Origin of the sequence: Gordonia sp. UCD-TK1, assembly GCF_001691435.1 — a bacterium.
GTDB classification, from domain to species: domain Bacteria; phylum Actinomycetota; class Actinomycetes; order Mycobacteriales; family Mycobacteriaceae; genus Gordonia; species Gordonia hongkongensis.
In genome coordinates this window covers 1-57,671 of the sequence record NZ_LZMP01000025.1, presented here as the reverse complement: position 1 = coordinate 57,671, position 57,671 = coordinate 1, and the positions used below count along the sequence as shown (strand labels likewise).

The following is a 57,671-nucleotide window of genomic DNA, read 5'->3' as shown; positions in this document are numbered from 1 at the left end:
TTACGCCGAGGGGACGCGATGCGAACCGGGGCGCGAATTTGGCTCGAAGGTTTCGGTGAAGAACCGATTAATTCGGCTCATCCCAATCGGGGGTGTAGGAGTTGGGGTCTGAAGCCGCCGGTCTCGAGCAGGCTTCGGGCGATGTAGTTGGTCAGGTTGCGGAACCCGAGTGCGGAGCCGCGCAGGTGTTCGAGCCGTCCGTTGAGCGCCTCGGTCGGCCCGTTGCTGGTGCCGGGTCGTTCGAAGTAGGCGAGCACGTCAGCGGCTCGCTTCTTCAGGGTCCGGCCCAGGGTGGTGAGCTCGGTGAGCACCTTGGGGACGCCGGCGCTGAGGTCGGTGATCAGCTTCTCCATGAGCTCGCGGCCACGTTGCCGGTCCTCGTGGCAATAGGCGGCGATCATGCGCTGGTAGACACCCCAGGTCGCCTCGACCTCGACGTGAGCGTCATCAGCGAACAGCGCGCGTAGCCTGTCGCTCTTGTCGGTGAGCAGGTCCGCGCCGGTGTGCAGCGTGCGCCGCGACTTGTAGAGCGGGTCGTCCCTGAACCCACGGTGCCCGTGGATCGCGAGTTGGACCCGGCGCCGGCACCTGTCGAGGGCGTCACCGGTCAGGCGCACGACGTGGAAGGGATCCATCACCGTGACCGCGTCCGGGATCTCCTCTGCGGCGGCGGTCTTGAACCCGGTGAAGCCGTCCATCGCGACCACCGCGACCGCGTCACGGAAGGCGTCGTCGCGGTCGGCGAGCCAGGTCTTGAACGCCGCCTTCGACCGGCCCTCGACCATGTCCAGCAGCCTTGCTGGGCCGGCGCCATCGCGGACCGGGGTGAGGTCGATGATCACGGTGACGTACTTGTCGCCACGCCTGGTGTGGCGCCAGACGTGCTCATCGACGCCAATGACCTTCACGCCCTCAAACCGCGTGGGGTCGTTGATCAGCAGCCGCTTGCCTTCAGCCAGGACCGCGTTGTTGGCGGTGTCCCACGCGACCCCGAGTCCCTCGGCGACACGGGCGACGGTGAGGTGTGCGACCACGATTCCTTCCAGCGCCCACCGCAGCCCGGTGCGCGAGAGCTTCGCGCGTGGCTCCGCCGCGGCGCTGGTGTCTTGGCGCCACACGTGTCCGCAGTCGGCACAGCGGTAGCGGCGCACTACAACTTCCAGCACGGTCGGTCGCCAGCCCAGCGGCTCGTGGGCCAACCGCCGGATCACGGTGTCACGAGCAGCGCCTTCGCTGCCGCACCGTCGGCACCACTGATCTGGTTCCACCACGCGGCACGCGAGGACCGCACGATCCGGTTCAAGTCGTTGTCCGGTCACGCTCAGACCGAGGCCGTCGAGTCGAGCGAAGGCGGTCAGGTCAGGGCGGCCGAAGCCGGCCGGCGGGGTAGCGTCGGACACGTCGAGGTCTTTCGGATGGATGGCGTAGGAACCTCCGTCGTCGGGAGACCTCGACGTCTATCTGCGGACCGACGCGCCCGGCCGACCTATACCGTCATCTGAGAAGACCCCTGAAACGTCTTCGACGACGACGGGACCGGCGAGCAGGAGGGCGCGGTGAGCTAAAGGAATGGAGCTTGCTCGGCTTCGACGCCGCCGCAAGCTCCGGTGAAACGGTCGGTACTGGTCGGTCGTCGTCGGTCACCACCGGATGGCGGCGTCCCCCACGCTCGGCGTTTGCGCAGGTCAGCGGCTCGTTCGCCCAGTGGGCGCATCAAGCGATAGACGCAAAGCCGACGTGATTAGGTCGTCGGTTCGATTCCGACAGGCGGCTCCGGCGAACAGCCCCTGACCTGCGGAAACGCTGGTCAGGGGCGGTTCGGTTCTGGTGGTCGCGCGATGCGCTGGCCTCACGGCTCTGCCCGACACCGACGTCGCTCTCCTCTGCGACGGACCCCTCGCCGGCTGAGCGCTCGCGGCCGGCATCCTGTCCGTGTGCCGATAGGCCTCGCACCGCTCGGCAACGCAGCGTGGCGTTGCGTCGCGACCTGGCGACGGCTCGGCGGGGCGCGATCGTCTCGTGCGTTGGCGGACTACGGGAGCTTGGACGCGAGGACGTCGGCCGCCAGGATCTCGGGTGCTGCGCCGAGGAGGTGCTGGTTGGCCATCAGGGCTGCGACGATGGCGCCGTTGGCGTGGGCGTCGCGAGCGGCCTCGTCGGGGAATGCATCGAAGATCCAGAAGGTGTCGGCGTGGGTCCTGACCGCGAACCAGACAATCGTTCCTACTTCTTCGTTGGCGAGTGAGACAGCGCCGGCGAGCAGATCGGCGACCGCGTCGTGCTGTCCATCGGCCGCGACGATCTTGGCGACGAAGGCATACGGAAGTGATGCGGGTGTGGACATGAGGGACTCTCCTAGGTGTCGAGGTTTCTTGGTGAAGCGAGTTCAGCGTATGACGAGCGAGGGCCGGTGGGGAGTGGCGTATACGGCAGTATTGCTATTGTTTACGTCATGCGTATCGGACTGATCGCGATCGACGGCTGCTTCGGTTCGGCTATCGCGTCGATCATCGACATCGTGCGGGTGGCCGACGGAGCCCGCGACGATGTCGACCCGCGGATCGACCCGATCAAACTCGCCATCCTCGGACCGAAACGGAGAGTGACCACGACGGCATCGATGACCCTGTCGGTGGACCACCCGCTGTCGGAGTCCGCAGAGTTCGACGTGGTCGTCGTCCCTGCGCTTGGAACCCTCACGGCCGCCGCTACCAACGACGCCCTCCAGAGCCGAGATGCTCGTTCGGTCATCGCCTCGCTCGGGCGCCTCGACGACGCGACCACCCGGATCGCCGCGGCGTGCACCGGCGTGTTCGCCGTCGCCGAGACCGGACGGATGCATCATCGGCGGGCGACCACCAGCTGGTTCCTGGGGCCGGAGTTCCTGAAGCGCTATCCGACCGTCGCCCTCGATCTCGACACCATGGTCGTGGCCGACGGGAACCTCGTCACCGCCGGCGCCGCCTTCGCCCACATCGACCTCGCGCTCTCACTCGTGCGATCGATCAGCCCCGACCTGGCCCAACATGTCGCCAAGCTCCTCATCATCGACGAGCGTCCGTCGCAGGCGGCCTTCGTCGCCTACGAACATCTCCGGCACGAGGACCCGATCGTCGTCGAGTTCGAACGCTTCGTGCGCGCCCGCCTGGACGAACCGTTCAACGTCGCCTTCGTCGCGCAGTCGCTCGGCACCAGCCGGCGCACCCTCGAACGACGAGTCCGTGCGGCGCTCAACCTCACTCCGCTCGGCTTCGTCCAACGGCTTCGCATCGAACGAGCTCGGCACCTCTCAGCAACCACGGACCTCACCTCCGCCGAGATCGCGCTACGGGTCGGCTACGCGAACGCCGAGACTCTGCGCTCCCTCCTGCGCAGGGAGCGGCGCCGTTCCTGACCTATCGCAATGGCTCTAGCCGGTGTGCTAGTGCTCGACTGGAACCACCTCTCAGCACGTCGCGTCGACGCTCCCGCGTCGCCCCTGGACGACCCACTCGACACGCCCGCAGCACAGGTCATGTGACGTGTCCCGGCTTCGCGGACGGTCGGGGTTGGGTGGCTGTGATGTCGCTGCGTTCTCGTCGAGAGGATCAGCAGACCCGATCAGAGCCGATTGGGATAAGACGCGAAGGCGGTCAGGTCAGGGCGGCCGAAGCCGGCCGGCGGGGTAGCGTCGGTCACGTCGAGGTCTTTCGGATGGATGGCGTAGGAACCTCCATCGTCGGGAGATCTCGACGTCTATCTGCGGACCGACGCGCCCGGCCGACCTACACCCTCATCTGGGAAGAGCCGTTAATTCCTGCTATTCCCTTTCACTCGACGAAAAAGAATGTCGGAAACACGCTATTTGATGTAGACGTTCGTGCATTTCTCGGTATCATTGCGGCCAATGAATACTGCGCTTCACAAATCTGATGCTCTTGCCGATTTGCAATCGTTGATCCGTGTGTACTCGAGTAAGCATCATTGTCTGGCGCTTGCGGTCGTGTTAGGAGAACACAACCAAATCAACTTGCAAAAACGATTTCATGAATGCCCGCAAGGTGTACGAACGTTGGTCAGTGTCGGTCCGTATTTGGTGGTGGGGGCGTTGTGAGCACACTTTCGGTGATCGTTCCGGCATATAACGAGGCCGACACGATCAGACGATGCCTGGACCATCTGATCACCCAGACCAGGCACGTCGACGAGATCATCGTCATCGACAACTCGTCGACGGACGCGACCGCGGCCATCGTCGACGAGTTCGCGGAACACAACGACAACGTCCGGCGCATCGTCGAGCCTCGGCCCGGGGTCATCCCGGCGCGCAATTGTGGATTCGATTCCGCCACGTCGGACATCATCGCAAAAACCGATGCGGACTCGTTCGTGCGGGAGGACTGGGCCGAGCGGATCGTGACGTTCTTCGATTCCGAGGAAGGACAGGCTTACGACGGTCTGACGGGCGTGGTACTCACCTGGGACGGTCCGTCCCGCGTATTACAGCGTCGCCTCGTGACCCTGACGCTGGGCGAGTTGGCCGACGGGGGAAAGATCGGGGGTCTCAGCGGCCCTAATTACGCGATCCGTCAGGTCGCATGGAAACAAGTGCGGGATTCGCTGCGGTCCGACCCGGACATCTGGGAGGAACTCGACCTGAGTCTGGCTTTGTCCGACTGGGGCCTGATGATGTATTTCGACCCGCGCGTCCAGGTAGACACCTCGTGCCGACAGTTACGTCACTCACCGTGGCAGAACCGCTCCTACATCGCCGGTGGTGTACGCACGGCCGCGCGGCGGGGCGACGATGCGGCGGTGAAGGTGCTCCGGGTCGATCGGCCGTTCCGATTCTTGGGATTCACCGTGATGTGGTTGTTGTTCCGGCCTTGGGATGACGAGAAGCACAACTGGCGCCCACATCGACTGCTCATGCCGCTCGAACGGCGCCGCGCCCTCGTCACCTGTGAACGCCGCGCCGACGACCGGTGACCGCGGTGATGGCGTGCGGCGGGTCGCGAACGCCCGCGTAACCTTTCCGCGCGGCCCGACGACAAATTCGTGAATGACGGACCGGGTCAAATTCGTCCGAAACGGCGAATCGTGCGTAAGTTTGTTGTCGTGGACGCCTAGCTTCAGATGGTCGTGCCCGCCCTGCGGAGTCTCGGCTGACGAGCGGGCTGTCCGTGTTGTCCTGTCGTCGACGCGTAGAGGAAGACATGTCCGAGGCCAGTGGTCAGCGACCCTCAGTCGCGTCCTACGAGCCGCGTCATCAACGGCACGACCCGCCCCTTCCGCCACTGCCCGAGGACCCGTTCGTACTGCCGGACCCGGTAGCGGAGCAACTTCGGCGCTGGCGTGCCGAACGGGAGAGTCCCTCGACGCCGACCGCGGACGACGCGGATTCGGACGTCACCTCACCCAACGGCCATACCGCAGGCCCGGCCGCCCGGGCCCCCTATCGCGCCGCACCGCCTGAGGACGAGGCCCTCGTCGGCGAGCGCCCTGTTGATGGGGTGCGTGGCGGCGGCGATGAACGGGCCGACCAGCAAGACTTCGCATCCCCGGAACASAACGGCCACGTCGTCGAGACGGCATCGTTCGATACACCGGAGCGGATGGTTCCGCAGTGGCATCGACCTCCGGCCGATGGGTCCGGATCGCCGACAGTTGCCGTGCCGTCGCCGGAGCCGCCCCCGCCGACCACCGCGGCCTCATCAGGGCTCGCGATCGAGGCCAGGAACCTGCACAAGAAATTCAAGGACATGGTCGCCGTCGAGGACGTGAGCTTCACCGTCCCGGCCGGCAGCATCGTCGCGTTGCTCGGGCCCAACGGCGCGGGTAAGACCACGACGGTCAACATGCTGTGCACCCTGTTGAAGCCCGACGGCGGCACCGCCACCGTGAACGGTCACGATGTCGCACACGACGCGGCATCGGTCCGGAAGTCCATCATGCTGACCGGGCAGTTCGCCGCCCTCGACGAGGCCCTGACCGGCCGCGAGAACCTGGTTCTGTTCGGTCGTCTCCTCGGCCTCGACAAGTCGGCTGCCCGCGCCCGCGCCGACGAACTGCTCGACGCCTTCTCGCTGACCGATGTCGGCGGCAAGCGGGTCCGCGAGTATTCCGGCGGTATGCGCCGACGGATCGACATCGCCTGTGGACTTGTCACCGCGCCGCGGATCGTCTTTCTCGACGAGCCCACGACCGGGCTCGATCCGCGCAGCCGCCTCGAGGTCTGGTCGCTCGTGGAGAAGCTCCGCGACTCCGGTGTCACCATCCTGCTGACCACCCAGTATCTCGAAGAGGCCGACGTCCTGTCCGACAACATCGTCGTCATCGACAAGGGGCGGGTCATCGCCGAGGGAACGTCCGACGAGCTGAAGGCGTCGACCGGTGCGGCCTACTGCGAGGTCACACCCGCCGACCCCGCCGACCGTGCCCGGCTCCGCGACACCCTGGCCGATCTCATCGCCGGTCACGTCCAGGGCGATGACGACCACTTCGTCGCGGTGCCGGCGCCGGACGGCCCCGAGACCCTCGTCGAGGTCATCCGCCGGACGGCGGCGGCCGACATCCCGCTGTCCGACGTCGCGATGCGGCGGCCATCGCTCGACGAGGTCTTCCTGGCGCTGACCGATCCGCGCCGGGACCGGAGTTCGACCTGACATGACGACTTCTGACGTACTGCGATCGGGGGCGACGTCGTCGGGATCGGTCACAACCGTGCTGACCGAGCCGCGCGTGCGGCCTGTCCAGCAGTGGTGGGCGCTGTCCGGTCGCGGGATCTCGAAGGTGTTCCGGGGCGGTGAGGTGATCTTCGCGTTCGTGTCCCCGGCCTTCCTCGCGATCTGCTTCTACCTACCGCTGCGCAGCATCGTCGAGGTCACGCCCGGGATCAACTACGGGCAGTTCCTGATGCCGATCATCGTGCTGCAGTCGGTGAACTTCGCTGCGTCCTCGGCGGCGATGCGTGCGGCCTTCGACGGCGTCCAGGGGATCAACACCCGGTTCCGGGTGATGCCGATGTCGCCGGTGATCCCGATGTTGGCACGGACCGCGACGAACGGTGTCCTGCTGGTGATCTCGCTCGTCTGCGCGGCGGTGGCCTGCCTGATCATCGAGTGGCGTCCGGGCGGCGGTCTGTGGGGCACCGTCGGGCTGTTCGGTTTGGCGTTCCTGATCGGCGCCCTGTTCTCGTGGGCGGCCGACGGCCTGGGACTGGTGGCCGGAAGTCCGGAGGCCACCAGTCAGGCGCTGGCGCTGCCGACGCTGATCCTGGGCATGATGTCCACGGGGTTCGTGCCGCTGACCCAGTTCCCGGAGTGGATTCAGCCGTTCGTGCGCAACCAGCCGATCTCGCAGTTCGCGGATTCGATGCGCGCTCTCGACGCCGGGACCGCCACATGGCACCAACTGCAGCCGTCGCTGTGGTGGTGCGCCGGCCTGGCCGCGACCGCGCTGCTTCTGCTGGCGATCAGTACGCGGAGGGCGCGCTGATGAGCGCCGTCGACGTGAGCACGGCGACCGTCGGGGAACCGGGCGCCCAGCGACAATTCTTGACGACCGCAGCCACCGACGTGCCGCGGGAGTGGTCGTTCCGGGCGTGGTGGCACCAGAGTCTCCCGCTCGCCGGCCGACAGATCGTGGTGTTCGTCCGCGACGTCCCTACCCTGATGCAGGCGCTGCTCTTCCCAGCGCTGAGCATGATCATGTTCAAGGTCGTACTCGGCGACGCCATCGGGTCGGCAACCGGCCAGAACAGTGCCTATGGCACGGTGCCGCTGGTGATCCTCGTCGGTGCGATGTTCGGTTCGATCGCCTCGGCGACTCGGCTGAACCGGGAACGGGCCACGGGTCTGCTGGCCAGGCTGTACGTCCTGCCGATCCATCGGGCGGCCGACCTCACCTCGCGGGTGATGTCCGAGCTGGTCCGCATCCTCGTGACGACGCTCATCCTGCTCGCCGCCGGCCACCTGATCGGTTTCCGGTTCACCCAGGGGTTCGGATCGGCGATCGGACTGGTACTGGTGGCTCTCGCGTACGGCGCCGCGTTCGCCACCCTCACCCTCGCACTCGCCGTCAGCGCCCGGCCGGGAGCGCCGATCGTGCCCTATCTCGGACTGGCATCGAGTCTGCTGATGTTCTTCAATTCCGGTTTCTCGCCGATAAGCGCTTATCCCACCTGGCTGCAGCCGATCGTCGCTAATCAACCGATGACCCCGGCCATCGAAGCCATGCGTGCGCTGGCCGCGGGCGGTCCTCTCGCCGAGAATCTGGTGAAAGTCGCGGTTTGGACCGTGGTGATTCTGGTCATTTCCATCTATCCAGCTCTTCGCGGTTATCGAAAGGCCGCAAGGGACCGATGACCGCGAACCGATCCAGTGGCGTCCGGGTAACGAATGACGCTCGGTATGGCTTCAGCCGCGCCGACGTGGACCGCCCCACCATCGGCCGCGCGCACATCCACGCTGGTCAGAGTCCTATGCGCCCAGCGCGACGCCCGTCGGGGGCGGTTGTCTCGCCGGGCCTGGACACGCCGCGGCAGGTAACAAGGAAGGTGGCGTCGGCGATGGCATTCTCAGAGGCTGGCCCCGCATCCCGGTTTCATGAGACCCCCTCGCGTGAAATAGGATGGAGATTCTGTGTCGGCGTCCGATGTGGAGGGTCTGAACGATTACCAACGGCAGTGTCGTGAGGTCTAATCGACTGCAGGACTAGCGAGGGAGAGTTCAGAGGACGTGGCAATCGCCGATTACCGTGCGGGTACGCCGGGTGACGTGGACGAGACCATTCAGGTCCTCCCGCTCACCGCGGCGCAGCGCGGCATGTGGTTCGCCGAGTCGCTGTCGTCCGAGTACTCGGTCAACATCGCTCAGTACGTGGACATCCGCCACGCGCCGGGTGGACTGGACATCGACCTCTTCGCCCGTTGTTGTGAAGAGGTCGGGAAACTCGTTGAGTCGCCCTTCGTCCGTCTGACCGAGATCGACGGCATCCCCATGCAGTACGTCGACGTCGACTTCGATCAGACCGTCGACATCCTCGACTTCCGTTCCGAGGCCGACCCGGTCGCCGCGGCGATGGCGTGGATGCAGGCCGAGTACCGACAGCCGGTTGATCTCCTCACCGACCAGTTCATCATCGTCTCGATCCTGCTGATCTCCGACGATCGCACGTTCTGGTACAACCGCGCCCATCACATCATCATCGACGGCTATGCCGCGCTGTCGATCATGCGGCGCACCGTCGACCGCTACAACGCTCTCCGCCGGGGAGAGGAACCGCGCGACAAGCCGCCGGCCACCATGGCCGACATCGTCGCCTACGAAGAGGCCTACCAGGGCAGTACCCGGCGGCAGACCGACCGCGCGCACTGGCTCGACCGCGTCGCGGACCTGCCGGAGCGAGTGACCCTGTCGAAGGTCGGCACCGCCGGTTCGCTCTCCTTCGACAACGTCGTCTCCAGCGCCGCCCTCGACCCCGATCGGCAACGCCGGTACGAGGCCCTCGCCGGTGAGCTGAACAGTTCACTGGCCGTCCTGATGACCTCGGCGTTCGGCGCGTTCCTGGCGCGCATGAGCAATCACGACGACATCGTCCTCAGCCTCCCGGTCACCGGCCGGGCCACCGCCAAGATCAAGATCTCCGGCGGCATGGTGTCCAACATTTTGCCGATCCGGTTGCGTGAGGTGGCCTCGAAGTCGGTGCGGGAGCTGATCCAGACCGCGCAGCTCGAACTGACCGGCGCATTGCGGCACCAGCGCTACCGGTCCGACGACATCCGTCGCGACGCCGGTCTCGATCAGAGTTCGGTCTCGTTCGGGCCCACCATCAACATGGTGTTCTTCGACGAGCAGGTCGCCATCGACGGCACCGAGATGGAGTACCGGATCCTGACCTCGGGCATCCTCGAGGATCTGCTGATCAACCTGTACCAGTCGAGCCCTGGCGCACCGCTGGTCGTGGACTTGCACGGCAACCCGAACCTGTACGCACCGGCCGAACTCGACGCGCTGCACCAGCGATTCCTGACGTTCCTGGACCGGTTCCTGTCGGCGGAGTCACTCGATACCCCTGTCACCGACATCGGCCTGCTCGTGGACAGCGATCACCGGTTGCTCGAGTCGCTTCCACAGCCACATCCGCGGGCGGCCACGCCGACCCTCGTCGAGATGTTCGACGAGGTCGCAGCCGCCCATCGTCACCGGGGAGCGGTCTCCGACGCCGACGGCACGACCCTCAGTTACGCCGAGCTCGCGAGCCGCTCGGACGCGATGGCGCGATCGTTGCGCGCTCGCGGTATCGGAGCAGGCGACCTGGTCGGCGTCGCGACGGCTCGCGACACGAGTCTCGTCGTGGTGATGCTCGCCGTGCTGAAGGCGGGAGCGGGATACCTGCCACTCGACACCGGCAATCCGGAAGAGCGTCTGCGTTATATCGTCGACGACGCCGCCCCGGCGTGCCTGATCGTCTCCGACGGCGATCGGCCCGGGTGGGCGGGGGAGTGCGAGGTCGTCGAGGCCGGACATCTCCTCGACGAGGCGGGGACTCCGGAAGTCGCCGCGGTCCCGGTACCGCGCGGCCCGCGGACCCCGGAGGCGACGGCCTACGTCATCTACACCTCCGGGTCGACGGGGGCGCCCAAGGGCGTCGAGATCGTGCATCGGAACGTCGCCACGCTGCTCGACGCGGCGTCGGCCGACTTCGAGTTCACGCCCGAGGACGTGTGGTCGGTCTTCCACTCCTACGCCTTCGACTTCTCTGTGTGGGAGATCTTCGGCCCGCTGCTCACCGGCGGTCGTGCGGTGATCGTGGACCGGATGGTCGCCCGTGCGCCCGCCGAGTTCCTGCAGTTGCTCGCCGACGAGCAGATCACCGTGGCGTCCCTCACGCCCTCGGCGTTCAGCATCGTGGCCGACGTCCGGCGCCGCACCGGAACGCCGTTGGCGTTGCGCTACATCGTCTTCGGTGGCGAGGAGCTGCGCTTCGACGAGGTGCACAACTGGTACGAGGCGTTCGGTGACGATATCGAACTCGTCAACATGTACGGCATCACCGAGACGACGGTCCATGTGACCTACCGTCCGCTCGATCCCGATCTGGTGCGCGACGAGAGTGCGAGCCTCATCGGCCGTCCGTTGAACTCGCTCGGCCTGCGGGTCCTCGACAACCGCCTGCGTCCCGTGCCCGAGGGTGCGGTCGGCGAGATCTACGTCGTCGGCGGTCAACTCGCAAGCGGGTACCGCAACCGCCACGGCCTCACGGCGACCCGATTCGTCGCCGACCTGCACGGCACCGGCGAGCGGATGTACCGGTCCGGCGATCTGGGCCGGCGGATCGGTACCGACGTCCAGTATCTGGGGCGCGCGGACACCCAGGTGCAGTTGCGGGGATTCCGGGTGGAACTGGGCGAGGTCGAGACGGCGCTGCGCGCCGTCGACGGCGTCGCCGCGGCCGCTGCGGTCGTCACCGACGCGGCATCGGCCGGCGGGGCGAAACTGGTGGGATACGCGGTCGCCGAAAACGGTTGCGAGCTCGACGAAGCCGAAATCCGCGAGCAGGTCCGCGCCCATGTACCCGGATACATGGTGCCCGACATCGTCATGCTGATCGACGAGTTGCCCCTCACCGCGAACGGCAAGCTGAACCGGCAGGCGCTGCCCGCGCCGGTGTTCGCGCGTGACGAACGGGTCGCCTACGTCGCGCCGTCGACTCCGCGGGAACGCGAAGTGGTCGCCATCGTCGAAGAGCTGCTCGACATCGAGCCGATCGGGCTGCAGGACAACATCTTCGCCCTCGGCGCGGACTCGCTCACCGCTGCCCGACTGGCGTCGCGCCTGCGCACCGTCGTCGGGCTCGACATCAAGCTGGCCAACGTCTTCGAGAGCCAGAGCCTCGGCGACATCATCCGGGTCGCGACACCGGTGACCGACGACGCCGCCGCGCGCCGGCCGGAGCTCGTGCCGCAGCCGCGCCCGGACCGGATTCCGTTGGCCTTCAGCCAACGTCGTCTCTGGTTCATCAACCGGCTGGACCCGACCTCGCCGGCCTACAACATCCCGGGGGCGGTGCGGCTCGGCGCCGACGTCGACGCCACCGCGCTCGCCGCGGCGATCGATGATGTCATCGCGCGACACGAGCCGTTGCGGACGACGTTCCCCGACGAGGACGGGGAGACCTACCAGTTCATCCATTCGGCGCAGGCGGCGGCCGCGGCGCGGTTGTTCGACGTGGTCGACGTGGCACCCGTGGACACCGAACGCAGGCTCGCCGACTTCGCGGTGACCGGTTTCGACCTGAATTACGAATATCCGGTCCGCGCACGACTTTTCCGCTCTGTGGCGCCCGACGGAACGCTCGATCACGTTCTGATCGTCGTCATGCACCACATCGTCGGCGACGGTGCTTCGCTGGGACCGTTGATCACCGACGTCCTGACGGCCTACGCCGCGCGGCTCGCCCACGAGCAGCCCGCATGGCGCCCGCTGCCGGTGCAGTACGCCGACTACGCGCTGTGGCAGCGCGACGTCCTGGGGGAGACCACCGACGACACCTCGCTCATGTCGGCGCAACTCGACTTCTGGCGCGCCGAACTGGCGGGGATGCCCGAGCTCATCTCGCTGCCCACCGACCGTGCGCGGCCCATCCGGCCCTCCGGTGCAGGCGGATACGTCGACACCCTCCTCGACGCCGACACCGTCGTCCGGCTGCACGCGGTGGCCGCACAGCACGGTGTGACCGTCTTCGCGATCTTCCACGCTGCGCTCGCCGTGGTGTTGTCGCGTCTGTCCGGCAGCGACGACGTCGCCATCGGCACCGCCATCGCCGGCCGGGACGAGCCGGAACTCGCCGACCTGATCGGCATGTTCGTCAACACCCTCGTGCTCCGCACGCGGGTGCATCCCGACACCGACCTCAACAGTCTGCTGAGCGAGGCCAATCACACTCGCGCGCAAGCACTCAGCAACGCCGATGTGCCCTTCGAGCAGGTCGTGGACGCGGTGGGTGCGCGCCGTTCCACCGCGCATTCGCCGCTGTTTCAGGTCGAGCTGGTGATGCAGCACGATCAGGTCGAGCGGCTCTTCGAGGACGAGGCCGGAATCAGCCTCATCGACGCGCGGGCACCGTTCGCGAAATACGACCTCTCGCTCAGTGTCGTCGAGTACGCCGATACCGGCGACCACGCCGGGCAGATCTCGGTGGCGTTCGGGTATGCGCGTGACCTGTTCGACGAGAGCACGATCGAACGGTTCGCCGGCTACCTCCACGATGTGTTGGGGACGATCGCCGGCTCGCTCGGGCGTGACGATGCCGGACCAGCGCTGCGCGTCGATGATCTCTTCGCGTTCCCCGAGGCCGAGGTGCACACGGTCCGGGGCTGGTCCCGCGGCGCCGCACGGGAACTCTCCGCGCCTGATCTGTCGGCTGCGCTGCTGACCGGATATCGCCGGGATCCCGCCGCGGTGGCGTTGGTCTTCGCCGGCCGCGAGGTCACCTACGGCGAATTCGCTTCCCGTGCAACGGCGCTCGCACGACAGCTGATCGACGACGGTGTCGGTCCGGATGTCGCGGTGGCCGTGTGCATTCCGCGCTCGGTGGAACTACTCGTCGCGGTGCACGCCATCGTGCTGGCAGGTGGTCAGTACGTGCCGCTCGACACCGAGGCGCCGGTCGACCGCGCCGACTACATGCTCGAGACCGCCGGTACCCGGCGCGTACTCGTCGGACCGGGGCCCCGCCCCGCCGTGGTCGACGACCTCGCCGACCGCGTCACGGTCACCGTGGTCGACGTCGCGGCCGAGATCGACTCGGACGCGGCACCGCTCGCCTCGACCGAGCGTCGCGGGCCGCTCGGTCCGGAGAACGCCGCGTACACGATCTTCACGTCCGGGTCGACCGGACGCCCCAAGGGTGTCGTCGTGTCCCATCGCGCGATCGTCAACCGCCTCGACTGGATGCAGGAGCACTACACGCTCACCCAGCGCGACGTGGTGCTGCAGAAGACGCCGGTGACCTTCGATGTGTCGGTGTGGGAGTTGTTCTGGCCCTTCATCTCCGGATCTCGGCTGGTGGTCGCCGAGCCCGGCGGGCACGGGGATCCGTCGTACCTCGTGGACATCATCCAGGACGCGGACGTGACCACACTGCATTTCGTGCCGTCCATGCTGTCGACCTTCCTCGACGTCGTCGGTGCGGACCGGCTGGCCGAACTGAGCTCGTTGCGTCAGGTGTTCACCTCGGGGGAGGCATTGACCGCCTCGACCGCGAGTGGCCTGCGCACCGTGCTGCCCGCCGTCGGGTTGCACAATCTGTACGGGCCCACCGAGGCCGCGGTCGACGTCACCGAGCACAACGTCCGCGGTTCGGAGACGGTCGTACCGATCGGGCGACCGGTGCCCAACACGACGATCCACGTCCTCGACCACCGGTTGCGTCCGCTCCCGTTCGGCGTGCCCGGTGAGATCTATCTCGGCGGCGTCCAACTGGCGCGTGGATACGCCTCGCAGGGACGCCTCACCGCCGAGCGGTTCGTGGCCGACCCGTTCGGGCCGCCGGGTGCGCGTCTGTACCGGACGGGCGACCTTGCCAGATGGACCGCGGCGGGTGAGATCGAGTACCTCGGTCGTAACGACTTCCAGGTCAAGCTGCGCGGACAGCGGCTCGAGCTGGGCGAGATCGAGGCGGCCCTGATGTCGGTCCCCGACATCGTGCATGCGGCGGTGACGGTCGCCGATCTGTCGGCCGGGCAGAGTCTGGTGGCGTACTACTCTCCCAACACCGTCGCCCCGGCAGACGCCCAGACGCATCTGGCCGGCACCGTTCCCGAGTACATGGTCCCGTCGATCTGGATGCCGCTTCCCTCCATGCCGCTCAACCCGGCCGGGAAGGTCGATCGAAAGGCATTGCCCGCGCCGGTGATCGAGACCGCGGACTTCGTTCCCGCCGCAGGCGACACCGAAGCCGCGATCGCGGTCGTGTTCGCCGACGTGCTCGGCATGGACGAGGTCAGTGTGGTCGAGTCCTTCTTCGATCTCGGCGGGAACTCGCTGGGCGCGACGAAGGTCGCGGCACGCCTGTCTGCCGAACTCGGCATCGACATCCCGGTGGCCACGGTCTTCGCCGCCCCGTCGGTGCGCGAGCTGGCTGCGTTCACACACGACCACGCGCATGACGCCCCGTCGCGGCGACCGCGCCTGGTCGCCGGGCAGCGGGGGACGACTGCACCGCTCTCTGCGGTACAGCGCGGTATGTGGCTGATCAACCGGGCCGATCCGGCGTCGCCGGCCTACAACGTCGCGATGGCGCTGCGCCTGTCGGGACAGTTGGACACCGACGCGATCGGAGGCGCCATCGAGGACCTCATCGACCGCCACGAGTCGATGCGGACGCGCTATCCGCTGATCGACGGCGAGCCGATCCAACTCGTGCTCGACCGAGACGCGGCACTCGAATTGCTCGAGCGCAGCGTCGTCGACGTCGATGGCGACCCCGTGCCGGTGATCGCGGAGTTCACCGGCCGTGGCTTCGACGTCACGATCGCCCCGCCGCTGCGGATGATGTTGCTGCGACTCACCGAGACCGAGCACATCCTGGTCTTCGTCGTCCACCACATCACCGCGGACGGCGCCTCGATGCTGCCACTGGCCACCGATGTCATGACCGCCTATTCGGCTAGGGTGGCCGGCCGCCGGCCGGAGTGGCAGCCGCTCGCGGTCCAGTACCTGGACTACACGCTGTGGCAGCAGGAGGCACTCGCCGTCCCCGGGCCCGACGGGACGACCGAGGCGGACCGACAGCTCGCCTATTGGGCCGACCGGCTCCACAACGCGCCGGCCCGGCTGGAGTTGCCGACCGACCGTCCCCGCCCGCGGACGCCGTCCTTCGTCGGCGAGGAGGTGCGCTTCGACATCGACGGCGGCCTGGTGCACAAGCTCGAGGCGGTCGCGCGCCAGCACAACGCGACACTGTTCATGGTGATGCAGACCGCACTGGTGGTGCTCCTGAGCCGGCTGACCACCCAGCGCGACATCGTGATCGGCACCCCGTTCGCCGGGCGGGGTCAGCCAGAACTCGACGGCATGGTCGGCATGTTCGTCAACACCCTGGCCCTGCGGTCGCGGCTCCAGGACGAAGAGAAGTTCGCCGAGCTCCTCCAGCGGGTCCGCGACGAGGACCTGGCGGACATGGCGAACGCCGAGATCCCGTTCGATACGATCGTGTCATCTGTTCTCTCCTCGCCGCCCACCAGTTACAACCCGATCTATCAGGTGATGTTCGCCTACCAGAACTTCACCATCCCCTCGCTCGACATGGACTCGATGACGATCGCACCGGTATCCGAGCAGTTGACCCCAGCCAAGGTGGATCTCCAGCTCACGTTGTTCCCGAACGACTTCGGTGCACCGGCAGCAAAGGACGCTGATTCAATGACGGGCCAGTTGATCTACGCCGCCGACATCTTCACCAAGAACACGGTCGAGAGCTATGCGCAGCGGTACCTGCGAGTACTCGAGGAGGTGTCGGAGAACCCGCAGGTGCTGGTGGGCGACATCGACATCGTCACCGCGGCCGAACAGGCGGCGGCCGGTGACATCGCCGACGCCGAACGCGCCGTCTCGCTCCCCGATCTGGTCGCCCGTGCCACGGCCGCACAGCCGGATGCGGTGGCGGCCGCACATCAGGATGCGCAGGTAACGTTCATGGTGCTGTCGTCGATCAGTGATGCGATGGCTGCCGCACTCCCTGACCCGGACTCTGCCCTCACCACCGCGCTGATGAGCTTGTTGCCCGGCCTCGCGGTGTCGGGGCCCGACGCACTCGGTGACGTACTGGGAGAGCTCCGCACCAACGCCCTCCGGGTTCTGGATGGCGCGCCGTGACCGGAGGCGGGTCCCGCGGGAACGAAGCAGTGCAGTCGACCAAAGGAATGACTCAGACGTGACCGATGTCGATTCAACGGCCTCCAACATCTCTCTCACCTGGGGCTCGCGGCCTTCGACATTGCACCTGATCGCCTTCTCGGCCGGCGTCGCACCCTCCGAGACCGCCTACGAGGCGGCGTCCGGTCCGGTCACCTTCGGTGAGCTGTACGCACGGGTCTCGGCTACGGCCCAGATCTTCGTCGCCCAGGGGCTCGACACCGAGGCAGCCGTCGGCGCCGGGGTCACCCAGACCGAGGCCGCCGCCGGCCGCGCACCCGCGGAGATCGCCGACGCCACCCGGCGCGCGATCGGGCTGATCCGAGAGCGGGCCCTGGAGCTGATCGGCAGCACCGACCTCGGCTCACTGCCCGGTCTCGTCCGTTCCGCGGTGGCCCGCCACGCCGACCGGCCCGCGGTCAGCGACGCGACCGGCACCGTACTGTCCTATCGCGAGCTCGACGAGCGGTCCGAGGTGCTGGCCGGCGCACTCCGCGCCATCGGCGCAGGTCCGGGTCGCCTCGTAGGTGTCGCGCTCGCGCGCCGTGCCGAGCTGATCGTGGCCCTGCTCGCCGTCCTCAAGACCGGGGCGGCGTATCTGCCGCTCGACCGCTCCCAGCCGGTTGCGCGCGCGCAGTCGATCGTCGACGACGCCGCGCCGCTGCTGGTGCTCGCCGACGCGGAACTCGCCGCGGCGTGGGACGTCATCGACGTGCGGTTCGCGGCGCCCGAGGAGTTGGCAGCCGGGACTCCTCAGGGAGCGGGGGAGGCCCTCGACGAGCGGCTGCCGGCCTACCTGATCTACACCTCGGGTTCGACGGGCCGGCCGAAGGGCGTCGTCGTCTCGCATCACGAGGTCGTCGCGCTGATGAAGGCCGCGGCGGAGGAGTTCTCGTTCGGTCCGGACGACGTGTGGACGCTGTTCCACTCCTACGCGTTCGACTTCTCGGTCTGGGAGATCTGGGGACCGCTGGTCACCGGCGGGCGCGTCGTCGTGGTCGACCAGGACACCACGCGCGATCCGGACGCCTTCGTCGAGCTGCTCGAGTCCGAGCGGGTTACGGTGCTGAGCCAGACGCCGTCGGCCTTCTACCAGCTCATCACCGCCCAGCGGCAGAAGCAGGCCTCGTTTGCGCTGCGCTACATCGTGTTCGGCGGTGAGGCGCTGAGTTTCGAACAGGTCCGGCGGTGGTTCGACGACAACCCGGCCGACGGTGCGCAGCTGGTCAACATGTACGGCATCACCGAGACCACGGTGCACGTCAGCTATCGCGCGCTGGACCGCGACGCGGTGTCGGCGGGTGACGCGTCGTTCATCGGACGGCCGCTGTCGTCGCTGGACATCCACATCCTCGACTCGCGGCTGCGGCCGGTGCCCGAGGGCGTCATCGGTGAGATGTACGTCACCGGAACGCAACTCGCGCAAGGTTATCTCCGCCGGGCCGGCCTCAGTGCCACGCGTTTCGTCGCGAACCCGTTCGTGCCGAACGGTTCCGGTGACCGGATGTACCGGACCGGCGATCTGGCGCGCCGCGTCGGCGACGACATCGAGTACCTCGGTCGGGGCGACGCCCAGGTCCAGCTCCGCGGATTCCGTATCGAGTACGGTGAGATCGAGGCCGCACTCGTCGGTGTCGACGGGATCGCGGCGGGTGCGGCGAACGTCGTGGATCTGCCCGACCGGGGTGAGATCCTTGCCGCCTACGTGGTTCCCGAGCAGGGCGCCGAGGTCGACGAACAGGTCGTGCGCCGCCGAGTCGCGGCCACGGTGCCGGAGTACATGGTCCCCGACGTCGTCATGACGGTCGAGCGGCTGCCACTGACCCAGAACGGCAAACTCGATCGCGGCGCACTGCCGCGGCCGGTGCTGGCGTCGACGACCGAGTTCGTCGCGCCCGACAACGACACCGAGGCAGCCCTGCGGGACATCTTCGCGGAGGTACTGGGTCTCGAGGACATCAGCGTCGTCGAGTCGGTGTTCGACGTCGGCGGCAACTCGCTGCTGGCCGCCCGCATCGTCGGCCGCGCCGCGGAGACGCTCGGTGTGGACCTCACCGTCCGTGACCTCTTCGACGCCCCGACGGTTCGCGACCTCGCGCTGGCCGCGGCGTCGAAGCGGCCGGGGCTGCCGCCGATCGAGCCCGTCGTCGACCGTCCGGACCGCATCCCGCTGTCGCTCGCACAGCAGCGCATGTGGTTCATCAACCGGTTCGACCCGGCCTCGCCCGCCTACAACATCCCGATGGTCCTGCGGTTGTCGGGCGAGGTGGACGCCGACGCGCTGCGTGCGGCGTTGCTCGACGTCATGACGCGCCACGAGGTCCTGCGAACCACCTATCCCGAAGCCGACGGCGACGCCTATCAGCTCGTCCACGAGCCGTCGGCGACGGCTGCGATGCTCGACTGGCGCGAGGTGCCGGAAGCGGCACTGCCGCAGGTGATGCTCGGCGGATTCGACCTGGTCGCGGAACTGCCGGTGCGCGTAGGCTTCTCCCGGATCTCGGACACCGAGGCGGTCCTCGGGATGGTGGTGCACCACATCTCGTGTGACGGCGAATCACTGGCGCCGCTGGTGACCGACCTGATCACCGCGTACACCGCACGGGTCGCCGGGCGTGCGCCCGCGTTCGAGCCGCTGCCGGTCCAGATGGCCGACGTCGCGCTGTGGCAGCGTCGGGTGTTCGGCGCCGCCACCGACGACTCCTCGCTCGTCGGGGCACAGCTCCAGTACTGGGCGCGGCAACTCGACGGCGCGCCCGACGTGCTCGAGCTGCCCACCGACCGCCCACGTCCGGCCGTGGCCTCACAGCGCGGTGCACGCGTCGAATTCAGTGTGCCGCAGGAGGTCTCGGAGCGTGTTGCGCGCCTGGCCCGGGATCGCGGGCTGACCCCGTTCATGGTCGCGCATGCGGCGCTCGCGGTCCTGCTGTCGCGTCTGTCCGCGACCGAGGACATCGCCGTCGGGACGCCGATCGCCGGTCGTGGCCAGTCGATCTTGGACCCGATGGTCGGGATGTTCGTCAACACGTTGGTCCTTCGGACCGGCGTCGACTCCTCGGCCGGCTTCGACCAACTGCTCGACGACGTCCGCCGCACCGATCTCGAGGCCTTCGCGAACGCGGACATCCCCTTCGAGGCGGTCGTCGAACGGGTGAACCCGCTGCGCACCGAGGCCTACGCGCCCCTCGCGCAGGTGTGGCTCGCCTTCGACCAGTCGGCCATCGCCGACCTGGCCTCGCAGACGTTGACGATCGGCGGGGGGACGATCGGCGAGGCCGGCGGCCTGGCCGTGACCCCGGCCGAACCGGACGAACTCTCCGCGCGCGTCGACCTGACCGTCGGCATCGCCGACAACGGCGACAACTGGCAGGGCTCGGTGCTCTATGCGACCGACCTGTACGACGCCGAATCGGTGCGCCTGTTCGCCGATCGGTTCGTCCGCCTTCTCGACGCCCTGACCGCGGACCCGGGTGCGCCCGTCGGCGATGCCGAGCTGATGACCTCGGCCGAGCACGAGGCGATCGAACGATGGGTCGGTGCGGCTGACACCGACGCCGGTCCCGGGCAGGTCGTCACGGTCGCGGATGCGCTGGCGGACTCGTTCGCCCGCAACGCGTCCCGCCCCGCCGTTCGCGCGGGCGGGCGCACCTACGACCATGCCGAGTACGGGGCGCTGGTCCACGCGTTCGCACGACGACTGCTCGAGCAGGGTGTCGGGCCGGATGTGGCGGTCGCGGTTGCCGTTCCGCGGTCGGTCGAGATGCTCGTCGCGATCCACGGGATCGTGCTCGCCGGCGGAACCTACGTGCCGATCGACCCGGAGGCGCCGGCCGAGGTCGTCCGCCGGCAGCTGGCGCTGTCCGGTGCGTCGACGGTGGTCGTCGCCGGGGCACGTCCGAGCTGGGCCGAGGCCGCGTCCACCGTTCCGGAAACCTTCGTCACCGTCGATCTCGACGCGCTCGCGACCGCTGCGTCGGCTCCCCTCACCCCCGCGGATCGTCCGGTGGCGCTGCGCGCCGGGCACCCGGTCTACACGCTGTTCACCTCGGGCTCGACCGGACAGCCCAAGGGTGTGACGGTCACCCACCGGGGCCTGCACGACATGCTGTCCTGGTTCGGGGCCTACACCGGTGACCCGGCGGACGAACGGGTGCTGGTGAAGACCCCCTACACCTTCGACGCCTCGGTCTGGGAGCTGTTCTGGCCGTTCGTCGCGGGCGCCACCGCCGTGGTCGCAGCACCCGACGGCCACCGTGATCCGGCGCATCTCGCCCGCGTCATCGCCGACGAGCGGGTCACCTCCGTCCAGTTCGTGCCATCGCTGCTCGCGGTGTTCCTCGACGAGAGCTTCGATCCCGCCACCGGTCTGTCCTCGGTGCGTCAGATCTTCACCGGCGGTGAGTCACTCACCCCCGCGGTGACGCAGCAGACGCTCGCGGCCGCCCCGCACGCGGTGGTCGTCAACCAGTACGGGCCGACCGAGATGACGGTGGACGCGACGATCCGGCCCCTGGTCGAACCGGTCGAGGTCGTCACCATCGGCCGCCCGGCACCGGGCGTGACGGCCCGGGTCCTCGACACCCGCCTCCGCCCGGTGCCGCCCGGCGTCCCCGGCGAGCTGTACCTGGGTGGCGCGCAGATGGCCCGCGGGTATGCCGGCGCGCCGGCGCTGACCGCCCAGGCGTTCGTCGCCGACCCGGCCGGCCCAGCGGGCTCGCGGTTGTACCGGACCGGCGACCTCGCACGCTGGCGCGCGGACGGTGAACTCGAGTATCTCGGCCGCGCCGACTTCCAGGTCAAGATCCATGGACAGCGCATCGAACTCGGCGAGACCGAGGCAGTCCTGTCCGCCGCGCCGGGCGTGGTCGCCGCTGCTGCCGCGGTGACCACGACGTCCGCGGGCGATGCGCTCGTCGCCTACCTGACGGGCCATCCGGGCGACACCGTGGACGTCGACACGGTCCGCGCCTTCGCCGCGGAACGGTTGCTCACCCACCTGCGCCCGACACTGTGGGTCGTCCTCGACGAGATGCCCCGTAACGCCTCCGGCAAGGTCGACCGGCGCGCGCTGCCGGCGCCCACCGTGTCCGAGTCCGAGATCGTCGAGCCGACGACGCCGGCCGAGCAGGCCCTGGCCGCTGTCGTCGCCGAGGTCCTCGGGGTCGAGCGGGTCTCGGTCGTCGACTCCTTCTTCGATCTCGGCGGCAATTCCCTGGCCGCGATGCGGGTCGCGGCCCGCGCCGGTGCGGCGCTCGGCGTCGAGGTCAGCGTCCGCGACCTCTTCGACGCACCGAGCGTGCGTGAGCTCGCGCAACGCGTCGCCGACCGCGTACCCGGCCTCCCGCCGGTCACCGCGGTACGCCCGCGCCCGGATGAGATCCCGCTGTCCTATGCGCAGCAACGCATCTGGTTCATCAACCAGTTCGACACCAGCTCGGCGGCCTACAACATCCCGATCGCCCTGCGCCTGCGCGGCAAGCTCGACCTCGCCGCGCTGCGTGCCGCGATGGTCGACGTCGTCGAGCGTCAGGAAGTGCTCCGCACGGTGTTCCCGTCGATCGACGGCGCACCGCGACAGGTCATCGGGGACGCCACCGGTGTAGGCGCCGAACTCGACTGGGCTGTCGTCGACGAGGAATCCGACCTGTTTGCCGCCGCCGGCGCGGGTTTCGATGTCGCGGTGCAGCGACCGATCCGCATCCGCGTGCATCGCGTCGACGACCTCGAACACATCGTCCTCATCGTGATCCACCACATCGCCGGCGACGGCGAATCGATGCGGCCGCTCGTCACCGACGTGGTGACCGCGTATGTCGCGCGCTCCCAGGGCCGTTCGCCCGACTTCGCGGAGCTGGAGGTGCAGTTCGCCGACGTCGCGCTCTGGCAACGTCGTGAGCTCGGTTCGATCGACGACCCGGATTCGCGGGTCTCGGCGCAGGTCGACTACTGGCGCACCGCGCTGGCGGGGCTTCCCGAGGTGCTCGAACTCCCCGCCGACCGTCCGCGTCCGAAGGTCGCGTCGATGGCCGGCGCCGAAGTCGGTTTCGAGATCGACTCGGCGACAGCAGATCTCGTCCGAAATCTCGCCACCGAGCGTGGCGTCACCGAGTTCATGGTCATCCATGCGGCACTGGCCGTGCTGCTGTCGCGACTCTCGGCCACCGACGACATCGCCATCGGCACCCCGATCGCCGGACGCGGCGACGCCGCCCTGGATCCGCTGGTCGGCATGTTCGTCAACACCCTGGTTCTGCGGACCGTCGTCGACCCGGCGCAGCGGTTCGCCGACCTTCTCGACGCCGTGCGGGTCACCGATCTCGACGCCTTCGCCCACGCCGATGCCCCCTTCGAGGCGGTCGTGGACGCACTCGCGCCGTCACGTTCGGAGGCCTTCGCGCCGCTGACGCAGATCCTGCTGACCGTCGACCCCACTCCCGCGGATCCGTCCACTCTCGTCGCCGACATCGACGAGCTCGCGGTGGAAGTGGTGGAGACCGAGGAGAACTCGGCCAAGGTGGACCTGACGGTCGGACTCCGCGGGGGTCGCGCCGGGTCCTGGATCGGCCGGGTCAACTACGCCACGGACCTGTTCGACGAGGCGACGGTCGCGCGGATGATGGATCGATTCGCGCGGTTGCTGCACGAGCTGGTCACCGACGCGACCGTGCCGGTCGGTGACGCCGACCTGTTCGACACCGACGAGCGCGAGCTGCTGACCCCCGTGGGCCGTCAGCCCGCGACACCGGCCGTGCCGCTGGCCGAGCTGTTCGCCGCCGCGGTCCGGCGCGGCGGAGCGGACCGGACCGCGGTCGTCGACCCCGAGCGGTCATTGACGTACGGCGAGCTCGATGCCGCGTCGAACCGGCTGGCTCGTCACCTGCTGGATCGCGGCATCGGCCGCGGCACCCTGGTCGCGCTGCTCATCCCACGGTCGGCGGAACTGATGGTCGCGATCTGGGCGGTGGCCAAGACCGGGGCCGGGTACGTACCGATCGACCCGGATTACCCGGCGGATCGCGTGTCGCACATGATCACCGATTCCGGTGCGCGGCTCGGGCTCACGCTCGGCGACGTGGCCGGGCCCGGGATGCCCGGCAGCGAGTGGCTGGAACTGGACTCGCCGGAGCTCATCGAAGCCGTTGCGGCGGCCAGTGATTCGCCTGTGACCGACGCCGACCGGCCGAGCGCGGTCGGGGCCGACGACGCGGCCTACGTGATCTACACGTCCGGATCGACCGGTACGCCCAAGGGCGTCGAGGTCACCGCGGGCGGCCTGCGCAACTTCGGCGTCGAGGCCGCGGAGAAATCCGGAATCACCCCGGACTCACGCGTCCTGGGTTTCGCCTCACCCAGTTTCGACGCCTTCGTACTCGAGTATCTGCTCGCCTTCACCGTGGGTGCCTCCGTCGTGTACCGGCACCGCGACGCGGTGGCCGGTGCACCGCTCGCGGACTTCATGCGCGAGCACCGCGTGACCCATACATTCCTCACCCCGACAGTGCTCGCCTCCCTCGATCCGGCCGACCTCCCGGATCTGCACACCGTCTACGCGGGCGGTGAGGCGGTCCCGGACACCTTGCGTGACCGCTGGGCACCACTGGTGCGCTTCCAGAACCTCTACGGACCCACCGAGACCACGATCGGTGTCGCGATCGGCCCGCCCATGCGGGTCGAGGAACCGGTCCTCGTCGGACCGCCGATCGGCGGCGTCGACCTGCTGGTGCTCGACTCCCGGCTCCGCCCAGTTCCGGTCGGGGTGGCGGGCGAACTGTACGTGAGCGGCCCGGCCCTGGCGCGCGGCTACCTCGCGCGCCGCGGTCTGACCGCGGAGCGCTTCGTCGCCAACCCCTTCGGCGCGCCGGGCGACCGGATCTATCGCACCGGGGACATCGTCCGCTGGGCCCGTGACCGCGACGGGTCGCTCTCGGTGGACTATGTCGGTCGTAGCGACGACCAGATCAAGCTTCGCGGTCTGCGTATCGAACTCGGCGAGATCGAGAGTGCGCTCGGCGATCACCCCGCGGTGGCCTCCGCGGTCGTCGTCGGCGTCGACTCCGACGGCGGGCTCGCCGCGAGTGGACAGTCGGTCGTCGCGGCGCTCGCCGCCTACGTGGTGTTGCGCGACGCAGTCGACATCGCCACGCTGCGTGAGCATCTCGCCGACCGGTTGCCGTTGTTCATGGTGCCGGCCGGGATCGTCGTGCTCGACGCACTGCCGCTGACCCCGGTGGGCAAGCTCGATCGTCGGGCACTCCCCGCGCCGACCATCGAGGTCGACTCCGATCACGTCGACGCCGAGACGCCGGTCGAGCAGCAGCTCGCCACGATCATCGCCGGACTCCTGGGTCTCGAACGCGTCAGCGTCAGCGACTCCTTCTTCGCCCTCGGCGGCGATTCCATCATGTCCATTCAGGTCGCTTCGGCCGCGCGGGCCGCCGGGATCGATGTGTCGCCTCGAGACATCTTCGAGCACAAGACCGTTCGGGCGATTGCCCGCGCCGTCGGCGCCCGTGGCGAGCGGGTGCCCGCCCTCGAGGAACCGGCCGGCGGCGGGATCGGCCCGATGGCCGTGCCGCCGGTGGTCTCGTGGATCCTCGATCAGACCGACGTGGTCACCGACTTCGCCGATTTCTCCCAGTCCATGGTGCTGACCGCGCCGGCCGGACTCACCGTCGAGATCGCGCAGGAACTCCTCGGGCAGGTCGTGTCCGTGCATCCGATGCTCAGCGCGGCGGTCGAACCCGGGCAGGCCGATGGCGAATGGCTCATGCGCACCGGCGTCGCGCCACTGCATCCCGGCGCCGTCACCGCCCTCGCGTCTCCCGCGCTCGTCGGCGACCCCGGCTTCTCGGACACCGTCGTCGCGGCCTTCGAGGACGCCTCGCGGCGTCTCGACCCGACCACCGGGCAGCTCGTCGCGGCCGTTCTGGTCACCGACCCCGACGCCGCCGCACGGCTCGTCGTCGTCATCCACCACCTGGGCGTCGACGCCGTCTCGTGGCGGGTCATCATCGAGGACCTGCTGACCGCGTGGGCGCAACATCAAGGCGGTCAGGCGTATTCGTTGCGACCGGAGGTCACCTCGGCGCGCGCCTTCACCGCCGCGCTCGACGCCCAGCGGGCCGGGCGATCCGACGAGCTGCGCTACTGGCTCGAACGGTCGCCGGAACGGGTCACCGACCTCTGGGCGGAGGTCGACCGCACGCGTGACCGCATGTCGACCACCGAGACCGTGGTGCACACGGTCGGCTCGTCGGTGACCGAGGCGCTGCTGACGTCGGTGCCGACCGCCTTCCGCGGCAACGTCAACGACGCTCTCGTGGCTGCTCTGGCGCGCGCTGTCCGGTCGTGGCAGCAGGCCCGGGGCATCGCCGACGACCGGCCGGTGACCATCCTGCTCGAGGGGCACGGCCGATACGAGGAAGCCCTGCTACGCGGAACCGATCCGCGGACCGTGGATCTGTCCCGGACCGTCGGGTGGTTCACGACCATCGCGCCGATGGCCGTCGACGTCCGCGGTGACGCCGTCCACACGGTCAAGCTCGCCAAGGAGGAGCGGGTCGGCCAGCCCGACAACGGGATCGGTTACGGACTCCTCCGCTACGGCGACACCGAGCTGTCCCGGCGCCCGTTGCCGAGCATCGGCTTCAACTACCTCGGCAACGTCACGGGGACCGGGGCCGGCGGCGAGAACGCCTCGGACGTGGGCGAGACGGGCATGCCGTTCCTGCCCGACCCCGCCGCACCGCGCCTGCCCGGCACGGTCACGGGCGCCATGGTCGTGCCGAACCTGCTGAGCATCAACGCGGGAACCGCGATCGGCGACAGCGGTCGCGAGTTCGTCGCGGGATTCACGTTCCCGCGCGGCGCGATCGACACCGAGGCGGTCGACGACCTCGCGCGGCGCTGGGACGCCGAGCTCGCGACCATCGTCGACGAGGTCGCCCGCGTCGGCGATCCGGGACTCTCCCCGTCGGATGTCCTCGGTGCGCGCGTCACCCAGGACGATCTCGATCACCTGGCCCGGCGGTATCCGGGCGCCGACGTGTGGCCGCTGTCGCCGCTGCAGCGCGGCCTGCAGTTCCAAGCCGAACTCGCCGCGGCGGGCCGCGAAGCCGGGGCGGTCGACGTCTATACCGCGCAGGCGGTTCTCACGCTCAAGGGCGAGGTCGACGCCACCCGTCTCGCCGAGGCCGTGCGCGAGGTCTTCGCCCGCCATCGGGTACTGCGCTCCAGTTTCGTCCGGGTACCCAGCGGCGAGGTCGTCGCGGTGGTTCCGGAGACTGTCGAGATCCCCTGGCGGACAGTGGATGCCGATAACGGCGACGATGCGATCGACGTGGTCGCGCAGGTCGAACGCGCGACGCCGTTCGACCTCGAGTCCGGCCCGCTCATGCGGTTCGTCCTCGTCCGCAGTGGCACGCGCTCGACGTTGGTCGTCACCAGCCACCACATCCTGATCGACGGCTGGTCGAGCCCGCTGATCATGGCCGACCTGTTCGCGCTGTACGCCACCGGTCAGACCTACACCGGCACCGTCGCCGCCGAATCCGGGGCTCGGGGAGACTACTTCGACTACCTGCGGTACATCGCCGCCTCCGATACCGAAGCGGGACTGGCGGCCTGGCGGTCGGTGCTGTCCGCCGTCGACGAGCCGACCCTCGTCGGCTCCGGCCGCGAGGCGACGTCCGATCAGCTTCCGCGCGATCACAGCGTGCTGCTCCCGGCCGAGATCACCTCCGCCGTCGACGACCTCACGCGCGCACGGGGAGTCACCGTCTCGACGGTGATGCAGTTCGCCTGGGCGGTGCTGCTCTCGCGCATCACCGGCCAGCGCACGGTCGTCTTCGGCGAGACCGTCTCCGGACGTCCGGCCGATCTGGACGGCGTCGAGACGATGGTCGGCCTCTTCATCAACACCTTGCCCGCGGTCGCGGACGTCGACCCGGGCGCCCGCGCCGCCGACGTCCTGGACGCGCTGCAGGCCTCGAAGGTCGCGGTGCTCGACCACCAGCACCTCGGACTGCCCGAGCTGACCGCACTCGTCGGTCGCGGACAGCTGTTCGACACCCTCGCGGTGCACGAGTCCTATCCGGTCGACGCCCAGTCGCTGAAGCGAGGGGCCGACGCCGGCGGCATCGGGATCGAGGATCTCGACGCCACCGACTCGACCCACTACCCGCTGAATCTGGTGACCGGCGTGGTCGGCGACCAGATCGAGCTGAAACTGAAGTATCTGCCCGCCGCCTTCGACGAGCGACAGGTGGAGGTGTACTCGGATGCGTTGATCCGCATCCTCACGACCCTCGTCGCCGACCCGGCCACCGAGGTCGGGGCCATCTCCCTGCTCGACGACGCCGAGTACCGCAGCGAGCTCACGCCGCCGGTCACCCGGACCCGCAACACCGACGTCTCGCTCGCCGAGTTGTTCGCGCGGGCAGCGCGCACCCACGCCGATCGTCCGGCCGTCACCGACACCACGTCCACACTCGACTACCGCGAGATCGACGAACGTTCCGCCGCGGTCGCCGCGGCCCTGAGTGCGCGAGGAGTCTCCACCGGCGATCTCGTCGCCGTGGCGACCTCCCGCGGCGTCGATCTCGTCTCCTCGATCCTGGGTGTGTTGCGTTCCGGCGCCGGCTATCTGCCGCTGGACACCACCAATCCGGTCGACCGCCTGCGTTTCATCGTCTCCGATGCCGCGCCGAGCGCGGTGATCATCGACGACACGACCGCGGACTTCGAACTGTGGTCCCGATTGGGCACCACGCCGGTGGTGCCGGTCGCGCAGCTGATCGCTGAAGGTGCCGCTGCGACTTCGGAACCGGTTGCGGTTCATCCTGATTCGCGTGCCTACGTGATCTACACGTCGGGTTCCACGGGTCGGCCCAAGGGTGTCGAGGTCACCCACCGCGACGTGGTGACCCTGATGGACACCGCCGCAGATGATTTCGACATCGACGAGACGGACGTGTGGACGATGTTCCACTCGTACGCGTTCGACTTCTCGGTCTGGGAGCTGTGGGGACCGCTGCTGACCGGTGGCCGCTTGGTCCTGGTCGACCGGGACCTGGCGCGGGCGCCGGAGGAGTTCCTCGATCTGCTCGCCCGCGAACGGGTCACCGTGCTGAGTCAGACGCCGTCGGCGTTCTACCAGCTCGCCGAGACCCGCCGACGCCGCGACACCCCGCTGTCGTTGCGCTACATCGTGTTCGGCGGCGAGGCGCTCAGCTTCGAGCAGGTGCGGCGCTGGTTCGACGATCATCCGGACGAGACCACGACGCTGGTCAACATGTACGGCATCACCGAGACGACCGTGCACGTCAGTTTCCGGCCGCTCGACCCGCACTCGGTGGCGGCCGACGACGCGAGCTTCATCGGCCGGCCGCTGTCGTCGCTGGCCATCCACGTGCTCGACGACCGGCTGCGGCCGGTCCCCGAGGGTGTCGTGGGCGAGATGTACGTCACCGGTGGGCAACTGGCGCAGGGCTACCTGAAGCGCGCCGGGCTGTCGTCGACGCGTTTCGTGGCCTCACCCTACGGCGAGCCCGGAACCCGCATGTACCGCACCGGCGACCTCGCCCGTCGCGTGGGCGACGACATCGAGTACCTCGGGCGCGGTGACGCGCAGGTCCAGTTGCGTGGCTACCGGATCGAGTTCGGCGAGATCGAGGCGGCACTGCTGGCGGTGCCGGGTGTGAGCGCGGCAGCGGCCCGGGTCGTCGACATCCCCGGCCGCGGTGAGCAACTCATCGGTTACCTCGTCCGCGACGCGCAGGACGCGGTCGACGCGACCGAGGTCCGGCGCATCGCCGGCCGCGCGGTGCCGTCGTACATGGTCCCGGACCAGATCATCGACGTCGACACCCTGCCGCTCACCGCGAACGGCAAACTCGACCGCGACGCCCTTCCGGTACCCGACTCGGCCACCGTGGTCGAGGAGATCGTCGCGCCCACCGGCCCGCAGGAGACCGCGGTCGCGCAGGTCTTCGCCGAGGTGCTCGGAGTCGACGAGATCGGTGTCACGACAAGCTTCTTCGATCTCGGCGGCAACTCGCTGTCCGCGACCCGCCTCGCCTCGCGCGTCGCCGACGCACTCGGTACCGAGGTGTCGGTGCGGGACGTCTTCGAGGCGCCGTCCGTCCGGGATCTGGTGGACGCCGTGTCCGGGCGCGGAAGCACTCTGCCACCCGTGGTGGCGGTGTCGCCCCGCCCGGAGCGCATCCCGCTGTCGTTCGCTCAGCAGCGCCTGTGGTTCATCAACCGGTTCGAGCCCGCGTCGTCGACCTACAACATCCCGATCGGTCTGCGCTTGCGCGGCGACCTCGACACCGACGCGCTGCGCGCCGCGGTGACCGACCTCGTCGCACGGCAAGCGGTGTTGCGCACCACCTTCCCCGAGGTCGACGGCGTTCCCCACCAGCGCATCGACGCGCCGGACCAGGTCGACCGACTGGACTGGGCGGTCGTCGGCTCCCAGGCCGAGATCGAGTCCGCGGTCACCGACGGCTTCGACGTGACCGCCGAGTGGCCCATCCGCGCGCGCCTGTGGCCGGTGAGCGCGGGAGAGTTCGTCTTCGTGGTGGTCGTCCACCACATCGCCGCCGACGGCGAGTCGATGAGACCGATGCTCGCCGACCTCATCACCGCCTACGGTGCACGCGCCGCGGGCCGGGACCCGGTCTTCGCGCCGCTCGAGGTCGAGTTCGCCGACTACGCGATCTGGCAGCACGACGTCTTCGGCTCCGCCGGTGACCCGGACTCGCGCATCGCCGCGCAGCTGGACCACTGGGTCCAGCGCCTCGCGGGAGCACCGGACGTCCTCGAACTGCCCACCGACCGGCCGCGTCCGGCGGTGGCGTCGCAACGCGGCGCCCGGTTCGACTTCGACATCCCGGTCGAGATCGGGACCGCGATCGAACGCGTGGCCGCCGAGCGGGGCGTCACCCCGTTCATGGTCGTTCACGCAGCACTCGCCGTGCTGCTGGCGCGGCTCTCGGCCGGTGATGACATCGTGGTCGGTACCCCGATCGCCGGCCGTGGGCGGGCCGCTCTCGACCCGCTCGTCGGCATGTTCGTCAACACGCTGGTGCTCCGGGTCCCGGTCGACGCGGGCGAGTCCTTCGAGACTCTGCTGGACCGGGTCCGGACCACCGACCTGGATGCCTTCGCGAACGCGGACGTCCCGTTCGAGACGCTGGTGGAGAAACTCAACCCGGTCCGCACGGAGGCGTTCGCCCCGCTCGCCCAGGTGAACCTCACCTTCGACCAGTCGGCCTCGGCCGACTTCGCGATCGACGCCGAACAGAGCGGTTCCATCGGCGATCTGGGCTTCGAGCCCCTTCCCCCGGCCGCACCGGGTGCGAAGGTCGACCTGAACTTCGCGATCGACCGGGGAGACGACGGGCGCCGATGGGCCGGATCGGTCATCTATGCCACCGACCTGTTCGACGAATCCACGATCGACACCCTCACCCGTCGACTCGTCGCCGTGCTGACCGGAGTCCTGAGCGCGCCGTCGCGTCCCGTCGGTGACGCCGGGCTCGTGCTGCCGGACGAGTCGTCGCGTCTCGACGACTTCGCGACCGGCGCCCGGGTCGAGGTCGGATCGCCGCACATCGTGGCCGACCTCGTGGCGTCGAACGCTGCCTCGGCTCCCGATGCGCCTGCGGTCATCTTCGACGACCGCGTGGTCGATCATGCCGAGTTCGCCGCCCGCGTGTCACTCCTGGCGCGCGAGCTCATCGACGCGGGTGTGGGTCCGGACGTCGCGGTCGGCGTCTGTCTCGACCGGTCGGTCGAGATCATGGTCGCCGTACACGGAATCGTCGCCGCCGGTGGACAGTACGTGCCCATCGATCCGGAGAGTCCGGCTGAACGCGGACAGTACATCCTCGACACCGCCCGGGTGTCCACCGTCGTCGTCGGTCCCGGGACGGTCCCCGCCGTCCTCGGCGAGTTCGGCGGCCGGATCGTGCGTGTCGACGCCTCGACTCCGCTCCCGGACGCGCCCGTACCGCCGGTGACCGAGGCCGACCGTCTCGGGGTCGTCCACCCGGACAACGCCGTCTACACGATCTTCACCTCCGGATCGACGGGACGCCCCAAGGGTGTCACCGTCACCCACGGCGCGCTGCGCAACACCCTCGCGTGGTTCACCGAATCCAACGGCGAAGGGCCGCATCGCTTCCTGCTGAAGACCCCGTACACCTTCGACGCCTCGGTCTGGGAGTTCTTCGGCCCGGTGTTCAATGCCTCGCCGGTCGTCGTCGCCGAACCGGGCGGCCACCGCGATCCGCGTCATCTCGCCGGGCTCATCGAGCGCCACGGCGTGACCACGGTGAAGTTCGTCCCCTCGATGCTCGCCGCCTTCCTCGACGGCGCCACCGGGGTCGGCATCGAGCGGCTCGCCAGCCTGCGCCGAATCTTCTCCGGCGGCGAGGCGCTGCTCCCGGGTCTGGCCTCGGGACTGGCGGCCGCACTTCCGAATGCGTTGCTGGTCAACCAGTACGGTCCCACCGAGGCCGTCGTCGACATCACCTACGGAGCCGTCACCGGGCCGCCGCCGCAGAACATCCCGATCGGAACCCCGGTCTGGAACTCGTCGGTGCGCGTGCTCGACGCGCGGCTGCGTCCGGTACCCCTCGGCGTGGCCGGGGAGCTGTACCTCGGCGGAGTCCAGCTGGCACGCGGGTACGCCTCCAGGCCCGGTCTGACCGCCCAGACCTTCGTCGCCGACCCGTTCGGGCCAGCCGGCGCGCGCCTGTACCGCACCGGTGACCGCGGACGCTGGAATGCCGCCGGTGAACTCGAATACCTGGGCCGCAACGACTTCCAGGTGAAGCTGCGTGGGCAGCGCATCGAACTCGGCGAGATCGAGTCGGTACTCGGATCGGCCCCCGGTGTCGTGCACACCGCCGTGGTGGTCGCCGCCCCCGCCGGGGGAGGCGAGCAGCTGGTGGCCTACCTGGCCGCCGGGCCGGGCGTCGATCTCGACGCCGACACGGTGAAAGACGTTGCGCTGCGGGGACTCCCGGAGTTCATGGTCCCGACCACGTGGATGGTCCTGGACCAGATGCCGCTGACCACCTCGGGCAAGGTCGATCGTCGTGCGCTCCCGGCGCCCGAGTTCACCGCGAGTGAGTACGTGGCGCCGGCCGACGGCCAGGAGACCGAGGTCGCCGAGATCTTCGCCGGGTTGCTCGACGTCGATCGTGTCGGTGCGACCGACGACTTCTTCGCCATCGGCGGCACGTCGCTGTCGGCGATGCGGTTGGCCTCGCGTGTCTCGGATGCGTTGGGGCGTGATGTCTCGGTGCGCGATGTGTTCGACGCGCCGACGGTGCGGGAACTCGTCGGTCGTGCAGGTGGACGCGGACGAGCGTTGGCCCCGGTGGCGGCGTACCGTCCACGTCCGGAGAGTCTGCCCCTCACCTTCGCACAACAGCGGATGTGGTTCATCAACCAACTCGACCCCGGGCAGGCGACTTACAACATCCCGATCGCTCTCACGCTGCGTGGCGATCTGGACAGCGCGGCGCTGCGCGGTGCACTCGCCGACGTCGTACGTCGCCATGAAGTTCTCCGTACGACCTTCCCGTCCGCGGACGGGGTGCCGCACCAGGTGGTCCACTCCGCCGACGAGGTCGACGGCCGACTCGATTGGGCTGTGGTCGGCACCACCGACGATCTGCTCGCCGCGGCGACAACGGGGTTCGACGTCGCCATGGACTGGCCCCTGCGTGCGCGACTGACGCGGACCGGTGACCACGAACATGTGTTCCTGATCGTCCTGCACCACATCGCGTCCGATGGTGAGTCGCGTCCGGTCCTGGCCCGCGACCTGATGACCGCCTATTCCGCGCGCCGCGTCGGACAGACGCCCGCATTTCCCACTCTCGACGTGCAGGTCGCTGACGTCGCGCTGTGGCAGCACGAAGTTCTCGGCGACGCCGATGATCCGACTTCGCCGGTGTCGCAACAACTCCGATACTGGGAACAGCAGCTCGCCGGCCTTCCGGAGGTCATTGATCTACCCGCCGACCGACCGCGGCCGGCTGTCGCGAGTCAGCACGGTGCGCACCTGCCGATCGAGGTCCCCGGGGAACTGGGCGACGCGATCAACGGGATGGCCCGCGAGCACGGGGTGACAGCGTTCATGGTGATCCATGCAGCGTTGGCGGTGTTGTTGAGCCGTACGTCGCTGGTCGACGACGTGGCCATCGCGACACCCGTCGCCGGGCGCGGTCAGCCCGAACTCGATCCGCTCATCGGCATGTTCGTCAACACCCTGGTGTTGCGTACCCGTGTCGATCCCGCCGCGACCTTCCTCGACATCCTCGAGCAGACCCGCGACACCGACCTCGATGCCTTCGCCAATGCCGACCTGCCCTTCGAGCGTCTGGTCGACCACCTCAACCCGGTCCGGTCCGAGGCCTTCGCCCCATTGGCTCAAGTCCTGTTCACCCTGAACCAGGCGACGCTGCCGGAACTCGGTGGCGAGTTGGGCGCGGTCGTGGTGGACGGTCTGACCGTCGAAGCCGTGGACAACGAAGTCACCCCGGCGAAGGTGGACCTGACCATCGGGCTCGCGGCCGCTGCCGCCGGCCAGCCGTGGCGCGGTTCCATCGTCTACGCCACGGACTTGTTCGACGAGTCGACTGTCGTCCTGTTGAGGGAACGGTTCCTGCGTCTCCTCTCGGACCTCATCGCGAACCCGGCGATCGGAGTCCTCGACGTCGGACTCATGTCGCCCGACGAGGTCGCCGCGGTCCGCGGGTTCGAGCAGGGCCCGGATGTGACGCTGCCGGATGTCGTTTCTGTCGATGCCGCGGTGATGCGGACGGTCATCCGGGACAGCGGTCGCACCGCGCTCATCGCCGGCGAGCGCGAGGTGTCCTACGGCGAGTTCGGCGCGCGGGTCAACACGCTCGCCCGGACGCTGCGAGACCTGGGCGTCGGACCCGATACCGCAGTGGGCCTGTGTATTCCGCGCTCGGTGGAGATGGTCGTCGCGATTCACGCGGTGGTCGCCGCGGGCGGACAGTACGTTCCGATCGACACGTCGGCGCCCGCTGAACGCGTGCGGTACATGGTCGAGACAGCAGGTGTCTCAGTGGTGCTCCTCAGCGGGGACCGGACCCCGCCCGCCGTCGCCGAACTCGGCGACCTCGYGACGATGCACGCGATCAGTGCCGACGCGGCGGTCGACCTGTCCACGCCGCCGCTGACCGATGCCGAACGCGTCCGTCCCATCCGCGGCGACGACGCCATCTACACCCTCTTCACCTCAGGGTCCACCGGACGTCCGAAGGGTGTCACGCTCTCCCATTCCGCGGTGCTGAACCGCCTCTGGTGGGGCCTGGACGAACTGCCCATCGGCACCGTCGACCGCGTGGTGCTGAAGACCCCGTACACCTTCGATGTGTCGGTGCCCGAGTTGTTCGCGCCCCTCATGGTCGGCGCGTCGATGGTCATCCTCCAAGCCGACGGTCACCTGGACCCGGTCTATGTCGCCGACGAGGTCAGTCGGACCAGGGCGACGATGGTCCACTTCGTGCCGTCGATGCTGTCGGTCTTCCTCGAGGTCGCCGGTGAGGAGCGGGTACGGGCCTGGAAATCGGTGCGCATCATCTCTACCACTGGCGAGGCTCTACCACCGGCGTCGGCCGGCCGGGTGCGCGACTGGTTGCCGCAGGTGTTGTTCTACAACCTCTACGGCCCGACCGAAGCTGCGGTCGAGATCACCTATGAGCGGATCGAGGCGGTCCATTCCGAGGATCCGTCGGTGCCGATCGGCATACCGATGTGGAACTCGTCGTCCGTGGTGCTCGATTCCCGACTGCGGCGAGTGCCGCCCGGTGTCCCGGGTGAGCTCTACCTCGGGGGCGTTCAGTTGGCACGCGGGTACGCCGCCCGACCGGACCTGACCTCGGAGCGTTTCGTCGCCAGTCCCTTCGGTCGTGGCGAACGCCTCTACCGCACCGGCGATCTCGTCCGTCGACGCCGCGACGGGGTCCTGGAATACCTGGGCCGCACTGACTTCCAGGTGAAGTTGCGTGGCCAGCGCATCGAGCTCGGTGAGATCGAAGCGGTGATCGCCACTGCGCCCGGGGTGGTGCACACCGCCGCCACGGTCATCGACGCACCCACCGGGGACCAGCATCTGGTTGCCTACATCGCCGGGCCCGCCGGGGTCTCGGGTATCGATCTCGACGCCGTCAAGGGTGTCGTGGCCGACGCGTTGCCGGAGTACATGCGCCCGACCGTCTGGGTTGTCCTCGACGACATCGCACTCAACAGCGCGGGCAAGATCGATCGAAAGGCGTTGCCAGAACCAGAGTTCGCGGCCGCCGAGTATGTGGCGCCGGAGACCGAGGACGAGACCGGCGTCGCCGAGACCTTCGCCGAGGTCCTCGGTGTGGACCGGGTGTCGGTCGTCGAACCGTTCTTCGACCTCGGCGGCAACTCGCTCTCCGCCATGCGCGTCGTGGCGCGACTGTCCGACGCCTTCGGCGTCGCCGTGACCGTGCGCGACCTGTTCGACGCGCCGACCGCGCGCGGCCTCGCCGACGTTCTGGGCGTGCGCGCCGGGCACGCGGCGAGCTCAGCGGGCAGCCCGGTACGGACGGTGGACTTCGACCGCATCCCGTTGTCCTTCGACCAGATCCGGATGTGGTTCATCAACCGGCTCGAACCCGACGCGCCCACGTACAACATCCCGGTGGTCATGCGGCTCACCGGGGCGCTCGACGTCGCAGCACTGCATGCCGCAGTCATGGATGTGGTGGCCCGGCATGACATCCTGCGGACCGCGTTCCCGGAACGCGATGGGGAGCCCTATCAGGACATCGCGCCGGTCGAGGAGATCGGATCACGCCTCGACTGGGCAGTCGTCCATTCCGAAGAGGCCATGTGGACGGCGGCACTCGGCGGCTTCGACGTCACGTCGCACTGGCCGATCCGGGTCCGGTTGTACCCGGTCGCGGACGACGAGCACATGCTCGCGGTCGTCCTGCACCACATCGGTGCCGATGGCGAGTCGATGGGTCCGCTGGTCGCCGATCTCGTGACCGCTTATTCGGYTCGTGTCCGCGGCCGTGAGCCGCAGTTCACCCCCCTGGCAATGYAGTTCGCAGACTTCGCGATCTGGCAGCACGCCACGCTCGGGTCACCCACCGACCCGCACTCGGTGGCCGGGACGCAATTGGCTTACTGGGCGGAACAACTCGCAGGACTACCGGACGTGCTGGAACTACCGGCGGACCGCGCGCGGCCGAAGGTGGCATCGGGGCGCGGCGGACGTGTCGCCTTCGAGATCCCGGCGTCCGTCGCGAACCGGATCGGCGAATTGGCGCGTGACGCGGGAGTCACCCCCTTCATGGTGGTCCATGCGGCGCTGGCGGTCCTGCTGTCCCGCATGGCGGCCACGGATGACGTCGCAGTCGGCACCCCTGTCGCCGGTCGCGGGCGGGCCGAGCTGGACCCGATGATCGGTATGTTCGTGAACACCCTGGTGTTGCGGACCGCCGTCGGCTCCGGCGACTCGTTCGAGGCGCTTCTCGAGCGCGTCCGTGACGTGGATCTTGACGCGTTCGCGCACTCGGATGTGCCGTTCGAAACCGTGGTGGAACGGATGAATCCCGTTCGGTCCGAATCGTTCGCGCCTCTTGCCCAGGTCTGGTTGACCTTGGACCAGTCGGTGGTCCCCGAGTTGGCGGGGTCGGGTCTGGCCGGTGGCGAGGTCGCGGACGTGCGGGTCACGCCCGTCGAGGTGCCGCAGCTGACCGCGAAGGTCGATGCGTTGTTCGGGATCGGGACCGCCGGACCCGGACAGCCCTGGCCCGCGGTGATCCAGTACGCCACCGATCTGTTCGACGAGCGGAGCGTCGCCCGTCTGGCCGATCGGTTCGTCGCGGTTCTGACCGCCTGCGTCCACGACCCGGCGATCGCGACCGGTGACGTCCCGGTGCTGTTCGACTCGGAGATCGCCGAACTCGCCGCCCTGCCGCTCCCGGCCACCGACACGGTCAACGCGGGTGCGTCCCTCGTCGACCTCTTCGGCCGGACGGTGTCGGCACATCCGCATCGTCGTGCGGTGACCGCGGGTGAGACAACGCTCAGCTACGCCGAGTTGGATGCGCGGTCGTCCGCGATCGCTGCGGCGCTGCAGGCGCGCGGTGTACGCGCGGGTGATCTGGTGGCGGTGGCACCGTCTCGTTCGGTGGACCTGGTGAGTTCGATTGTCGGTGTCTTGCGTTGCGGTGCAGGCTATCTCCCGCTGGACACGACGAACCCGGTGGATCGGTTGCGATTCATCGTCGCCGATGCAGCGCCGTCTGTGGTCCTGACCGATCAGACCACTGCCGAAGCCGAACTCTGGACCCAACTGGACTCCACCCCGGTGGTGACGGTCGAGGACCTCGTCCGAGAGGGCCACCAGACGTCGCCGGGCCAGGTGGCGATCCATCCGGAGTCGCGCGCGTACGTGATCTACACGTCGGGGTCGACTGGTCGTCCGAAGGGCGTCGAAGTCACCCACCGCGATGTGGTGACCCTGATGGACACCGCTGCAGGCGATTTCGACTTCTCCGAGGCGGATGTCTGGACGTTGTTCCACAGCTATGCCTTCGACTTCTCGGTGTGGGAGTTGTGGGGTCCGCTGCTGAGCGGAGCCAGGCTCATCGTCGTCGACCGGTACCTCGCGCGGTCACCGGACGAGTTCCTGGAACTCCTGGCCCGCGAACGGGTCACGGTGTTGAGTCAGACACCGTCGGCGTTCTATCAGCTGGCGGAGGCGCGCCGGCGGAATCGCACGGCGCTCGGGCTGCGATACATCGTGTTCGGTGGTGAGGCACTGAGTTTCGAGCAGGTGCGTCGCTGGTTCGACGATCATCCGGCGGAGACCACGCAGCTGGTGAACATGTACGGCATCACCGAGACCACCGTGCACGTCAGCTTCCGGCCGCTGGAACCGGAGACAGTGACTGCTGACGACGCGAGTTTCATCGGTCGTCCGTTGTCGTCGCTGAGCATCCACGTGCTGGATGATCGTCTGCGGCCGGTGCCCGAGGGCGTGGTCGGCGAAATGTACGTGACCGGCGGCCAGTTGGCGCAAGGCTATCTGAACCGGGCCGGCCTTTCCGCGGCCCGCTTCGTGGCGGCTCCACACGGTGAGCCCGGGACCCGGATGTATCGCACCGGGGACCTGGCGCGTCGAGTCGGCGGTGACATCGAGTACCTCGGGCGCGGCGATGCGCAGGTGCAGCTCCGCGGTTACCGGATCGAACTCGCGGAGATCGAGGCGGCATTGTTGTCGGTGCCGGGTGTGAGTGCGGCAGCCGCCAGAGTCGTCGAGATCCCGAGGCGCGGCGAGCAACTCATCGGATACGTGATCTCCGACGGTTCCCACGACATGGATCTCCACGAGGTACGTCGCACAGTGGGTCGGCGCGTCCCGGAGTACATGATCCCGGACATGGTCGTCGAGGAGCTGTCGTTCCCGCTCACCGCCAACGGCAAACTCGATCGCGACGCGCTACCCATCCCGGAGATCAACGTCGACTCGGACGACTTCGTCGCACCGGCCACCAAGACCGAGGCGAGCCTGGCACGGGTGTTCGCCGACGTGCTCGGGGTGGACCGGGTGTCGGTCGACACGTCCTTCTTCGATCTCGGCGGCAACTCGTTGTCTGCCATGCGGGCGGTGGCACGCGCCTCGGATCATCTCGGTGTAGAGGTCTCGGTTCGCGACATCTTCGACTTGTCGACCGTCCGTGAACTGGCCGCCGCGCTGGCGCGCCGTGGTGCCGGATTGACGCCGGTGACCGCGCATGTCGTGCGGCCCGAGCGGGTCCCGGTGGCTTTCGCTCAGCAGCGGATGTGGTTCCTCAACCGCCTCGCTCCGGACTCCGTCACCTACAACATCCCCGTGGTCGTCCGCCTGACGGGCGACCTCGATGTGACCGCGTTGCGTACCGCGGTCGTCGACGTCGTGATCCGCCACGAGGTCTTGCGGACGACGTTCCCGGAGTACGACGGCCTGCCGTATCAGCGGGTCTCGCCCGTGGAGCGCGTCGACGCCGAACTCGATTGGGCCGTCGTCGATTCCGAGGAAGAGTTGATCCGGGTGATGTCCGGGTTCGATGTCACCGTCGACTGGCCGATTCGCGTCCGCCTGTGGAAGTCGGGCGACGGCCAGCACGTCCTGGCCGTCGTGCTGCACCATATCGGCGCCGACGGCGAGTCGATGCGGCCTCTGCTGACCGATGTGCTGACGGCCTACGAGGCCCGGGCAAACGGAGTGGAGCCCACGTTTGCGCCGCTCGAGGTGCAGTTTGCCGATTTCGCCCTGTGGCAGCACGAGGTTCTCGGCGACGGGTCCGATCCCACCTCGGTGACGGGCCGGCAGTTGGCCTACTGGACGGGCAAACTCGCAGGCCTTCCCGAGGTCCTGGAACTGCCCTTCGACCGTCCCCGCCCGCTGGTCGCCTCGCAGCACGGCGGACGCGTGCGAGAGACGATCCCCGCAGTCGTCGGCGAACGAATTCGCGCTCTCGCTCACGACGCGGGCGTCACCCCGTTCATGGTCGTGCATGCCGCGCTCGCGGTCCTCCTGGCGCGCCTGTCGGCGACCGAGGACATCGCGATCGCGACGCCGATCGCCGGACGCGGCCAGCGCGCGCTCGACCCGCTCGTGGGCATGTTTGTCAACACCCTGGTGTTGCGTACCGAGGTCCGACCGAACATGAGCTTCGCCGAACTGATCGAGCAGGTCCGCGAGACCGATCTCGAAGCCTTCGCCAACTCCGACGTCACCTTCGAGACCTTGGTCGAACGACTCGACCCGGTGCGCTCCGAGGCCTTCGCCCCGCTTGCACAAGTCATGTTGACCTTCGGACAGACCGCCATTCCGGAACTGGCCACCGACACCACCTCCGCTTCCGTTGCCGGTCTGCTCATCGAACCGGTCACCGACCCCGACCCAGCTGCCAAGGTCGACCTGACCGTCGGCGTCACGGCTCCGGAAGGTGCGGGCGACTGGCCGCTCGAGATCGTCTATGCCCGTGATCTGTTCGGCGAGGAGTCGGCGACCAGGCTCGTCCGACGGTTCGTCGGCCTTCTGGGACAGCTCGTGACCGACATCTCGGCATCTGTGGCTACGGCCACGTTGCTCGAACCGGAAGAAGTCACCGAGATACTCTCGCGCTCGCGCGGTATCGACTTGGCGATGCCGGTCACATCCTTGACCGAAGCCCTGGGCCGACACGGACGGGCCGCCCGCGAGGGCATCGCGGTGGTTCATGGCGGCCGACGGGTTACCTATCGCGAATTCGACTCTCACGTAGCAGGTCTCGCGCGTGAACTACTAGGCCTCGGTGTCGGACCCGAGGTGCCGGTGGCAGTATGCATCGACCGCGGACTCGACATGCTGGTGGCTATTCACGCCGTTGTTGCGGCCGGCGGGCACTACGTGCCGGTGGACACCGCCGCGCCGCGTGATCGCGCCGTCTACATGCTCGAGACCGCAGGCGTCGGGATCGTCCTCATCGGACCGCGCCCGGTGGACACCGATCTGTCCGGCCTCGACGACGTCCGTTTTGTCACCGTCGACACCGCTCGCGACCCCGGGTCGGACATCGCGCCGATCACCGACGCCGACCGGGTCCGACCGATCCGCGGTGACGACCCGGCTTACACCCTCTTCACTTCCGGTTCGACCGGTCGGCCGAAGGGCGTGACGGTCTCGCACCGCGCGATCGTGAATCGCCTGGACTGGATGCGCGACTGGTACGCGATCGGACAGGCAGACGTCTTCGTGCAGAAGACGCCGATCACCTTCGACGTCTCGGTGTGGGAACTGTTCCTTCCGTTCGAGGTCGGAGCGACCCTGGTGATTGCTGATGCCGGCCGGCACGGCGACCCGGAGTACCTCGCCGATCTGATCGGAACACAACGGGTCACGATCATTCATTTCGTGCCGTCGATGCTGTCGGTGTTCCTCGACGTTCTCGGGGACAGGACGGGTGACCTCGCGTCGCTGCGACTGACATTCACCTCTGGTGAGGCGCTCACGGTGGCGGCCGCCCGATCGCTGCTCGCCGCGCTACCGGGCAACGAGTTGCACAACCTCTACGGTCCGACGGAGGCTGCGGTCGACGTGACCGCCCACCACGTGCAACCGGGCGAGGATGTCGTGCCCATCGGCGTACCGGTGCCTAACACCGCGACATTCGTTCTCGATGCGCGGCTGCAACGCGTACCGGCGGGCGTGCCGGGCGAGTTGTACCTCGGCGGAGTGCAACTCGCGCGCGGGTACTCCGCACGGCCGGGACTGACCGCCGAGCGTTTTGTCGCCAATCCGTTCAGCGGGACCGGAGAACGTCTCTATCGCACCGGTGACCTGGTGCGTTGGAATACAGAAGGGCAGCTGGAGTATCTGGGTCGTACCGACTTCCAGGTGAAGTTGCGCGGACAGCGCATAGAGTTGGGCGAGATCGAGTCGGTCATCGCGACCGCACCTGGAGTCGTGCACACTGCCGTGACGGTGTACTCGACACCGGACACCGGAGAACACCTCGTCGCCTACGTGGCAGGGGCCTACGGATCACGGGTAGACCTCGATGCGGTGAGGGACGTCGTGGCCCGATCGCTTCCGGCGTACATGCGGCCCACCATCTGGGTTCCCGTCGAGGAGATGGTGCTCAACACCGCAGGCAAGATCGATCGACGCGCACTGCCTGAGCCCGAGCTCGTCGCGGCATCGGCCGCCGAGTTCGTCGCACCGGCGGATGAGTTCGAGGCCGAGGTGGCGGAGGTGTTCGCCGGGGTCCTCGGTCTCGAGGCGATCGGCGTCACGACGAGCTTCTTCGACCTGGGTGGTAACTCGCTGYCCGCGACCCGCCTGGCGTCACGGGTCGCGGCCGCGTTGGGTACCCGAGTGACCGTCCGCGACGTATTCGATGCGCCGTCGGTGCGGGAACTCGTCGCCGCAGTGGCTGATCGCGGCGCAGATCTTCCACCAGTGACGACAGTGTCGCCGCGGCCGGATCGGATCCCGCTGTCCTTTGCGCAGCAACGGCTCTGGTTCATCAACCGGTTCGAACCGGGTGAGGCGATGCACAACATCCCCGCGGTCCTGCGGATGCGCGGTGGCCTCGATGTCGAGGCACTGCGTGCGGCACTGGTGGATGTGGTCTCTCGTCACGAGGTGCTGCGAACCACGTTCCCGGACGAGGCCGGTGTGCCATATCAACTCGTCCATCCCGAGTCCTCGGTCGTCGAGCACCTCGATTGGCTTGTCGTCGACTCCGAGGCCGACCTGGTCGACGGGGCGACCGCCGGCTTCGACGTCACCTCCGAATGGCCGATCCGTGCCCGTCTGTACCCCGTCGCCGACGATGAGCACATCCTCGCCATCGTCCTGCACCACGTCGGCGCGGACGGCGAGTCGCTGTCGCCGCTGGTGTCCGACCTGGTCACCGCCTACACCGCGCGGGCCGCCGGTCAGCAGCCCGAATTCGCCCCGCTCCCTGTACAGTTCGCTGATTACGCGATCTGGCAGCACGAGGTGCTCGGCTCGGTCGACGATCCCGAATCCGTGGTTGCTCGTCAACTCGCCTACTGGACAACTCAGCTCGCAGGCCTGCCCGACGTCCTCGAACTACCCGCTGATCGGCCGAGGCCCGCCGTCGCATCCGGTCGTGGTGCGCGCGTCGGCGTCGACATCCCGGCCGATGTCGCCAGTGCTGTCGCCGATCTCGCCCGTGCGGGTGGAGTGACTCCCTTCATGGTCGTGCATGCTGCCCTCGCAGTTCTGCTCGCACGACTCTCGGCGACGGACGACATCGCGGTGGGCACGCCGATCGCCGGTCGAGGCCAGGAAGTGCTCGATCCGCTGGTCGGCATGTTCGTCAACACGCTCGTCCTGCGGACCGGCGTCGACGGTGGCCGGTCGTTCCAGGAATTCCTCGCGGATGTTCGCGAGACAGACCTGAGCGCCTTCGCTCACGCCGACATCCCGTTCGAGACCCTCGTCGACCGACTCAACCCGGTTCGCTCCGAGGCGTTCGCTCCACTGGCGCAGGTGATCTTCTCCTTCGACCCGGCCGCGTCGGTGACCGAAGCTCTCGGCGAGGCCGGCGGACTGACGGTCACGCCGTACGATGACGTGGCCGCGATGGCGCAGACCGACCTGTGGATCACGGTGTCGTCTCGCCCGGTCGGCCAGGTATGGCCGATGTCGATCACCTATGCCACCGACCTCTTCGAGGAAGCGACCGTCCTTGAGTTCGCCAACCGCTTCACCCGCCTGCTCGGTGCGTTGACCGCGGCGCCGGGAACCGCAGTGGGCGACGCGCCCTTCGTCGCGCCGGCGACGGTGGCCGAGATCGAGACCGCCGAATGGGGCGATCCCGTGGAGTTGCCGGCCGTGCAGACGGTCAGTGACGCCGTGGCCGCGCAGGCCCGACGCACTCCTGACGCGACCGCGCTCGTCTTCGGTGAGCGTGAGGTGTCCTACGCGGAGTTCTCGGCCCGGGTCAACACGCTCGCCCGTGCCCTGATAGCCGCCGGGGTCGGTCCCGATGTCGCTGTGGCGCTGTGTGTTCCGCGATCGGTCGAGATGATGGTGGCCATCCATGCCGTCGTCGCCGCCGGTGGTCAGTATGTACCCGTCGACGTGGCCGCACCCGCGGACCGCGTTCGCTACATGTACGAGACCGCCGGTGCGCGAGTGCTGCTGGTCGCCGACGCGGACGGGGTACCCGGCGCGGTGAACGCCGCGGACGAGGCCGGGGTCCGTGTCATGACCGTCGACGCCTCGGCGCTGCTGGACGTCGACGCGGCGTCCGCCGCCCCGGTGTCCGACGACGAGCGACTCGCGCCGCTGCGCCCGGATGATGCGGCATACACCCTCTTCACCTCCGGGTCGACCGGACGTCCGAAGGGTGTGACCCTCTCACACGCGGCCGTGCTCAACCGCCTGTGGTGGGGCCTGGACGCGCTGCCGATCGGCCCCGACGACGTCGTGATGCAGAAGACGCCGTACACCTTCGACTGCTCGGTGCCGGAACTGTTCGCGCCGTTGGCGATCGGCGCGCGCGTGGTCGTCCTCGCCGACGGTGGTCACCTCAATCCGCGGCAGGTGGCCGACGAGATCGCCCGCACCGGCACGACGATGGTGCACTTCGTGCCGTCCATGCTCTCGGTGTTCCTCGAGGTCGTCGACCGCGAACAGCTCGCCGCGCTCGACACCCTCCGGATCGTCTCGACCACGGGTGAGGCGTTGCCGCCGGCGGTCGCGGCACCGGCGCGCGAACTGTGGCCGGATGCCTGGTTCTTCAACCTGTACGGCCCGACCGAGGCCGCGGTGGAGATCACGTTCGAGCGGATTCACTCCGTCGCCGCGGATGATCCGACGGTGCCCATCGGCGTTCCGGTCTGGAATTCGTCTGCAGTGGTGTTGGATTCGCGGTTGCGCAGGGTCCCTCCCGGCGTGCCCGGCGAGCTCTACCTCGGCGGGGTCCAACTCGCCCGCGGTTACGCCGCCCGCCCGGACCTCACCGCCGAGAGATTCGTCGCCGACCCGTACGGCGAGCCGGGGACGCGTCTGTACCGCACGGGCGACCTGGTGCGCCGCCGTCCCGATGGCGTGCTGGAGTATCTCGGCCGCACCGACTTCCAGGTGAAGCTGCGCGGCCAGCGCATCGAACTCGGTGAGATCGAGGCGGTCATCGCGTCGGCGCCCGGCGTCGTGCACGCTGCGGCAACGGTGGCCACGGCGCCCGGTGGCGGCGAACACCTCGTCGGTTACGTGGCGGGGGTCCCGGGCGAACGTCTTGACCTCGACGCGGTGAAGTCCGTTGTCGCGGAGGCGCTCCCGGAGTACATGCGGCCGAGCGTGTGGATGCCCGTCGAGGACATCGCGCTGAACACCGCAGGCAAGATCGACCGTCGTGCGCTGCCCGAGCCGGTGTTCTCCGCCGGTGAGTACATCGAGCCCGCCGATGAGGCGGAGGCCGCGGTGGCGGCCGTGTTCGCCGACGTCCTCGGCCTCGAGCGCGTGAGCGTCACCGACTCGTTCTTCGATCTCGGTGGTAACTCGCTGTCGGCGATGCGACTGGCCGCGCGCGTCGGTGAGGTCACCGGCAGCGAGATCTCGGTCCGCGATCTGTTCGATGCGCCGAGCGTGCGGGAACTGGCCCGTGCCAGCGCCGATCTCGACGCAGCGCGGGCGCCGATCGTCGCGGTCAATCCGCGCCCGGAGCGCGTCCCGCTGGCCTTTGCGCAGCAACGGATGTGGTTCGTCAACCAAGCCGACACCACCTCGTCGGCCTACAACATCCCGGTGGTGTTGCGGCTGTCCGGTTCCCTCGACGAAGACGCCCTGCACGCCGCTCTGATCGACGTCGTATCGCGACACGAGTCGCTGCGGACCACGTTCCCGTCCGTCGAGGGGACGCCTTATCAGAAGATCAACCGGGCGTCGTCGGTCGCCGCGCGTCTGGATTGGGATGTGGTCTCCTCGCAAGAGGAGATCGAGGCCGCGGTGTCGGCCGGCTTCGACGTCTCGCGCGACTGGCCGATCCGCGCCCGGATCTGGGAGGTGGCACCGGAAGAGCACGTGTTCGCGGTCGTCACCCACCACATCGCCTCCGACGGTGAGTCGATGATGCCCCTGGTGAGGGATGTCGTCACCGCTTATCTGGCCGAAACCGCCGATGCCGAACCCGATTTCGCTGATCTCGAGGTCCAGTTCGCCGACTTCGCGATCTGGCAGCACGACGTGCTCGGCTCGCCCGACGATCCGGAGTCCGTTGTCGGTCGCCAGCTCGCCTACTGGGTCGAGCGGTTGGCCGGTCTGCCGGACGTGATCGACGTGCCCACGGACCGCCCCCGCCCGGCTCGTGCCAGCCAGCGCGGCGGACGCGTCTCCTTCACGGTGCCGGCCGAGGTCGGTGACCGGATCGCGCGCGTCGCGCAGGACACCGGCGCCACGCCCTTCATGGTTGTGCACGCGGCGTTGGCCGCGCTGCTCTCGCGCCTGTCGGCGACCGATGACATCGCGATCGGCACCCCGGTCGCGGGTCGAGGTCAGCGCGTGCTCGATCCGCTGATCGGCATGTTCGTCAACACGCTCGTGCTGCGCACCCGCGTCGACCTCGACCGCGGCTTCGCCGACCTGCTCGAGGCCACCAGGGAGGCCGATCTCGGCGCGTTCGCGAATGCCGATGTGCCCTTCGAGATCGTCGTCGATGCTGCCGGTGCCCAACGGTCGGCGGCGTTCGCTCCGTTCACCCAGGTCTGGCTCACCTTCGACCAGTCCACCCTGCCGGAGCTCGCCGGCGCCGACCTGTCGGTGGGGGAGGTCGCCGGCCTCCGGGTGAGTCCGGTGGACACCGGTCAGACCCCGGCGCGCGTCGACCTGCTCATCGGGATGACCCAGCCCGGCCGCGGCGAGGAATGGGCGGGCACCATCACCTACGCCACGGATCTTTTCGACGAGTCGACCGCGGTCCGCCTGGGCGAGCAGCTCGTCGGACTGCTGACCGAGGCCGTCACCGAGCCGGAGACCCCGTTGCGGCAGATCACGCTCGGCGACACGATGTCGGTTGCCGAGCTCGCCCGCGCCGCAGCGCAACCCGAGCCCCAGCGCCAGACGGTGTCGATCGCCGACTCCGACGCGGTCGTCACCGGGGGACCGGGAACCGAGCCGGTCGTCCTGGGCGACCTGTTCGCACAGTCCGCCGCGAAGTGGGGACCGCGCCAGGCCGTCGTCGACGCCGACAACGTCTGGCTGTCCTACGCGGACCTCGACGCGCGGTCGAACCGCCTGGCGCGCTGGCTGATCGGTCAGGGCATCGGCCCGGAGAAGCTGGTCGCGCTGGCGATCGGCCGCTCCGCGCAGCTGCTCACCGCTATCTGGGCGGTGGCCAAGACCGGTGGTGGCTATGTGCCGATCGACCCGGACTATCCCGCCGAACGGGTGGCGAACATGGTCGAGGATTCGGGCGCGATCCTGGGCCTGGCCGTCGAGGCGTCGGGAACCCTGCCCGGGGATCGCTTCTCGTGGCTCCGTCTCGACGACGCCACGCTGTCCGTCGAGATCGAGACACTGTCCGGCCTCGCCCAGCTTCGACGCGTCGGTGCTCGAGTACCTGCTCGCGATCGTGTCCGGCGGCGTGTTGATCTMCCGCCCCGCCGCCGCCGTCGGCGGCCCGCCGCTGCAGGACCTCATGATGCGGCAGGCGATCACCCACACGTTCCTGACGCCGACCGTGCTCGCGACCATCGAACCGCAGGCCGTCCCGGCCCTCCGGGTCGTCTACGCCGGTGGCGAGGCCGTGCCGCAGGCGCTCAAGGACAGCTGGGCGCCGTTCCGGCGGATCCAGAACCTCTACGGCCCCACCGAGACCACGATCGGCGTGACCATCAGTGCGCCGATGGCGGTGGGCGAGCCGGTTTCGCTCGGCGGCCCGCTCGCCGGCGTGGGCCTGATGGTGCTCGACGCGCAGTTGCGTCCGGTCCCCATCGGGGTCGCAGGTGAGCTGTATGTCAACGGCGGCGCGCTGTCGCGCGGATACCTCGACCGTCCGGGCCTGACCGCCGATCGGTTCGTGGCGAACCCGCACGGTCACCCGGGTGACCGGATGTATCGCACCGGCGACATCGTGCGCTGGAAGCAGGATTCCGCCGGCGCCCCGGTCATCGAGTACTCCGGACGCAGCGACGACCAGGTGAAGCTGCGCGGTCTGCGCATCGAACTCGGTGAGATCGAGGCAGTTCTCGCCGAGCATCCGGCGGTCCGCTCGGCCGTGGTCGTCGGTGTCGGCGGTTCGGTCGCCACCGCACTGGCCGCCTACGTGGTCACCACCGGGGCCGAGGTCGATCCGGCAGAGCTGAGATCGTTTGTCGGCGAACGTCTCCCGGCGCACATGGTGCCGGCGTCGGTCGCGGTGCTCGACGAGCTCCCCCTCACCCCGGTGGGCAAGCTCGACAAGGCGGCGCTGCCCGAACCGGTCATCGAGGCCGGCGAGATCGTGGCACCGGAGACCGATCAGGAAGCCGCGGTCGCCGCGGTGTTCGCCGAGGTGCTGGGCCTCGGCGAGGTCAGCGTGACCGAGTCCTTCTTCGATCTCGGCGGCAACTCGCTGTCGGCGACGCGCGTCGCCGCCCGGGTGGGCGAGGTACTCGGTGTCGAGACCTCGGTGCGTGACCTGTTCGAGGCGCCGACAGTACGTGCGCTGGTGGGCGAGGTGTCCGGACACGCCGCGGCGCTGCCCCCGATCGTCGCGAATGCCGAACGGCCGGAACTCGTTCCGCTGTCGTTCGCACAGCAACGGATGTGGTTCATCAACCAGTTCGATCCGTCGCTTCCGACCTACAACATCCCGGTGGTGTTGCAGGTGACCGGACCTCTGGACACCGACGCACTGCGCCAGGCGATGGCCGACGTGGTGGGCCGCCACGAGGTCTTGCGCACCACCTTCCCCTCCGTCGAGGGGGCGGCATATCAGCTCATCCATCCGCGCGAGCAGATCGCCGAACGCCTCGACTGGGGGATCGTGGCGGATCAGCGCGAGCTGGAGAGCGCGATCGTCGCGGGCTTCGACGTGAGCGCCGACTGGCCGGTCCGTGCGCGGGTCTGGCCGGTCGAGCCGGGCCGATCCGTGGTCGCAGTGGTCGTCCATCACATCGCTGCCGACGGCGAATCGATGAATCCGCTCCTGGCCGACGTGATGAACGCCTACGACGCGAGGGTCGCCGGGCGGGCACCCGACTTCGAACCGCTCGAGGTCCAGTTCGCCGACTTCGCGCTCTGGCAGCACGATGTCCTCGGCGACGGGTCCGACCCGGACTCGGTGATCGGCGCCCAGTTGTCCTACTGGGCAGACAGACTCGCCGATCTGCCCGAGGTGCTCACGCTGCCGTTCGATCGGCCGAGGCCGCTCGTCGCCTCGCAGCGGGGCGGCCGGGTCGGTGCGGTGATACCGGCCGAGATCGGCGACCGCGTGCGCGACCTCGCTCGCGAGGCCGACGCGACGCCGTTCATCGTGGTACATGCCGCGCTCGCGGTTCTGCTGGCGCGTCTGTCGGCGGGGGAGGACGTGGCGATTGCGACGCCGGTGGCCGGACGCGGCCAGCGTGTCCTCGACCCGCTGGTCGGTATGTTCGTCAACACCCTCGTCCTCCGCACGCAGATCGCCCCGTCGATGACGTTCGCCGAACTCCTCGAGCAGGCGCGCGAGACCGATCTCGAGGCGTTCGCCAACGCCGACGTCGCGTTCGAGACGCTCGTCGAGCGACTCAACCCCGTACGGTCGGAGGCGTTCGCACCACTGGCGCAGGTCATGCTGACCTTCGGTCAGACGGCTCTCCCCGAGATGGGAGCCGACACGGCCCCGGCCTCCGTTGCCGGTCTCGACATCGAACCGATGTCGCCCGCAGACCCGCCGGCGAAACTCGACCTCACCGTCGGTGTCACCGTCCCCGAGCGCGACGGCGACTGGCCGCTCGAGTTCGTGTTTGCACGGGACCTCTTCGATGAGGACACCGTGGCTCAGCTGGCCCGCAGGTTCGTCGCGATCCTCGATCAGCTGACGGCGCGGACCGAGGCGCCGGTGGCTGAGGCGGCGCTCCTCGAACCCGCCGAGGTTGCGGACATACTGCGTCGGTCCCGTGGCACCGAGATCGTCATCGCAGCGGAATCCGTTGTCGCCGGGGTAGAGGCCGGCACTACCCGGCATCCCGACACGATCGCGCTGACCTTCGCTGACCGTGAGCTGTCTTATCGCGAATTCGGAGCCCGGGTCGCAGATGTGGCGCGCGAGCTGCTGGCGCTGGGCGTCGGTCCCGACGTCGCGGTGGCGGTGTGCATCGATCGCGGCGTGGAGATGGTCGTGGCGGTCCACGCGGTGACCGCGGCGGGTGGGCAGTACGTGCCCATCGACACCGCGGCCCCGGGCGACCGCGTGCGCTACATGGTCGAGACCGCGGCCGCGCGGGTCCTCCTCGTCGGACCGCGGCCCGTGGCGGCCGACCTGTCCGGTCTCGACGACGGGATCCAGCGTGTCGTCGTCGATTCGACCCGCGACATCGATCCGTCGACTCCGCCGGTCACCGACGCCGAGCGCGTGCGGCCGATCCGCGGTGACGACGCGCTGTACACCCTGTTCACCTCGGGTTCGACGGGACGGCCGAAGGGCGTCACCGTCTCGCACGCGTCCGTGGCCAACCGGTTGTGGTGGGGACTCGACGAGTACCCCTGGACCGTGGGTGACCGGATCATCCAGAAGACGCCGTACACCTTCGACGTCTCGGTGCCGGAGCTGTTCGCGCCGTTGCTGACCGGTGCGACGATGGTGATCGCGGAACCGGGCGGTCACGCCGATCCGCTCTACATCGCCGACCTGATCGCGTCGAGCGGCGCCACCTCGGTGCACTTCGTCCCGTCGATGCTGTCGGTGTTCCTCGATGTCGTACCGGCCGAGACGGTCTCGCGCCTGGGTACGCTGCGGTGGCTCTTCGCCTCCGGTGAGGCGCTGCCGCCCGCGGTGGTGGCCCGTGCCCACGAGCTGCTGCCGCACGTCCAGATCGTGAACCTGTTCGGTCCCACCGAGGCAGCGGTCGAGGTGGCCTACGCCGACGTCACCCGGGCACCGTCGGTCGTGCCGATCGGCGTGCCGGTCTGGAACACGACCACCCACGTGCTCGACGCGCGGCTGAACCCGGTCCCGACGGGAGTCCCGGGCGAGCTCTATCTCGGTGGCGAGCAGGTGGCCCGCGGGTACGCCGCGCAACCGGGACTTTCCGCCGAACGCTTCGTGGCCGACCCGTTCGGCCGGCCCGGCTCGCGGCTCTACCGCACCGGCGACCTCGTGCGGTGGAACACCGACGGTGAGATCGAATACCTCGGCCGCACCGACTTCCAGGTGAAGCTGCGCGGCCAGCGCATCGAGCTCGGGGAGATCGAGTCCGTCGTGGCGGCTGCGCCCGGGGTCGTGCACGCCGCGGTGACGGTGGCCGACGCGCCGGGCGGCGGACAGCATCTGGTCGCCTATGTCGCGCCGTCGACCGTGGACATCGAGGTCCTGCGCGACGCGGTGACGCAGGCACTTCCGGAGTACATGCGTCCGACCCTGTGGATGCCGATCGACGACGTCGTGCTGAACAGCGCGGGCAAGCTCGACCGCCGCGCCCTGCCCGCACCCGACTTCGCGGGGCTCGACGCCGATTACGTCGCGCCCGCCAACGCGACCGAGGAGACCCTGGCGAGCATCGTGGCGGGTCTGCTCGGACTGGAGCGGGTGTCGGTCACCCAGTCGTTCTTCGCGCTCGGCGGCGACTCGATCATGTCGATCCAGCTCGCCTCGGCGGTTCGCGCCGCGGGGTTCACGCTCACGCCGCGAGACATCTTCGAGCAACGCACCATCCGGGCGATGGCCCGCGTGGTCGCCGGCGAGGCTCATCGCCTGCCGTCGCTCGACGAACCCACGGGCGGTGCGCATGGCGACATGCCGCTCCTGCCGGTGATGTCGTGGATGATCGAGCATTCATCGGAGCCCGGCGATTTCGCGGACTTCTCGCAGTACCGGGTGCTCCACGGGCCGTCGGGACTCACCGTGGACGCGTTGTCGGAGTTGCTGTCCGAGCTCATCGCGGTACACCCGATGCTGTCCGCCCGTCTCGCCCGCGACGGCGACCGCTGGCAACTCGTCGCCGGTTCCGGCGAGAGCCCAGATGGTTCGCACACCGACAGTCCGGGCGCAGCGCCGTACGTGTTCGCGCGGTCCTCGACCGCACCGGTGGGTACCCCCGGCCACGACGCCGACGTGCGCGCCGCGCATGCCGAGGCGCTGGCACACCTCGATCCGTCGACCGGCGTGCTCGTCGCAGCCGGCATCGTCACCGACGTCGACGGCGTCGGTCGGGTGGTCCTGGCGATTCACCATCTCGGTGTCGACGCGGTGTCCTGGCCGATCATCGTCGAGGACCTGGTGATCGGATGGGCGCAGCGGGCAGCAGGTCAGCCGATCGCGCTGCGGGCCGAGGCGACGTCCGAGCGGGCGTGGGCCCACGCGGTCGGCGCACAGGCCGACTGGCGCGCGACCGAGCTGCCGTACTGGCTCGAGCGGCTCCCGGCCTGGCCCACCGATCTCGGGATCGACTTCGACGCGTCGCGGGACCGGTTCGCCACCGAGGTGTCGGTGGTCCACTCATTCGACGCGCAGGTGACCGAGGCCGCGCTGACCTCGGTGCCGGAAGCGTTCCGCGGCAACGCCAACGACGTCCTGCTCGGTACGTTCGCCCGTGCGGTCCGGGCGTGGCAGGCCGCGCGCGGCATCGCCGACGTCGCACCCGTGACGGTCCTGGTCGAGGGCCACGGCCGCAAGGACGAGATCGTCACCGCCGACGGCGAACGCGCCGTCGACCTGTCCCGCACGGTCGGCTGGTTCACCACGATCGCCCCGGTCGCCGTCGATCCGTCCACCGACGTCGCCCATGCGGTGAAGTCGGCCAAGGAGGAACGCCTCGGGCAACCCGACGGCGGGCTCGGTTTCGGTGTGCTGCGCTACGGCGCCGATACCGAGCTGTCGCAGCGTCCGCTGCCGAGCATCGGGTTCAACTTCTTCGGCGCCGGACGCGCGGGACGCCCCGCGGCCGAACCCGAGCACGACGTCATCCCGTTCACCGGCGCGCCGAGCGCACCGGGGATGCCGCCGTCGGTGTCGGGCGCGATGGTCGCGCTGAACCCGTTGAGCGTCAACGTCGGAACGCAGAGCGACGGCGATGCCCGGCGCCTGACGGCCAACTTCACCTTCCCGTCGGCACTGTTCGGGACCGACGACATCGCCTCGCTCGCCGAATTGTGGGCGGATGAACTCGTCGCGCTCGCGCAGCACGTCGCCGCGGTCGGCGACCCGGGCCGCTCGCCGTCGGACGTGCCGGGCACGCCCGTCACCCAGGCCGAACTCGACGCGCTCGCGGTGCGTTTCCCGGGTGCGGACGTCTGGCCACTCACGCCGCTGCAGTCCGGTCTGTACTTCCAGTCGCAGATGGCGTCGCGAGACCCGTCGGCCGTCGACGATGGGCTGTCGGCGGGAGCCGCGAGCGTGGACGTCTACGTCACCCAGGCGGTCCTGCACCTCGGGGGCGACGTCGACCGCTCGCGATTGCGGTCGGCCGCAGAGGAACTGGTGGCCCACCACCGGGTGTTGCGCAGCGGGTACGTGCGTACGCCCGGAGGTGCACTGGTGACCGTCGTGCCCCCGCGCGTCGACCTGCCGTGGTCCGAAGTGTCCCTGGAGGCGGGTCTCGACGACCTCGGGGCCGCACAGCGGGTGCGCGAGATCGCCGACGCCGAACGGATCACGCCGTTCGATCTGGAGAATCCGCCGCTCATGCGGTTCGTCGGTGTCGAGCACGCCGCCGGTTCCGCGACGACGCTGAGCCTGATCGTGACCAACCACCACATCCTGCTCGACGGCTGGTCCGGGCCGCTGGTCCTCGCGGACCTGCTCGCGCTCTACGCCGGGGTCGGCCCGTACACGGCCACCATCGCCGCGGAGACCGACTTCGGCGATCACGTCCGGCGTCTCGCCGCCACCGACCGGGCCGCGGGTCTCGCCGCGTGGCGGGAGGTGCTGTCGCCGCTCGAGGAACCGACGCTGGTGTCCGGCGCCGAGGAGGCCACGACCACCTCGTTGCCGCGCAACCACGAGGAGTGGATCGACGCCGGGACGACGGCCGCGATCAACCGGCTCGCCCGCGAGCGCGGGGTCACGGTCAGCACGATCCTGCAGTTCGCGTGGGCGGTACTGCTGTCGCGTATGACCGGTAACCGGGTCGTCGCCTTCGGTGAGACCGTGTCGGGCCGCCCGTCGGACCTCGATGGTGTCGAGGGCATGGTCGGCCTGTTCATCAACACGGTCCCGAGCGTCGTCGACGTCGATCCGACCGCCGCCATCGGTGACGTGCTCGCCGCGATGCAGGCCGACAAGGTCGCAGTCCTCGACCATCAGCACGTCGGCCTCGCCGACCTCACCGCGCTGGCCGGGATGGGTGCCCTCTTCGACACCCTCACCGTGTTCGAGTCGTTCCCCGTGGACTCCGACTCGCTGTCGACGGCGGACACGTCGCTGGCCGGTGGTCTGCAGATCGTCGGCGTGGATGCCGACGACTCGACGCACTATCCGCTCAACCTCGCGTCGTCACCGTCGGGCGATCGCCTGCTGCTGAAGCTCAAGTACCTCCCGTCGGCCTTCGCCGACGACCAGGTGCGGGTGTTCGGTGCGGCACTGCGCGAGATCCTGCGGACGACCGTCGACGATGCGGATCGGCCGACCTCGGCGATCGCCCTGCTCGACGCGGCGGCAGCCGCCGAACTCGCCCCGGTGAACGGTCCGGCGGCGCCGGAGCCGCGACTGCTGGGCGAGGTCTTCGCCGACATCGCGGCCACGCATGCCGAGACCGTCGCGGTCACCGACGGCACCGGCGCATCGCTCACCTACGCCGAGCTCGACGAGCGCTCGAATCGTCTCGCGCGGTGGATGACCGGTCGGGGGATCGGCGTCGATCACGTGGTGGGGCTCGCGGTGGGACGCACCGTCGACCGTCTGGTCGGGCAGTGGGCCCTGGCGAAGCTGGGTGCGGCGTACCTGTCCGTCGACCCGACGCTGCCCGCCGATCGCATCGCGCACATGATCACCGATTCCGGTGTGCGACTGGTCATCACGTCCGATCGACGAGGACCGGATTCGGGCGTCGACGTCCCGGGCGAGGTCGAGTCGATCGATGTGCACACCCTTTCCGAGGCGGTGCGCGAGGTCGACGGCAGTCCGCTCACCCCGGGTGAGGTGTCGGGTGCCCCGCGTCTCGACGCGCTCGCCTACGTCATCTACACCTCCGGCTCGACCGGTGTGCCCAAGGGTGTCGCGGTCACCCATCGTGGTGCACACGCCTTTGCGGTCGCCGAGGCGCAGCGGTTCGGTATCCGTCCGGGTTCACGTGTACTCGGTTACGCCTCACCGAGTTTCGACGCCTCGGTGCTCGAGTGGCTGCTCGCCTCGACCTCGGGTTCGACGCTGGTCTACCGGCCGGACGAGGTCGTCGGCGGCGAGGTGCTCACCGGATTCCTCCGCGAGCACGCGCTGACGCACGTGTTCCTGACACCGAGTGTGCTGGCGACGGTCGAACCCGACGAGCTGCCCGCACTGCGGATGCTCGCCTCGGGTGGTGAGGCGGTTTCCACCGCCCTCGTCCGCGCGTGGTCGCACCGGGTCGCGTTCCACAACGCGTACGGTCCGACGGAGACGTCGGTGGCGGTCACCATCAGCGGTCCGCTCGATCCGGACGGACCGGTGACCATCGGCGCGCCCGTGCCGGGTACCGGTCTGCTGGTCCTCGACCAGCGCCTGGCGCCGGTGCCCGTCGGGATGGCCGGCGAGCTGTACGCCACCGGCGTCTCGCTGGCACGCGGTTACCTCGGGCGCCCGCAACTGACCGCCGAACGGTTCGTGGCGTCCCCGTTCGGGGTGCCCGGCGATCGCATGTACCGCACGGGCGACCGTGTCCGGTGGGTGCGCTCGGCGTCGGGTGAGCTGGTGCTCGAGTACCTGGGACGTTCGGACGACCAGGTGAAGCTGCGCGGGCTGCGCATCGAACTCGGCGAGATCGAGAACGCGCTGACTTCGCATCCCGGTGTCCAGACGGCCGTGGTGCTCGGGGTGGGCGGGCCGGTCGCGTCGTCGTTGGCCGCCTACGTGGTGTTGGCGTCGGAGGCGCCTGCCGTCGACGTCGGCGATCTGCGCGACCATCTCGCGGATCGGTTGCCCACGTACATGATCCCGGCGACGATCACGGTGCTCGACGCCCTGCCGCTCACCCCGACGGGCAAGCTGGACAAGCGGGCCCTGCCCGCCCCGGAGATCGCGGCGGACGACCTCGTGGCCCCGGAGACGGCGGCCGAGGCACGCGTCGTGGCCGTCTTCGCCGACCTGCTGGGCGTCGACGCGGTGTCGGTGACGGGTGACTTCTTCGCCCTCGGCGGCAACTCGCTGTCGGCGACCCGACTGGCCGCACGCGTTGGCGATGCGCTGAACGCCGACATCGGCGTCCGGGACGTGTTCGAGTCCCCGACCCCGCGCGCCCTGGCCGCTCTCGGAGAACACCGCGGCGGGTTGCGCGCTCCGGTGATCCGGGTCGAGCCCAGACCGGCGGAGATCCCGCTGTCGTTCGCGCAGCAGCGGATCTGGTTCATCAACCGCCTCGATCCGGCGTCGGCGGCGTACAACCTGCCGATCGGTGTCGAACTCGGCGGCGAGCTCGACGTCGAGGCCCTGAGCGCGGCGATCGGCGACGTCGTCGCCCGGCAGGAGATCCTGCGGACCACCTTCCCCGCCGTCGACGGCCGGCCGACGCAGGTCGTCCACGACGCCGACGGTTCGGCCGCGCTGCCCCGGCTCGTCGAATGTGCCTCGGAGGCCGAGCTTCTCGACGCGCTGTCGGCCGGTTTCGACGTCTCCACCGAGGTGCCCGTCCGGGTCCGGTTGTGGCAACGCGGCGAGGGTTCGTGGGTCCTGCTCGCGGTGCTGCATCACATCGTGGGTGACGGTGAGTCCATGCGGCCGCTGTTGGCCGATGTCGTGACCGCCTACCGCGACCGTGCCGCCGGCCGCACGCCGGAGCTGCCGCCGCTGCCGGTCCAGTTCGCCGACTACGCACTGTGGCAGCAACGCGAGCTCGGGGCGGTCGACGACCCGACGTCGGTGGTCG

8 protein-coding genes and 1 pseudogene are annotated in these 57,671 nt (G+C 69.0%); 7 read left to right on the top strand and 2 right to left on the bottom strand.

Going from position 1 to position 57,671, the window contains the following annotated elements:
* Positions 1 to 77 precede the first annotated feature (77 nt).
* Both A9310_RS15475 and A9310_RS15470 read right to left on the bottom strand, forming a co-directional pair.
* Positions 78 to 1,400, bottom strand: coding sequence for an ISL3-like element ISPfr2 family transposase (locus tag A9310_RS15475; protein ID WP_065631404.1), 1,323 nt, complete (start codon positions 1,398 to 1,400; stop codon positions 78 to 80).
* A 632-nt stretch (positions 1,401 to 2,032) separates the two neighbouring features.
* The gene (locus tag A9310_RS15470) at positions 2,033 to 2,344 is read right to left on the bottom strand and encodes a putative quinol monooxygenase (RefSeq protein ID WP_005180837.1); all 312 of its coding nucleotides are present in this window, start codon (positions 2,342 to 2,344) and stop codon (positions 2,033 to 2,035) included.
* Positions 2,345 to 2,452: 108 nt separating this feature from the next.
* Between A9310_RS15470 and A9310_RS15465 the strand changes: the two genes are divergently transcribed.
* The 7 genes and pseudogenes from A9310_RS15465 to A9310_RS15435 all read left to right on the top strand — a co-directional run.
* Positions 2,453 to 3,394 (top strand): GlxA family transcriptional regulator, encoded by a 942-nt coding sequence (locus A9310_RS15465; RefSeq protein WP_065631403.1) that lies wholly within the window; start codon positions 2,453 to 2,455, stop codon positions 3,392 to 3,394.
* Between the two features lie 695 nt (positions 3,395 to 4,089).
* On the top strand, positions 4,090 to 4,968 hold the full coding sequence (locus tag A9310_RS15460; RefSeq protein ID WP_065631402.1) for a glycosyltransferase family 2 protein: 879 nt from the start codon (positions 4,090 to 4,092) through the stop codon (positions 4,966 to 4,968).
* Between the two features lie 227 nt (positions 4,969 to 5,195).
* Positions 5,196 to 6,644 (top strand): ATP-binding cassette domain-containing protein, encoded by a 1,449-nt coding sequence (locus A9310_RS25945; protein WP_175401146.1) that lies wholly within the window; start codon positions 5,196 to 5,198, stop codon positions 6,642 to 6,644.
* Position 6,645: 1 nt separating this feature from the next.
* Positions 6,646 to 7,476, top strand: coding sequence for an ABC transporter permease (locus tag A9310_RS15450; protein WP_065631401.1), 831 nt, complete (start codon positions 6,646 to 6,648; stop codon positions 7,474 to 7,476).
* Positions 7,476 to 8,345, top strand: a complete 870-nt coding sequence (locus A9310_RS15445) for an ABC transporter permease (RefSeq protein ID WP_065631400.1) — start codon at positions 7,476 to 7,478, stop codon at positions 8,343 to 8,345. The genes A9310_RS15450 and A9310_RS15445 overlap by 1 nt, the downstream gene beginning before the upstream one ends.
* 372 nt (positions 8,346 to 8,717) lie before the next feature.
* Positions 8,718 to 16,859 (top strand): amino acid adenylation domain-containing protein, encoded by an 8,142-nt coding sequence (locus tag A9310_RS15440; protein ID WP_065631399.1) that lies wholly within the window; start codon positions 8,718 to 8,720, stop codon positions 16,857 to 16,859.
* A gap of 58 nt (positions 16,860 to 16,917) precedes the next feature.
* Positions 16,918 to 57,671 (top strand): annotated as a pseudogene (locus tag A9310_RS15435) (non-ribosomal peptide synthase/polyketide synthase); the annotation flags it as partial.

Excerpts from the sequence above, each read along its gene's own strand:
- A9310_RS15450 (WP_065631401.1), top strand. The coding sequence starts at position 6,646 with ATGACGACTTCTGACGTACTGCGATCGGGGGCGACGTCGTCGGGATCG.
- A9310_RS15445 (WP_065631400.1), top strand. The coding sequence starts at position 7,476 with ATGAGCGCCGTCGACGTGAGCACGGCGACCGTCGGGGAACCGGGCGCC.
- A9310_RS15465 (WP_065631403.1), top strand. The coding sequence starts at position 2,453 with ATGCGTATCGGACTGATCGCGATCGACGGCTGCTTCGGTTCGGCTATC.
- A9310_RS15470 (WP_005180837.1), bottom strand. The coding sequence starts at position 2,344 with ATGTCCACACCCGCATCACTTCCGTATGCCTTCGTCGCCAAGATCGTC.